The following is a 42599-nucleotide window of genomic DNA, read 5'->3' on the forward strand; positions in this document are numbered from 1 at the left end:
CGGCCGGGCGGGCGGCTCCGGCCGGGCGGGCGGCTCCGGCGCGGGCCGCACGAGCGGTTCCTCCGGCGCGGACGACGCCGCGACATGCCGTCCCGTCGGAAGCCGCACCACGGAACCGGCCGGGACGAGGGCGTCCTCGGCGCGCCGCGTGGTGAGGGCGGGCGGGCCGCCCGCGGGGGCGTTCTCGTCCGGGACGACGAGGCTCTCCGGCAGCAGGACGATCGCGGTCATGCCCCCGTACGGGGACGTGCGCAGCGTCACCTTGATCCCGTGCCGGCGGGCGAGGCGGGCGACGACGAACAGGCCGAGCTGGGCGCTGTCGGACAGGTCGAACTCGCCGGCGGAGGCGAGCCGCTCGTTGGCGGCGGCGAGGTTCGGCTCCTCCATGCTGAGCCCGCGGTCCTCGACCTCCAGCGTGAAGCCGTGCGCGACGGCCTGCCCGTGCACCTGGACGGTGGTGTGCGGCGGCGAGAACGCGGTGGCGTTCTCGACCAGTTCGGCGACCAGGTGGATGAGGTCGGCGACGGCGGGCCCGACGACCGCGGCACGGGTCATCGGGGCGACGTTGACCCGGGTGTAGTCCTCGACCTCGGAGGCGGCGGCGCGGGCGATGTCCACGATGGCGACGGGGCTGCGCCAGCCGCGGCCGGGCGCCTGCCCGGACAGGATGATCAGGCCCTCGGCGTGCCGGCGCATCCGGGTGGCGAGGTGGTCGACGCGGAACAGGTCCTCCAGGTCGTCGGGGGTCTCGATGCGCCGTTCCATCGCGTCCAGCAGCTTGAGCTGGCGGTGCAGCAGCGTCTGGCTGCGGCGCGCGAGGTTGACGAACACGTCGCTGACGTTGCGGCGGAGCGTCGCCTCCTCGACCGCGCCCTGGATCGCGGTGCGCCGGGCGGCGTTGAACGCCTCGCCGACCTGGTGGATCTCGCGGGTGCCGAAGGCGAGCGGCGGCGCCTCGGCGGCCACGTCCACCTCCTCGCCGCGGCGCAGCCGGCGGATCACGCCGGGCAGCCGGACGTCGGCCAGGTCGATCGCCTCGCGGCGCAGCCGGGCCAGCTCGCGGATGACGGACCGGGCGACCCAGATCGCGAGGACGAGGGACGCGGCGACGGCGACCAGGCCGAGCACGCCCGCGAGGACGACGCGGGTGATGATGCCGTCGGCGATCGGCTCGGCGCGCTTCTCCGCGCCCTCGGACACGTGCAGTTCGAGCCCGCGCAGCCGGGTCAGGTTGGAGTCGGCGGTGGTCTTCCACAGCACCCCGGAGCCGCCGGCGTGCTTGGCGAACCGGGTGGACACCACGAACCGGTCCTCCAGCGTCCGGAACCGGCTGTACTCCGGCATTCCGACAAGGCGCTGGTAGTAGGACTCGTCGGCGGAGCGCAGCTCGGACGCCGCGTACTCGTAGAGGGTGCGCTGCGTCCCGACGAGCTTGACGAACTGGGCGTGCTCGGCGGGCGTCATCGCGCCCGCGGCGAGCGCGCCGGCGAGCAGCGCGTCCTCCTGCGCGAGGACCTCGCGGGCGCGGTGCAGCGACGCCTCGTTGCGGGCGTCCTTGGCGACCTCGGAGTTGTCCAGCGTGGCGAGGGAGCCCTGCAGCACCCCGACGTCCCCGAGCAGGGCCGTGTAGCCGGCGAACGCGCGGCCGCGGTCGAGGGCGCCGGTGTCGATGGCGCGGCGCCTGGCGTCCAGCCCGTCCAGCCCGGTGAGGATCTTGGCGGCGAGTTCGCGGGTGGTCTCGGGCGCGGCCTCGCGTGCGCCCGCGTCCTTCGCGAGCCGGCGGAACAGGGCGGCCTGCCGGTCGGTGACCAGCCGGCCGGACTCCATCGAGGCGCGGTCTCCCTCCGCGCGGCTCCCGAGGTAGACCATCGACAGCCGCCGCTCCGCCTGCAGTGCGCTGCCGAGCGCGCCGGAGGGGTATCCGTAGTGCTCCTGGACGGTCTTGACGTGGCGGAGGTTCAGCCCCTCGCCGAGCGCGATGCTCGCGGCGAACGCCCACAGCACGCCGAGGGAGACCACCGAGACGGTGACCATGAGAACGACCTTGAAGCGGATGGACCGGAATCGCGCGGCCTTGGGAGCCTGCCGGTGACCGGCGGCTGAGTCCGTGGTGGTGCGGCCTCGGTTTGGCACTGCGGCTGAACTTTCATTCGGCGGAGGGGCAGGGTGACGTCTGGGGCTGATGGGCGGTTTGGGCCTCGGGGAACGCTGGAGAGCCTAAAACCCACCGCCGCCGTGTGTCGACAGTTTCCGGATCATCACGTTTTGTGCACACATACCGTCCCGAATACCTCTACGCTGCTTCAGCGTGATGGCTCGTACTCGAAACGCGACGGTAACCGCCAGGTCGTCCGTCCGCGCGCGCCGGTCGCGGACCGTGCTCGCCGCGGGCGCGCTGTCCACGGCCACGGCGCTGGCCGGCGGATGCAGCGGCGGCTCCGCGGACGCCGCCACGCCGCCCGACGTCCCGATGATGCAGCAGCTCGGCACCCCCGAAGGGCGGCTCGACCTCGTCGCCTGGACGGGTTACGCCGAGGACGGCTCCAACGACAAGCACGTGAATTGGGTCACGCCGTTCACCAAGGCGACCGGTTGCAGGGTCCACACGAAGGTGGCGGACACATCCGACTCGATGGTCGAGCTGATGAAGACCGGCCAGTACGACGGTGTGTCGGCGTCCGGCGACGCGAGCCTGCGCCTCATCTACAGCGGACTCGTCGCGCCGGTCAACACCGGCCTGCTCGGCAACTACGACGACATTGCCGGCTATCTGAAAAATCAGCCCTACAACTCCGTCAGCGGCCAGATGTACGGCGTCCCGCACGGCTACGGCGCCAACATGCTGATGTACCGGACCGACAAGATGCCGCGGCCGGCCTCGTGGAACGTCGTGTGGGACACGAACTCGCCCGCGGCCGGGCACGTCGTCGCCTACGACTCCCCCATCTACATCGCGGACGCGGCCCTCTACCTGAAGGCGCACCGTCCCGACCTGAAGATCACCGACGTCTACGAGCTGGACGGCGGGCAGTTCAACGCCGCGGTCGAGCTGCTCAAGCGGCAGCGCCCGAACGTCAACCAGTACTGGGCGAACTACCTGGACGAACTCCAGTCGTTCAAGAGCGGCTACAACTACGCGGGCACCGCGTGGCAGGTGACCGCGAACCTGGCCACGGCGGACTCGGCGCCGGTCGCGACCACCCTGCCGTCCGAGGGCGCGACGGGCTGGTCCGACACGTGGATGGTCTCCTCGAAGGCGCAGCATCCGACCTGCATGTACAAGTGGATGAACTGGATCACCACCCCGAAGGTGCAGGCGCAGGTCGCGCAGTGGTTCGGTGAGGCCCCCGCCAACCCGAAGGCGTGCCAGTACACCGACCGGGGGTTCTGCTCGGTGTACCACGTGGGCGATCCCGTGTTCTACAAGCGCCTCGCCTTCTGGAAGACGCCGGTGAAGAACTGCGGCGACGACCGCGGCAACAAGTGCGTCGACTACACCCGCTGGGCTCAGGCCTGGATGCAGATCAAGGGATAGGGGCGGCCGCCTCCCCCGGTGGGCGGCGTGACCATCCCACCGGGGAGGTCACGGCGCCCCTGGGAAGGGCGCGTCAGGTCTTCCGCGTCCTCTTCTTCGCCGGCTCCTTGGACTGCGCCGTGCGGAACGTCTTGGCGGTGTCCTCGTCGTCCGGGGAGCCGCCGTCCGCGGGGTCGTCCGGCGGCCGCGGCAGGACGGTGGTGCGCTGCGGGTCGCCGTCCGGCGGCGCGGGGCGGGCCGGCGCGGACTCCGCGGCGGACGGCTCGCCGGGCTCCTCGCCCGGCAGTTCGTCGGTGGTCTGCGGGTCGCCGCCGAGGAGTTCGTCGAGGGTGACGGTGCGCTGCGGGTCGGCGTCCGGGCCGGCGCCCAGGTCTGCGTCCAGGTCGTCCTCCAGCAGGTCGTCCTCGGGGATCGCCACGAGCGCCTGCGTCTCCTGCGCCTCCCGGGTGATCACGCCGCTGGCGAGGACGGTGTTGCGGTGCCGCAGCGCGCCGTTCTCGCGCAGCAGGTTGTCGTTGTCGGCACGGGCCCGCGCGAGACGGCGGCTCATCCGGATGTGCACGAGGAAGCCGCCCACCGCGACACCGAGGATGAACCCGGCGACCGGGAAACCGACCGCCGTGGGCGCGAGCGTGGCCACCAGCGCGACCACGACCAGCGTGACGACCACGCCCAGCGCGACAAAGTGCTGTTCCATCCAGTCCAGGACGGCGTTGACGCGCTTGGGGATCCTCACTCCGCGACTCCTCCATTCATTCGGGTGGGCGATGACCTGCCCGCTGACCGGCCCGCGGCGCGATGTCCCACCGCCGCCGCGCTGCTGTCCGGGTGCACCGCCCGGCTCCACGGCCTGGGCGGTCCGGGCTCGCGCCTGCCGGCGCACCGCCCCGATGCTCTCCACACGCCTCCCGCGAATGGTGACCGCCGGGAGGCCGCCCGAAACACTAACAGTAGGCGACGCCGCCCGCCGGGGCGTCCGTCACACCGCGTCACATCGGGATGCGAACACCCGGCCGCGGCGAATATCGTCCATGGATATGAGCGAACACTTTGACGTCGTGGTCCTCGGCGCGGGCCCGGGTGGATATGTCGCCGCGATCCGGTCGGCACAGCTCGGGCTGAAAACAGCCATCATCGAGGAGAGGTACTGGGGCGGGGTGTGCCTCAACGTGGGCTGCATCCCGTCGAAGGCGCTGCTGCGCAACGCGGAGCTGGCGCACATCTTCACCCACCAGCAGCAGACCTTCGGGATCAACGTCGAGGGACGGGTGTCGTTCGACTACGGCGTCGCGTTCCAGCGCAGCCGCCAGGTGTCGGACAAGCTCGTCAAGGGCGTCCAGTTCCTGATGAAGAAGAACAAGATCACGTCCTATGACGGCCGCGGCACGTTCACCGACCCGAACACCTTGCAGGTCGCCAAGCCGGACGGTTCCACCGACACCGTGACGTTCGACAACTGCATCATCGCGGCCGGCGCGCACACCAAGCTGCTGCCGGGCACGTCGCTGTCCGAGCGGGTCGTCACCTACGAGGAGCAGATCCTCAGCTCCGAGCTGCCGGAGAGCATCGTCATCGCCGGCGCGGGCGCGATCGGCGTCGAGTTCGCCTACGTGCTGCACAACTACGGGGTGAAGGTCACGATCGTCGAGTTCCTCGACCGGATGGTCCCGAACGAGGACGCCGACGTCTCCAAGGAGCTCGCCAAGCGGTACCGCAAGCTCGGCGTGGAGGTCCTCACCTCCACCCGCGTGGACGCGATCGACGACTCGGGCGAGAAGGTCAAGGTCACGGTCACCGGCAAGGACGGCGCCCAGCGGGTCCTGGAGGCCGACAAGGTGCTGCAGGCCATCGGTTTCCAGCCGAACGTGGAGGGCTACGGGCTGGAGAAGACCGGTGTGCGGCTCACCGACCGGGGCGCGATCGACGTGGACGGCCGCTGCCGCACGTCCGTCCCGCACATCTACGCCATCGGCGACGTGACCGCCAAGCTGATGCTCGCGCACGCCGCCGAGGCCATGGGCATCGTCGCGGCGGAGACCATCGCGGACGCCGAGACGATGGAACTCGACTACATCATGATCCCGCGCGCCACCTACTGCCAGCCGCAGGTCGCCTCGTTCGGCTACACCGAGGCGCAGGCGAAGGAGCAGGGCTTCGACGTCAAGACCGCCAAGTTCCCCTACAGCGCCAACGGCAAGGCGCTCGGCATGGGCGAGGGCGACGGCTTCGTCAAGGTGATCAGCGACGCCAAGTACGGCGAGATCCTCGGCGCCCACATGATCGGCCCCGAGGTCACCGAGCTGCTGCCCGAGCTGACCCTGGCCCAGCAGTGGGACCTGACCGTCCACGAGGTGGCCCGCAACGTCCACGCCCACCCGACGCTGGGCGAGGCGATGAAGGAGGCCGTGCACGGCCTCGCCGGTCACATGATCAACCTCTGACGGATCATGGCGTGTTCGCCCTGCGGCAGGGCGAACACGCCGGATGGGTCAGCAGGCCGGCCAGCGGGTCAGGGCCTCGTAGGCGGGACGCCACTCGGATTCGAAGGCGCCGCGGACCGGTTCCGGGAGCGGCGCCAGCAGCACCGCGGCCGTCTTCTCGTCGACGCCGTCCAGGATCCAGGGGAACAGGCGCGGGGCGTCGGGGCCGATGCGGCTGCCGTGGAGCCGGCCGAAGTTCTGCCACTGCTCGGGGGTCACGGTGGCGTCGATCAGCGGGAGCGCCTCCCTCTCCTCGTGCTCAAGGTGGGCGTTCAGGGCGGTGGCCAGGGCGTCCGCCAGGTCGCCGATGGGGTCGGTGCCCTTGTCGACGGCCTCGATGATGGGGTCGATGGCGGCGTGCTCGGCCTCCATCGCCTCCAGGAGGGCGAGGTCGCCCGGACGGGACGCGAGGGCCTCGCGCATGGGCGGCCAGAGTGCGTCGTCCTCGGTGGTGTGGTGGACGTGCAGGGCCTTCTTGAACAGCTCCCAGCCGACGGCCGCGGCCAGGACGCGGCGGGGGTCGTCACCCATGCGGGCGGTCGCCTTGGCCAGGTGCTCCACTTCCCGGCGCAGCGCGTTGTGCATCGCGTACATCGGGGTCATGTCGTAGTTCACGATCTCTCCTTCTTCCAGGTTCACCCCATTGACGATGCAGAAGAAGAAAAGGTGACATCTCAGGATGTCGGTGCCGGGCTGGACAGGCGGCTCAGGAGGCGCTGGCCCTGCCGTGCGCTGATGTTCAGGCGGCGGCCCAGTTCGGCGCCGGTGATGCCGGGTTCGGCGTCGATGATGGACAGGGCGCGGGCCTCGTTGTCGGTGGCCACGCTCCGCGGAACGGCCGGTTCCTTCTTCGGCGGCGCCTTGCGCTGCGGCGCCTTCCTCGGCTTCGGCGGGGCCTTGGGCTCGGGGGGCGGCGGCTCGGGCGTCGTCAGTTCCGTGACGCGGGTCAGGGCCTGGTCGAGCATCACGCCGTCCTTGAGCATCCAGACGACGTCCGCGGGGGCCTTGGACTTCCACTTGCGGCCGTAGTGGCCGTCCAGGAGGGCCAGGGCATGGCGGCGGCGCTGCTCGGCGGTCAGGGCCTGCGGGTAGGACGTGATCTGCCACAGGACCATGCGGCGCCACAGGCGGAAGGTCGAGAACGGCGCCAGGAGCCAGCGGGCCACCGGGATGCCTTCGCGGACGGTCCCGGAGGCGATTCCGGCGCGGCGGCGGATCGCGTGCCGGACCGCCTCGATGAACGTGATGAACAGCACGGGCATCGCGGCGTGCATGACCATGCCGGTGATGTCGCCGTGCGCGGCCGAGACGTTCAGCCAGACGGTGGCGGCGGTGAACAGGAACGCCGTCCAGCGCAGCGCCGGCATCGGCATGGCCAGCCATTCCAGCAGGAGCGCGACCGAGACCAGGGCGAGGATGCCGAGGTCGACTCCGGCGGGGACGATCCACGCCTGGCCGCCGAACCAGGGCTCGGCGACGTCCCGGACGGAGGCGAACGAGCCGTAGCCGCCGAGCCCGGCGAGGCCGGCGAAGAACAGGCCGCCGACCCCGGCCAGGACCCGCTGGGCCCGGGTCAGCGGCATGGTCGTCGGGTCCATCGGTGCGCGCCTCCGTCACGGGGTGTCTAGATCACCCCGTGACGGTAGCGCGCCTTCCCGGACGAAACCGGCAATATCCCCCACTCGTCAGCGGAGCGGGTCGAAGGGGTCGAGTTCCCGCGGGCGGTGACCTGTGACGATCTGCTCGGCGAGGAGGCGCCCGGTGGCGGGGCCGAGGGTGATGCCCCACATGCCGTGGCCGCCGGCGGCGAAGACGCGGGGCGAGCGGGTCGCGCCGATCAGCGGCAGGCCGTCGCGCGTGCAGGGCCGGGAGCCGACCCACTCGTCCTGCCGGGAGTCCAGGTCGGCGCCGTGCAGCAGCGGCCGGGCGGCCTCGACGATCGCCTTGATCCGGCGCTGGTCGAGCGGGGCCTCCGGGCGGCGGAACTCCATCATCCCGGCGACGCGCAGCCGGCCGCCCATCGGCGTGCAGGCGACGCGCTGGGCGGGGAAGTACACCGGGCCGGACGGGACGCGCTCCACCGGCACGCTGAAGCTGTAGCCGCGGCCCGCCTGCACGAGCGCGCGGACCCCGAACGTCCGGGCGAGGTCACCGAGCCACACGCCGCTCGCGACCACCACGGTGTCGAACGTCTCGAAGTCGCGGCCGGTGGTGCGGACGGCGACGCGGTCCCGCTCGTCCCGGATCCCGGTGACGGCCGCGCCCGCGCGGATCTTGCCGCCGCGGGCGCGGACGGAGTCGGCGAGGGCGTGCACGAAGCGGCCCGGATCGATGAACCGCTGGCCGCGCAGCAGGATCGCCGCGCCGATCTGTGCGGAGAGGGCGGGCTCGACGGCGCGCGCCTGGTCCCCGGTGAGGACCTCGTACTCCAGTTCCTGCCCGGCCGCGCGGATGTGCTCGATCTCCTCCAGCAGCACGCGGCGCTCCTGCGCCGTCCGGTACGCGGCGAGGAAGGTCTCGGCGTCGGCGGTGTCGGCCTTGACGCCGCCCTCGATCAGCGCGTCGAAGCTCGGCAGCGCCCGGCCGTTGATCGGCACGAGCGACTCCATCGAGCGCCGCCACCGGGCCGCCGTGCTGTTGCGGGCGAATCCGGCGAGGAACCGCAGGAGGCGCGGGTTCGCGCTCGGCGGGACGTAGACCGGCGAGGACGGGCTCAGCACCGCCCGCACCCCGTAGGACAGGACGGCCGGCTCCGGCAGCGGCGTCGCCAGGCCGGGGGTGAGCCAGCCGGCGTTGCCCCAGGATGCTCCGGCGGCGACGTCCCGGCGGTCGAACACGGTCACCTCGGCGCCGTGCTCCTGCAGGAACCAGGCGGTGGACAGGCCGACCATCCCGGCACCCACCACGGCGATGCGGCGCGGTCGCGCGTCGAGAGCCATGGCCACTCCATTTCATTCCTCGTCAAGGGCGATATTCCGATGGTGCGTCGGCCGGGCACGGGAGTCTCTGTCCGGTTCCCCCAACCGGGACCGGGCGCATCGTGCGATCCGCACAAACGATGGGCCAGACTGGAAGCCGTGATCGATGTGGCCGACCTGGTCGGATCGCTGGGTGCCGGGCTGCTGCGGCTGGTGGCGCCGGGCCGGGGCGGCGGGCAGGTGCACGACGTCGTGCTGGCGGAGCCGGGCGAGGCGGCCGGGCGGCCGGGCGAGATCGTCCTCGGCGTCGGCGTGTCCGGCCCGGCGGACGCCGTGGCGCTGCTGGAGCGGGCCGACGCCGCCGGGGCGGACGGCGTCGTCCTGAAGGCTCCGCTCGCCGCCGATCCCGGGGTCGCCGAGGCCGCGCGGCGGTTGAGGCCCGCACTCGTCGAACTCCAGCCCGACACCTCCTGGACGCACGTCATCTGGCTGGTGCGCGGCGCCATCGACCGCGCCTACGCGCCGGTCGCCGGGCCGTCCGGCGCCCACGACGACCTGTTCGCGCTCGCCGACACCGCGGCGGAGATCGCGGACGCGCCGGTGACGCTGGAGGACGCCCGCTCCCGGGTGCTCGCCTACTCCGGACGGCAGGACAGCACCGACCCCGCCCGCGTCTCGACGATCGTCGGACGCCGGGTGCCGCCGCAGGTCATCGCCCATCTGCGCGCCTGCGGCGTGTTCCGCAGGCTGGCCCGGTCCAGCGAGCCGATCATCGTCCCGGCCGGGCCGGACGACATGCTGCCGCGGCTCGTCATCCCGGTCCGCGCGGGCGGCGAGTGGCTCGGCTCGATCTGGGTCGTGGCGCGGACGCCGATCCCGCAGCACCGGGTCCGGCGGCTCACCGACCTCGCGTCCGTCCTCGCGCTGCATCTGCTGCGGCTGCGCGCGGAGGCGGGCGTCGCGCGGCGGGTCTCGGCCGACCAGTTGCGCGCCGCGCTGCGGGAGGGCGCCCCGGTTCCCACGCCGTCCCCGTGGCGGGTCGTGATCCTGGGCGGCGGCGAGGGCGGGGACATCCGCCGGCGGCTCGACCTGTGGGAGGCGATCACGCACCGGTTCGGGTGGCACCGGCCGCTGCTCGCCGACCTGGACGAGACGGTCTTCGCCGTGCTGACCGAGCCGCCGCGCACCGCACGGGAGGCGGACGCCGGGTCGGTCCCCTGGCTGCGCACCGTCCTCGGCGAGGTGCGCTCGCACGACCGGACCCTGTACGCGGCGGCGGGCGGCCTCGCGCACTCCCCCGCCGAACTGCCCCGCTCCCGGTCGCAGGCCGCCGAACTGGACGCTCTCGTCGCGTCCGGCCGGCTCGATCCGGGGCCGATCCTCCTGGAGGACGTCTGGGACGCCGTCATCGTCGAACGCGCCAGGAAGGCGACGGGGATCGACGCCGGCCTCCTCGGCGGCCCGCTCGCCGGCCTCCGGGCCCATGACGAGGCGCATGGCACGGCGTTCCTGCCGACGCTCGCCACCTGGCTGGACCACTACGGCGATCCGAAGGGCACCGCGCAGGCCCTCCGGATCCATCCCAACACGCTGCGGTACCGGCTGCGGAGGATGACCGAGGTGGCCCCCGTCGATCTTTCGTCGCCGCGCGTCCGGCTGGCGCTGCGCCTGCAGTTGAGCGCGCTTCTGGGGTAGCGGGCCCGGGCGCAACGAATCGCCGCAAAACGCAAGAAATGCGCAACGAAATGCCAGGTAACAGCAATATCGGCGCATTGGAATGCGGTGGCCGCGCTCTTAGAGTTTCGCTCAGTCGATCCCCCCTTCGGATGTCTGTGGAGACACCTATGACCGTGATGCCCGCAGCGGAGCCGAGCACCGCCGACCGCACCGCGCTGCGGCGGCACTTCCTGATGTGCCGCCCCGAGCACTTCGCCGTCACCTACGCGATCAACCCGTGGATGGACCCGGCGGCCGGTGCCGACGCCGCGAAGGCCATCGACCAGTGGGAGGCGCTGCGCGCCGCCTACCGGGCGCTGGGGCACGAGGTGAGCCTCATCGACCCGATCGAGGGACTGCCCGACATGGTGTTCGCGGCGAACGGCGCGCTGGTCGTCGGCGGGCGTGTGTACGCGGCGCGGTTCACGCACCCCGAGCGGCACGCGGAGGGCCCGGCGTACGCCGGGTGGCTGCGCGAGAACGGGTTCCCCGAGGTGCTGGAGCCGGAGCACACCAACGAGGGCGAGGGCGACTTCCTCACGCTCGACCACGTGATCCTGGCCGGGACGGGTTTCCGGACCGACATCGCCGCCCACCAGGAGGCGCAGGAGTTCCTCGGACGTCCCGTGGTGACGCTCCGGCTCGTCGACCCGCGCTTCTACCACCTGGACACGGCACTGTTCCCCCTCGGCGGCGGGAACGTCGCCTACTACCCGGGCGCGTTCTCGTCCGGCAGCCGGGCGGTGCTGGAGCGGCTGTTCCCGGACGCGGTCCTCGCGACCGAGCAGGACGCGGCGGTGCTGGGCCTGAACGCGGTGTGCGACGGGCGCAACGTCGTCGTCAACGCCGAGGCGGCCGGGCTCATCGAAACGCTGAAGATCCATGGCTATGAGCCGATTCCGGTGGACATGTCCGAGCTGCGTAAGGCGGGTGGCGGCCCCAAGTGCTGCACGCTGGAGCTGCGAGCCTGACCCACCGCTGGACAGCCCCGAGACGCCCCCGCGATGACGCGGCGCCCACTAGGTTTGCCGGGTGAACGTTTGCACCATCCCCGCCTGGTGGAACGAACTGACCGGGCAGCGGCTCGGGGTCGTCTGGCTGGACCCCGCCGACTGGGAGCCGGCCTGGCAGCACGCCGAGGAGTCCGGGGCGATGTCCCCGGGCCGCCTCGACACCGACGACGAGCTGCTGCGCAAGGGCAGGCTGCTGGTCGGCACCGGGCCGGAGGCCGTCCGGCGCTGGACCGGGCAGCGGCTCGCGGCGGCCTGGTTCCTCGACCCGGACGAGCCGGACGTGCTGTGGTGCGCGCTCGGCGGCTTCTACCCGGCGTGGCTGTGGATACCGGTCGAGCCGACCGCCGCCGGGATCGGGGACGCGCTCGGCGAGCCGTTCCCCCGCCCGGCGGCACCCCGCGTCGAGCTGACCGGGTTCACGCGCGGGTTCATCGGGTTCCGGCACCTGGTCACGGTGCCGGACGTGCTGCGGGAGGACGGCGTCCCGCCGTGGGAGCAGGCCCTGGGCGACGACCTCGTCCCGATGGACGGGCCGTCCCTCGACCGGTACGCCAAGGTCGTGAAGTTCCTCGATCCGCAGGCGTGGGGCAGCGCGCGTGAAGAGGACCCCTACCCGGAGCATTTCGACGCGGAGCACCACGACCCGGCGCCGTCCCGGATGGACGTGGTGCCCATCCGGGACGGGCACCGGCTGCAGCGGCTCGGGCGCGTCCCGTCCATGACGTGGCGGACGCTGCACTCCCGCTCGCACCTGTCGATCGAGATCCACACGCGGGAGATCGTCTGCGCGGCGGTGCGGTACCGGCCGTCGCCGCCCGCCCACCGGGTCGTGGCGCGGCGGCTCAACGAGACGCACGGCGAGCACTACCCGGAGGACCTGCCGCTCGACGTCATCGGCGTCCTCGCCGGCTGGGACTGGAACATCGAAGCCGACCTCGCCCCCAGCCTCGCCGACCCGGACGACACCGAGGCCGTCAGCGTCGGGCTGCGCTGCCTCGCCGCGCTCTGGCACGGTGACCTGCGCAGCACGCTGCGGCTGCGGGAGTGGGCCACGGTCCCCGATCCGGCCGTCCGCGCCAACCTCGCCGTGATCGCGTACCTGTACAACCACCAGTTCCTCATGCAGGAGCTGATGCTGAGCGAAACCGACGCGGCGGAGCTGGCGCGGCTGGAGGAGCTGCTCGACCACGCGCCGAGCCCCGACGCGTTCAACGCGTTCCGCGACGACTTCGGCGGCGCGGCCGTCATGGTGGACGACAGCGGCGCCCCGGTCGCGGAGTGGGGGGACGAGTGAGCGGCGGCCACGAGGGCACGGTGCTGCTCGCCGACCGCGCCGAGCGCGCCGTCCTGGAGGCGCTCGCCGCCGAGCGCGGCTGGTCCCGGGCGGCGATCAGCACCGCCGGATTCGACGAGATGGAGCAGGTCGCGTGGCGGGCGGACGGCCTGTTCGTCCTCTACAGCGAGCTGCACCCCCAGGGACACCGCGTCGTGCGGGTCACCGGCGAGCACGAGGCGATGGTGGACGAGGCGCTCGGCGTCGTGCGGTCCGCGCTCCCGACCGTCCCGGTGGACGCGCTGCTCGACGTGCTGCTGGCGGTGCCGCCGGCGGACGCGCGGGCGGCCGTCCGGGCGCTGAACGGGCTGCGCGCCGCCGACGTCTGGAACTGCGCGGACGGCAGGCCCCGGCCCGAGGACCCGCGCTACCGCGCGGCCGTGGAACGATCCGCGCGGCATCCGGAGCGGCAGGTGGTGCGGGCGCTCGTCTACATGGTCGGCGACCTGATGACGATCAGGCCGGGCATCGCGGAGCCGCTGCTCGCGCTCCGCGGCACGGGCGGCCCGGCCGCCGACATCATCGACGACTTCGCCGACTTCTGCGGGCGGCGGGCCTGAGCCCCGTGTGCCGGCGGGCCAGCGCGCGGGTCCGCAGCACGCCCGCGATGCCGATCGCCCAGATCCCGGTCTGGACCGTCCACGCCGCCCGGAACGCTCCAGGCGTGAACTCCCCGTCCGGTGACAGGGCGTCCAGGACGACCCCGATCAGCAGGATCGTGACGAGCGTCGCGACGAAGCCGCCCACGTTGACGATGCCGGTCGCGGTGCCCTGCCGTCCGGGCGGGTTGAACGTCCGGGCGTAGTCGAAGCCGATCAGCGAGCCGGGACCGCCCGGCGCGATGCACAGGACCAGCAGCACGAGCAGCCAGGCGGGGGTGGGCGGCGGCCAGGCGAGGACCGCCGCCCACGCCGCCACGCTGAGCGCGACGATGCCGAGGACCAGCCACGACCGGCGCAGCGGATGGCGGGCGACGAGCCGCCCGATGAACGGGCCCGACACGACGGTGAACAGCACGAACAACGTCAGCAGCGTGGACGCCGCCGCCGGGCGCATCCCCTGCCCCGACACCAGGTACGGGTAGCCCCACATCAGCGCGAACGTGTTGGCCGGGAACTGCGTCACGAAGTGCGACCAGAACCCGAGCCGGGTGCCGGGATGCCGCCAGGCCCGCACCAGGTTGGCCCCGGTCTCGCGCAGCGTGGGGACACCGGCGCGGCCCGGCCCGTCCCGCAGGAAGACGATGGCCAGCACCGCCATGAGGAGGCCGAGCGCGGCGGCCGACCCGAACGCGGTGCCCCAGCCGGGCCCGTGCAGCAGCGCCACGAACGGGATCGCGCTGAGCACCTGGCCGGACTGCCCGAGCTGCCCGGTGAGCTGCGTCACGATGGGGACGTACCGGCCCGGAAACCAGGTCGCGACGATGCCGAGGACGCTGATGAACGTCATCGCGTCGCCCGCGCCGACCATGACGCGGGCGACGACGGCCGTGCCGATGCCGGTGGACACGGCCATGAGCGCCTGCCCGGCGGCCATGAGCAGCGCGCCGCCCGCGACCATCCGGCGCGGGCCGACGCGGTCGAGCAGCAGGCCGACGGGGATCTGCAGGCCCGCGTAGACGAGCAGTTGCAGGACGGTGAAGGAGGCGAGGACGCCGGCGGACGCGTCGAACCGGCGGACGGCGTCCAGCCCGACGACGCCGAACGACGTCCGGTGCAGGACCGCGACCGCGTAGGCGAGGACGCCGAGGCCCCACAGCGTCCACGCGATCGGGGCGGCCTTCTGGTTCTCCGGGCATTCCTGGGGAGTTCGGGCGGTCTGCACGGATGACCAACTTATGTCACTTCTGCCGGGGTCTGCCGCGCAGGGGAGCCGGCCGTTCGGCACGTGCCTCCACGCGTAGCCGAGGAGGTCGGCGGAAGCCCGCCGTCTAGGGTGGCGGGCATGGACGAGCGGCGGTGGCGGGACGACCGGGCGGCGCTGAACGCCGCCCGCGGCCGGTTCGGTGAGGTCGCGAGCGCGCTCTACCCGGACGCGCCGCGCGTCGCCGGGACGCCGCTGCTCTGCCGCGCGGGCTGGATCCCGGACGAGCCGATCCCGCTGGCGGACATCCGGCTGGAGTGGGACGAGCGGCCCGCGCCGCCGCCGGTCGCCGATCCCCCGGACGGGCTGCCGCCCGGTCACCGCACCTACGCCGAGGCCATGGGCGCGCTCGCACCGCCGAAGGTGTTCGAGGACCGCCCGTCCTACCGGCTCCTCGACGCCCGCCCGCCCGTCCTGCGCCTCGGGCCCGCCCGCTACTTCGACGGCGTGAACGTGGGCGAGTCCGCCGCGCATGAACTGGCGGCCGGGACGCCCGGCCTGCCGCTGCGGACCCGGATCGGCGACCCCTGCGACCTGGCCCGCCGCCCGGCGCTGCCCGCGATCACCACGCTGACCGTCACGACGTCCGGTTCGTTCCCCGGTGCGGGTTCGTACGTGCTGCACCGGCGCGACCCGGCGAAGGTCGCGCACGCCGGCGGGCTGCACCAGGTGATGCCGGTCGGGGTGTTCCAGCCGCTCGGCGGCGAACGCCCCGACATGTGGCGGTGCATGGTGCGCGAGTACGCCGAGGAGTTCCTCGGGATGGGCGAGGACTACGGCGACGGCTTCGTCCAGGACGACTGGCCCTTCCACCGGGCGATGACCGCCGCCCGCGAGGAGGGCCGGCTGCGGGCGCACTTCCTCGGGCTCGGCATCGACCCGCTGACGTTCGCGCTGGACCTCCTCACGGTCGTCGTCATCGAGCACGACCTGTTCGACGACCTCTTCGGCGGGCTCGTCGCCGTCAACGACGAGGGCACGGTGGCGATGGCGCCGTTCGACGGGACCGTCCCGCGGCCGATGCAGCCCGCCGGTGCCGCCGCGCTGATGCTCGCATGGCGGTACCGGGAGACGCTCGGCCTCACTCGCGGCTGAGCGCCTTCAGCTCGTCCAGTGCGTCCACCAGGTGGTCCACGATCTCGGACGGGTCGGGGATGAGGTCGCGGCAGGCGACGATGCCGACGTTCACCCTGCCGTCGTAGGAGAAGACGGTGATGTTGAGCCCGCCGCTGACATCGGTGACGACGGAGATCGGGTAGTAGCCGAGCACCTTCGCCCCGCACAGGTACAGCGGAAACTGCGGCCCCGGCACGTTGGAGATCATCAGGTTGACCGGGCGCAGCGACAGCGCCGGCGCCGCCTGCAGCGCGAGCCGGGTCACGGTGCCGGCGACGGGCGCGGGGAGGAGCCCGCTCACCTCCCGCACCCAGTCGCCCGACGAGCGGGTGAACCGCCGCTTCGCGGCGTCCATGTCGCGCCGGACGGCCGCGTACCGCTCCACCGGGTCCGGGACGTGCGTGGCCAGCGGGACCGTCATGATCGAGACCTGGTTGCCCGGCTCGGCCTGCGCGCCGCCGCGCCGCAGCGACACCGGGACGGCCGTGACCAGCGGACGGTCGGGCAGGTCGCCGCGCTTGTCGAGCCACTGCCGCAGCGCCGTCGCGCACAGCGCCATCACCGCGTCGTTCACGCTGCCGCCGAGGCCGCGCCTGATCTGCTTGATCTCCTCCAGCGGGAGGTCTCCGCAGGCGACGGAGCGGCGGCGTCCGATCGGGAGGTTGAACGGGGTCGGCGGCGCGCTCAGCCGGGGCGCCTTCTGCGTCACCGGCCGGCGCAGCGCGCCCTGCACCACCGACGACACCAGCCCCACACCCGGAACGGACGAGAGGCCGGGGATCTCGTCCAGGTAGGGGGCGGCGCGCGCGACCGAGACGGCCGAGCGGAGGGGATACAGCGCGGCCCGCAGCAGCCCGGTGCCCAGCATGTCGATCAGGCCGGGGGCGCGGGCGGGCGCGGCCTCGTCGGCGGGCACCTCGCGCGGCTCGGGCGACAGGTCGAGCAGGGCGGCGAGCGTCTCGGCGGCCATCACGCCGTCGATGGCGGCGTGGTGCACCTTCACGTAGACGGCGGTCAGGCCGCCCTGAAGTCCCTGGATGAGCACCATCTCCCAGAGCGGGCGGGTCCGGTCGAGCGGCTGCTCGTGGAGCATCCCGACGAGGTCGGCGAGCTGCCGTTCGGTGCCGGGCGCCGGGAGCCCGAGCTCGGTGATGTGCCGTTCGGGGGCGAAGTCGGGATCGTCCTCCCAGTACGGATGGTCCAGGCCGAGCGGCACCTGGACGAGCCGCTGCCGGAGCGGTCGGGCCGCGAGGTGCGCGCGGCCGCGGATCAGCTCGGCGACGAGCGGGACGCTGAGCCTGCCGCCGGGGCACGACGCCGGATCGACGATGCCCAGCCCGGCGATGTGGGCGTGCGTGGTGCTGCTCTCGGCGTGGAGGAAGGTGGCGTCCACGGTGGTCAGCTGGCTCATGCTCTCGTCCCGTCGGCTCGTCCTGCGCCTGCCCTGCCTTCTAGGAGTTATGCGTTCCTGGGCGGTAGGTCAACGAGGGCCGCCAGAAAGTAACAGCGACTTAACGGGGCGTTTCAGGCAGTTCACCCAGCACTTTCCGGGGGGCCGGACAAGATTTTCCCCCGGCTCGACCTGATCTGGTCAGAAGACTTCACAAGCTGATCAACCAGGGCGTTCCACCGGCGACATCATGATCATCACACTAGGCTGGTCCCCCATGACGGCACGACCACTCTCGGAGATCGTCGAAGCGGGATGGGCGACCGCGCTGCAGCCGGTCGCCGGGACGATCGCGGCGGCCGGCGACTGGCTGCGCGCCGAGGTCGCCGCCGGCCGCCGCTACCTGCCCGCCGGGAACCTCATCCTGCGCGCCTTCACCCAGCCGTTCGACGACGTCCGCGTCCTCATCGTCGGCCAGGACCCCTACCCGACCCCCGGGCACCCGGTCGGCCTCAGCTTCTCCGTCGCCCCGGACGTCCGGCCGCTGCCCGCGAGCCTCATCAACATCTTCCGCGAGTACTGCAGCGACCTCGGCCACCCGCAGCCGTCCACCGGCGACCTCACCCCGTGGACGGAGCAGGGCGTCTGCCTGCTCAACCGGTCGCTGACCGTCATGCCCGGCAAGCCCGGCTCGCACCGGGACAAGGGCTGGGAGGAGGTCACCGAACAGGCCATCCGCGCCCTCGCCGCCCGGAACCGCCCGCTGGTCGCCATCCTCTGGGGCCGCGACGCCCGCAACCTCAAACCGATGCTCGGCAGCGTCCCCTGCATCGAATCCCCGCACCCGAGCCCCTACTCGGCCGACCGGGGCTTCTTCGGCTCCCGCCCGTTCTCCCGGGCCAACCGGCTCCTCGAAGAGCAGGGCGCGCCCCCCGTGGACTGGAAACTGAGTTAGCCCAGGGGCGACCCCCTGGAACTCCCGTCAGCGACGCGCCCCTGCCCGTGTTCCGGTGACCGGGTTCTACTCGTCGGGGAGGTGGCGCAGGAGGGTGGCGAACTCGCCGGTGCCCTCCGTGGGGGCGTCCGCGGCGAGGGGGGTCAGCCGGCGTGCGCCGTGGCTCCAGTAGACGCCCGGCGCGCACGGGTCGTCGGCGCCGGCGTGCATCTCCCGGACGACGTCCGCGAACACCGGCAGCACCTCGCGGACGGCCGTGGACGTGATCGGGTACAGCAGCAGCGTGCTGTGGCAGGGGGCGCCGACCAGGGCGCCGTGCTCGTTCGGCCACGGCAGGAACTGGTCGACCTCACTGAGCAGCGCCGACACGTAGCGGCTGCCCGCTTTGCTCACGACGCGGACATCACGTCCCGGCAGGAGCGGCTGGTCGTGGACGGAGACGTCCGCCAGTTCCCGGTCGTGGGTGTTCGTCATGACATAGCCGAGCTTGTGCAGGCCGAGCAGCCCGGCGCGGGCCTTGGTGAGGGGGCCGCCGTAGCGCGGGTGCTCGATCATCACCATCGCATCGAAATGGTCGCCGGCCGGGACGACGACGAGGCCCTCCCGGTCGCGGGGCGCGAGCTTCGGCACGATGCGCAGCCGCAGCAGTTCCCGGACGTCGCCGAACAGCTCCATCTCGCCGACCGCGAGGAACGCGCGGTCGCCGACCTCGCGGACCCACTCGTCCACCACCCGGGGCCATGCCGAGCGCGGCTCGCGCGCGCACCGCTCCAGCACCGTCCAGCTGGAGGCCCGTGCCTCGGACCGGCCGACGGGCAGCACCACCTCGGACGTGCCGGGATCGAACCAGGCGCTGGGCGCCAGGGCGGGCAGCACGTCGCGGATGAGCGCGTGCACGTCCGCCGCCGCGTCCAACGGTTCCATGAAAGCTCATCCTCCCTCAGCCGTCGGCGAATCACTTCACACCCCAACCTTCTCAGAGTTCGGCCCCGTTGTGTGATCCATCGCGATCCCCGCCGGATACTCGCTGATCACCGGCCGCTCAAGTACGGTGCCTACATGCGCGAACTCGTGTACCCGCCAGTGATCAAGACGGCTGTCGGTGTGTTCAAAGCCCTGAACATCAAGTTCCGTCTGGAGGGGACCGAGCATGTCCCCAGCACCGGCGGCGCGGTGCTCGTCAGCAACCACGTCAGCTACCTCGACTTCATCTTCGCGGGTCTCGCCGCCCACCCGGCCGGGCGGCTGGTGCGGTTCATGGCGAAGAAGGAGATCTTCGACAACCGGATCGCCGGGCCGCTCATGCGTGGGATGCACCACATTCCCGTCGACCGGAACGCGGGCGCCTCGTCTTACGCGGCGGCGCTGAAGGCGCTGAAGAGCGGCGAGATCATCGGCGTGTTCGCGGAGGCGACGATCAGCCGGTCGTTCACGGTGAAGGAGATCAAGAGCGGCGCGGTGCGGATGGCGGTGGCGGGCAAGGTGCCGCTGATCCCCGTCGCGCTCTGGGGCCCGCAGCGGATGTGGACCAAGGGCCGCAAGCGCCGGCTGCTGCAGCGCAACGTCCCCGTGACGATCCTCGTCGGCGAGCCGATGTACCCCAAGCGCGGCGACGACTACGAGCAGGTCACCCTGGAGCTGCGGGCCCGGATGGCGGAGCTGCTGGAGAAGGCGCAGCGCGAGTACCCGGAGGTTCCGCGCTCGGACGAGACCTGGTGGCAGCCCGCCTACCTCGGCGGAACGGCGCCGACGCCGGAGGAGGCCGCGAAGCTCGACCTGGAGGAGGCGGAGGCCCGCAAGGCGGCCCGCGAGGCCCGGGAGGCCGGCGGCTCCTGACGGGGCCCGGCTAATTCATTGGACGGCGTCCGGCACGGCGCGTGATCATGCTGGTCATGACCATGTCGCAGGAGAGGCCGCAGGAGGTCCTGCATCTGATCGAGCCACTGGAGAACGTCACCGACCCCGGGCCGGAACCGGCGCTGCCCGTGGTCTTCAACCTGTCCGACAACAACTCGCCGGCCGACGTGATGGACGTGCTGTCCCTGCGCCCGTTCGCGTCCGGCGAGCAGCCCTGGTCCCGGTCGACGCGGCTGGAGAACGTCAAGGCCGACGCGCCGCTGCGCCCGGACGGCGCCCGGCTCGTGCGGGTCGCGCACGAGAAGGGCAAGGAGTCGGTGCTGGCCGAGGGCGACGGCTGGACGCTGCTGACGAACCGCTGGAAGAGCGGCGTCGCCTACGTCGCGGTGTCCGCGGTCACCGACGCGCTGGCCGAGTCCGTCCTCGAAGCGTCCGTGCAGGACGCGACCGAGCCGCCGAAGACCGACGAGACCAGCGTCGAGATGGGTTTCTGGCACATGGGCTCGCACGGCCCCGTGCGCAGCGAGCGCGCGATCACCGCCGACGCGTGGGCGGACATCCGGCGCAACTACACCGCGCCGGTCGCCGAGGCGCTCGACGCGGTGATGAAGCTCACCCGCGACGAGGTCGCCGGGCGGCTGCTGCTCCTGCACGGCCCGCCCGGCACCGGCAAGACCACCGCGCTGCGCGCCCTGGCCCGCGCCTGGAGCGACTGGTGCCAGGCCGACTGCGTCCTCGACCCGGAGTCCCTGTTCGGCACCCCCAGCTACCTCATGGAGGTGGCCGTCGGCGACGACGAGGACGAGAACCGCCGCTGGCGGCTCCTCATCCTGGAGGACTGCGACGAGCTGATCCGCGGCGAGGCCAAGCAGTCGACGGGCCAGGGCCTGTCGCGGCTGCTCAACCTCACCGACGGAATGCTCGGCCAGGGCCGGGACGTCCTCGTGGCCATCACCACCAACGAGGACCTGGCGATGCTGCACCCGGCGGTCGTCCGGCCGGGCCGCTGCCTGGCCCAGATCGAGGTCGGCCGGCTGACCCGCGCGGAAGCGGTGACCTGGCTGGACGGCTCCGGCGCCCCGCCCGCCGAGATCGGCGCCGACGGCGCCACCCTCGCCGAACTGGCCGCTCTCCGCAAGGGCGAGAAGCGCCCGCAGGGCGAGGCCGCCCCGGCCACCGCGACCGGTTTCTACCTTTAGGTCGCCTTCCGCAGGGCCTGCTCGATGTCCGCCCAGAGGTCGTCCGGATGCTCCAGGCCGACCGAGAGGCGGACGGTGCCTTCGCCGATGCCGGCGGCGGCCAGCGTCGCGGCGTCCATCTGGCGGTGGGAGGTGCTCGCCGGGTGCATCACCAGGGACGCGACGTTGCCCAGGGACGGGCCCAGGGAGATCAGTTCGACGGTCTCGGAGAAGACGCGGCCCGCCTCACGGCCGCCGGCGAGTTCGAAGGCGAGGACCCCGCCGGCACCGTCCGGGAGGAGCCGGCGGGCCACCTCGTGCTGCGGGTGGTCGGGCAGGTCCGGATAGTGGACGCGGGCGACGGACGGGTGCGCGGCCAGGCGGCGGGCGAGGTCGAGGGCCGACTCGCTCTGCCGGGCCACCCGCATCGGCATCGTGGCGAGGCCGCGGACGGTGAGCCAGGCGGCGAACGCGTCGGCGGTCGGGCCCAGTTCGAGGGCGTGCTTCCAGACGCGGTGATGGACGGACGGGTCGGCGAAGACGGCGACGCCGCCGATGATGTCGCCGTGCCCGCTGAAGTACTTGGTCGCGGAGTGGACGACGACGTCGACCCCGTGGTCGAGGGGTTTGCACAGCAGCGGCGCGAAGGTGTTGTCGACGACGGTCAGCACGTCCGTCCCGCGCACGGCCTCGGTGAACGCGGGCAGGTCCGTCACGTGCGTGGTGGGGTTGGCGATCGTCTCCAGGTAGAGGAGCCGGGTGGTGGGGCGCAGCGCGCCGTGCACCTCGGCCGGGTCGTCGCCGGGGACGAAGGTGACCTCGACGCCCCAGCGCTCGGCGAGGTTCTGGAGCAGCGCGTAGGTGCCGCCGTAGAGGGCGGTCTGCGCGATGACGTGGTCACCGCTGCGGAGAAGCCCCATCAGCACCGCGTTGATCGCGCCCATGCCGGACGCGGTGGCGAGCGCCCCGGCGCCGCCTTCCATTTCGGTGACGGCCCGTTCCAGGGAGCGGACGGTCGGGTTGCCCATCCGGGCGTAGAAGAACGCCTGGTCCGGTCCGGCGAAGGCGGCGGCCAGGTCGTCGGCGGCGTCGAAGGTGAACAGATGGCCCTGGTAGATCGGGACGGTGAGCGGCCGGCTGCCGTCGGGCGCGATCACGGGCGGGTGGACGGCGCGGGTCTGCGGATGGTGTCCGGTCATGTCTCCAGCCTGCGCCGCGGCTGCGGACCCGGAAACGGCCAATTGCGACCAGTGGCCCGGACCACGCCCCCGTGCCATGCGCCGCGGCGCCGGACCACCGGTCCGGCCGGGACGCGGGCGCCCTGGCCGGACGGTTCCCGTCGCCGGCCCGCCCACCCCGCGAAGGCGGGCCGGCGATCGGGATCGTCCCGGTCGAAGGTGCCGTTCCCGGCGTCCCCCGACCGACGTTCTGAGCATCTCCCGGCGAGCCCCCTGCCCGCCATCCGGGAGATCACGGCCAAATCGCCGTGTTGTTCCGGATACGGGTCCGTACGTACTACGTGTCGGCCACGAGTCGCGCGGACGCCGGACGCCGGACGCCGGTCTAGTTCTTCGGTTTTCCGCTCTCCCCCGCCTTCGGCGACTTCGACGCGCCGCCGCCCGGAACGCCCGGAAGCGAGTTCTGCAGTTGGCTCTTGTTCTCGTCGTTGACACCGGACGGGTACTGCTGGGTCACCTTCCACTCGCCGCCGACCTTGCTCAGCGACAGCCGCAGCAGCGTCGCCGGCTGGTTGACGGCGCCGTCCTTGGTCTTGAGCGAGACGTCCGCCATGACGACCGCCGTGGCGAACCTGCCGTTGACGGTGCCGACGAAGACCTGGTTGGTCTTGGACGACAGCACCACCTGCGCGTCGGACTGGAAGGCGCTGGCCAGCGACGGCAGCGTGTTCTTCGTGTAGTCCTCCAGCAGGTCGCCGGCCATCAGCTTCTGCGCCTTGGCCGACTGCGTCTGGTAGTTGGACGCGTTGTAGCTGAAGGCCAGGTCGCCGTACTCGGAGGCGACCTCGCCGATGGCCTCCCTGTCGTCCCGCTCGGACGACAGGGAACTCGCGCTCGTCCACTTCCAGATCGCCAGGCTCGCCAGCAGCGCGACGAGGACGACGATCACCACCGTCGGCACGAGACCGAGGCCGAAGGCGCCCGGCCGGGGCTCCGCGGCGGCGGCGCTCGCGCGGGCCGGGGTCTTCTTCGGGGTCTTCTTCGGGGCCTCGTCCGCGGGCTCCTCCTCCGCGGCCTCCTCCTCCGGCGGTTCGAGCCGGGTGGGACGCGGCTTGGCGGCCTTCGCGGCGGCGGCCTTCACCGCGGGCTTGGCGGCGGGCTTCGCGGCGGGCTCGGCGGGCTCGGCGTCCGCCTCGTCCTCGGCGTCGAGGGCCTCCAGGACCTCGTCCAGGTCCTCGTCGTCGATGACCTCGATGACCCGCACGCGCCGCTTGCGCCTGGCGGGCCGCGCCGGCCGCGCCGCGGCCTCCTCGGTCTCCGCCTGCTCCTCGGCCGGGACCGCCTCGACCTCGGCGGCCTCGTCCTTGCCGGTCTTGGCTGTCACTTCGGTACTCCTCGGGGTTGAGTCAGTCCTTGCGCCGGCGGAGCCGGTTCAGGCGGGACACCACGGGCACCGAGCCCATCATGACCCTGATCAGCACCAGCAGGGCGATGATCGGGGGAACGTACACCAGCCACACCGGCGGCCCGGAAGAGTCGTCGGCGTTGTTCGCCGCGTTCTTGGCCCGCACGTTCTGCCGGTCGAGCGAGGGATCGTGGGTGGGAATCGTCTCGCCCGGGTTCTTGGCCGGGTAGCGCTTCTGCTCGGCCTGCGCCGGGGTCCGCCCGCCGGGGCAGGTCAGGAACCCGTTCACCGCCGGCTGCGGGAGCGGGTACTTGTACTCCAGCGTCGCCCGGTGGTTCATCGTGACCTGGAAGACGACGTTCAGGACCGGCTTGCCCTGGTCGATCCCGATCACGTTGTCCAGGACGACCTTCAGCGCCGGTGCCACCGCGAGCGTGTTCCGCAGGTCGGTCAGGTAGCCGGGGTTGTAGGACGCCAGGCCCATCGTGCCGAGCGAGTCCACGGCGCACCCGAAGTCCGGCTCGGTCTTGTCGAGCAGGCCGTTGACCGTGCCGAGCAGGTCCGGGCCACGGTCGCGCAGCTCGGCGATCCGGCCGCGGACCTGGCTGAGCGCCGCGGTGAGCGCCGCGATGTTGTCGACCCCGGCGCCGAGCGAACCCCGGTTCCGGTTCAGCACGTGGGTGATGCGGCCGAGGTCCCTGGTCAGCCCGTCGAGCAGCTCGGTGTTCTGCGCGAACGTCTGGGTGAGGTCGTCGCCGCCGTTGATGATCTGGCGGAGCGAGTCCTCGCGTCCGGACCAGCCCTCGGCCAGCTCGTGGGTGAGGACCTTGGCGTCCTCGGGGTTGATCGCCTTGAGCGTGTCGAGGACCGCGCCGAACAGGTCGCCGTACTTGGGCGGGACCTTGGTGTGCGACACCGGGATGACGGCGCCGGGCTTCATCGGCGGCGCGCCGGCCCTGCCGGGGCCCGGCGTCAGCTCGACCACCGGCTCGCCGACCGCGGACTTGCGGGCCGCGGCGGCGGTGACGCCCTGCGGGATCTTCACGCCGCGGTCGATGTCGAGCCGGACCACGACCCTGTCCTTCCGCAGCCGCACCGAGTCGATCTTGCCGATCCGCAGGCCGAGATAGTCGACCTCGAAGTTCGGGTGCAGGCCGGGCGAGGACTCGAACTCCACCGAGATGTGGTACGGCCGGTCGATGAAGTCGAACCGGACGACGTTGTTGAACGCCCACACCACCATCACCACGGCGAGGACGCCGAAGGCCAGCAGGTTGATCGTCAGTCGCCTGGTCATCCGTGCGGCTCCAGGATCTTCTCAAGGTCCGGCAGGGCGCCTTCGAGCTGCTTCGGAATCTGGGTGGACGACCGGGTCTTCCTGGGCTTGTCGCTGAGGCCGGGGAAGATCGGCCGTCCGTCCGGCCAGGTGATGCGGACGATCGGGTAGAGCAGCAGCTGGCCGTCGTAGGTGGCCTTCGGGATCTTGTAGGAGAACGACACCAGGCTGTTCACCAGGCCGGTGAGCCGCTTGCGGTTGCCGCCGAGCTGCTGCAGGACGGGGTCGAGGTCGGCGAGCAGCTTGCGGAACCGCAGGATGCGCCCCTCCAGGACCTTGTCGTTCAGCTCCCGGGCCATCCGGGTGAGCCGGTCGACGGTCTTGATGATCTTGTCTTTGTCCTCGTTCAGCATCCGCGTGGTGCGTTCGAGCTGCCCCGGTGCCTCGTTCAGCGCGTCGCTGCCCTTGGCGAGCGACCGGCCGAGCCTGGCGAACCGGTCCACCGACTCGCCCAGCTCGCGGCGCTGCTCGGCGAACATCTTCACGAGGTCACCGGTCTGGGCGATCGTCTTGTTGAGCTTCTGCCCGTTGCCGTCCAGCGCGGTCGCTCCGGCATTGACGACGGTGGCCACATCGTCCCCGGCGAGCGCCTGGATCAGCGGCCCCGCCTGCCCGACGACCTGCTCGAACGCCGGCTGGACGCTGGTGTCGGTGATGGTGGCGCCGGTGGCGAGGAACGGGCCGCGGTCCATGCTCGCGCCGGGCGGCATCCGCAGGTCCACGTAGTTCTCGCCGAGCAGCGACGTCACCTTGATCTCGGCCCGGGTGCCCTTCGGGATCTTGATGCCGTCCTCGACGGACAGCGTCACCCTGGCCTTGTAGCCGTCCAGCCGGACCTTGGTCACGCTGCCGATCGTGATGTCGGACATCTTCACGCTGTGCCCGGCGACCAGGCCCTGGACGTCGTCGAACGTGGCGGTCAGGGTCAGGTGCCCCTTCGGCGCGCCCGCCGTCCGGTAGGAGCAGCCCGAGACCGCGAGGACCATGACGGCGACCAGCAGCAGGAGCTTCCGGCTCATCAGTTGCCTCCCCTCTTCTGCCAGGGGCAGTTGGAGTTCGGCTCGGGCAGCGGGCAGCCGACATCGTCGGTGTTCTGCAGGCCCTGCAGCCACGTCCGCAGGAACGCGTCTGTCGCGAACCGGATCTGCAGCGACTTGTTCTTGGGGTTGTAGCCGTTGATGAGCGCGCCGCTGATGCCGGGCAGCACGTTCAGCAGTTGCGCGAGCTGCTTGGCGTTGCCCTTGAGGATGAGCGCGGTCCGGGTGAGGACGGCGAGGTCGTACGGCAGGTTCCCCTTGTACTTCTGCAGCAGTTCGTCGCCGTTCTTCGCCAGGTCGAGGATCCCGTTGATCAGCTGCTGGAGCTCGCCGCGCTCGGAGCTGAGCACCTGGCTCGCGGTGCCGAAGTCGCGGATCACCGCGCCGAGGACCTCCTCGCGCCCGCGCACCACCCCGGCCAGCCGGTTCAGGTTCCGCGCGACCTTGATCAGCTCCTCGTCCTGCCCGGCGACGTTCTCGATGAGCCGGGCGCTCTGCTCCAGGGTGGCGTTGAACTCCTTGCCGTTGCCCCGCACCGTGCCGGCCGCGGTGCCGAGCGCGTTCTGCATCTTGGTCGGGTCGAGCGCGTTCGCGAGGTTGGTGAACGAGCTGAGTGCGTCGTCCACCTCGACCGGCACGTGGGTGCGCTCGATCGGGATGACGTTCGAGGTCTCCTTCGCCTCCCCCGGCTTCCACGCCGGGTGCAGGACGAGGTTGCGCTCGCCGATCAGGTTCAGCGGGACGATCGACGCCTGCACGCCCTTCGGCAGCGGGACGTCACCGCGCAGGTGGAAGGTGACCTTGACCTTGTCACCCTGGTTCTCGACCTTGTCGACGAGGCCGACGTCCGCGCCCATCACCTTGACCCTGGACTGCTTGTAGAAGGAGCGGGCCTTCGGGACGTAGACGACCATCGTCCGCTCGCCGGGGGCGGGGGCGAGCGAGCAGCCGCCGAGGGACGCGGTCAGCGTGAGGCCGAGCGCGAGGGCGATTCCCTTCCCCCTCCTCATCAGTTGCCTCCCTTCGAGCGCCGCGTGGAGATCGGGCCGGGCGGCTGCAGCGGGCCGAGCCCGGTGAGCACGCCCTCGATCCAGGGACCGTTGCCCCGCAGGTTCGCGACCTGCTGGAACGTCGGGCCGAGCAGCGAGAAGTCGGTGTTCAGCGCGTCCATGTTGGGCGCGAGCCGGGTGGTCAGCAGGTGCAGGTCGTCCAGCAGCGCGTCGAGCTGCTTCTGGTTCTTGGAGATCACGTTGTCCAGCGTCCGGACGGTCCGGTTGCCCTGCCCGATCGTCGCGGCCAGCTCGCCGCGGCGCCGCACCAGCGCCTGGAGCAGCACCTGGCTGGCGTCGATGATCCGGCGGAGTTCCGCGTCCTTGCCGGCCAGCGTGCCGGTGATCGTCTTGCTGTTCTCGATCAGCCGCTGGATCTGCGGGTAGGAGTCGTTCAGCGTGCGGGACACCTGCTCGATGTCGACCAGGATCCGGCGGAGCTTCTGCGCGCCCGGCGACTTGATCTTGTTGACCTCGGTGAGCAGCTTGTCGATGCTCTTCTGGTCGAGCTTGCCGACGATGTTCTGCGCGCCCTCCAGCGCGTCCGGGACCGTGAACGGGACGCTGGTGCGCGACAGCGGGACCCGCCGCCGCGCCTGCGGCACGTCCGCCATGTAGGGCTTGGTGACCGGGCCGGACAGCCGCAGGTACCGGCCGCCGAGCAGCGTGGTCGTCTGGATCTCCGCCCGGGTCTTCGGCCCGAGGTCGATCCCGGCGTTGACGTGCCAGGTCACGATGACCTTGCCGTGTGCGAAGTCCGGCTGCACGGAGGTGACCCGGCCCGACTTCACGCCCGCGACCCGCACGTCCTGGCCCTTCTTCAGCCCGGCCGCGTCGCTGAACTCGCCGCTCATCGTGTAGCCGCGCTCGAACAGGTGCATCTGGCCGACGGAGAACGCGAACACGCTGGCGGCGCCGAGCGCGGTCACGGTGACGATCGCGACGATCTTCTGGTTGACGTCCCGCAGGGACTTCAGCGCCATCAGCCGCCACCTCCCGCCAGCATCTTCCGCAGCTCGGCGAGGTCGTCCTTGGACGGCTGGCCCGTGCCGGGCGCCTTTGGCAGCTCCATCGGGAACGGGCACGGCCCCTGCATCACGTTCAGGCACAGCGCGTTCGTGCGCAGGTAGTGGCCGCCGTTCGCGGTGGAGAACAGCTGCCGCAGCGTCAGCGGAAGCTGCCGCACCATCTTCTCCAGCTCGTCCACGTTCAGCCGGAACGTCTCGCTGAATTCGCCGAGGTTGCCGATGATCCGGTTCAGCTGGGCCTCGTTGCCGCCGAGCACCTGGTTCAGGTTGGTGGTCACGCCCGAGATCTCCACGACCGCGTTGTCGAGCAGCTTGCGGTTGTTCGCGAACACCCTGGTGAGCGACTCCAGGTTGTCGATGCTCGCCGCGATCTGCCGGTCCCGGGTCGCGATCGCCTCGCTCACCGTCTCGTAGTCGTCGATCATCCCCTGGATCGTCTTCCGGCGGGCGGAGAACGTCTGCAGCAGCAGGTCCAGGTTGTCGGTCAGCAGCGAGATGTTCTGCTCGTTGCCGTCCAGCGCCTGGGAGAAGGCGAACAGGATCTTGTTGAGCTGGTTCGGGTCCAGGTTGCGGGTGAGCGGGCCGAGGCTGTTGACGATGTCGCCGAGGTCCACCACCGACCGGGTGTGCGGGACCCGGTCGCCGTCACCGAGCCGGCTCTGGCTCGTCCCCGCCTCCAGGTAGACGACCCGCTGCCCCATCACGTTGCGCCAGCGGATCGCGGCCGTGGAGTCGGACGGGACGCGGACGTCCCTGTCGACCTCCATCACCACCACGGCCTTGCCGCGCACCACCTTGATGCTCTCGACCTGCCCGACGGGCGTGCCCGCGACCTTCACGTCATCACCCGTGAGGAGGCCGGTGACGTCGTCGAACGTCGCGGTCAGCTTGTAGCGGGCCCGGAAGCTCGTGCCGAGGATCTGCTGGCCGATGTAGAGCGTGAGCAGCCCGGTCACCGTCACGAACACCAGCGTCTTCAGCATCGTGCCGTATTCGGGCCCGCGCGCGGCCTTGGCGCGCCTGCGCGGGCTCATGGCCTGGCCCCGGTCGCCGCGCCGCCGGTCTTGCGCGCCCCGCCCGCCCCGGGCAGCGGCACGTCGAAGGCCGTCGCCTTCGGCTTGACCGGGCAGACGTCGATGAAGATCTGGCACATGTCCAGGGGGAGGTCGTCGCGTGCCTGGGCGATCAGGGTGCCCTCCGGGCCGGGGATGCGGATGATCTGGGCCAGCAGCCCGAAGAAGCCGTTCAGGCTGTCCAGCAGCACCGGGATGTTGCGGCGCTGGTCGTCGACCACCGACACGATCGCGCCGCCGGTGTCGATGATCGTGCCGAGGTTGCGGCCGTGCCGCTGCAGGTTCGTGCCGACCGTGTCACCGAGCCGGGCCGACTCGTCCAGCAGCCGCGACACCTTGTCGGGCCGTGCGTTGATGACCTCGGAGAGCCGGTTGAAGTCGGTGGCGAACCCGGTGATCGTGTCGCCGCGCGACTCGAACGTGCCGGACAGGCCGTTGATGTCGTTCAGGAGCGACTGGATCGCGGCCCGGTTCCGGTGGGTCGCGTCGACGACGATCGCGCCGTTGTCGATCGTCCGGCGCAGCGCCGGGCCCTGCCCGGACAGTCCGGCGCCGAACGTGTGCAGGATGGTCGCCACGTCGTCGGGGTTGATCGCCTTGGTGAGCCGGTAGGTGGGCCAGGCGGTGTCGGACAGTTCCTGCGGGTCGTTGGTCTTCGTGATCGTCCCGCCGTCCTTGAGGTACGGGCCGCTCAGCTCGTGCGCGCCGAGGTCGAGGCCGATGTCCTTCGGGCCGAACACCGACACCGGCTCGACCGTCGCCACCGCCGTGTCGGCGATCCTGACGCCCTTGTCGACCCGGAGCCGGACGGTGACGCGGCCGTCGTCGTCCAGCTTGAGGCGCTCGACCGTGCCGACCGCGATCCCGCGGATCTTGACGTCGGACTTGCCCGGGTCGAGGCCCTGCCCGGCCCGGCCGAACGTCGCGTCGTAGTAGGTGGATCCCGCGTGGGACGGCATGGAGCCGACCGCCACGAACGCCGCGGCGGCCGCGATGACCCCGGCACCGACCAGCCCGAAGAGCGTCCGGGAGCGGGTGGACAGTGTCTCCTCGCTCATCCGGTCAGCCTCACCGTGCCGCCGTGGCCCCAGAAGATGTACGACAGGACCAGGTTCATCAGGATCATCAGGATGGTCGACTCCCGGATCGCGCGGCCCGCGGCGACGCCGACGCCGACCGGGCCGCCCGCCGCGTAGTAGCCGCGGTAGCAGTGAATGAACATGATGATGAAGGCGAACACCGCGACCTTGACGGCGCTGTAGAACACGTCGATCGGCGGCAGGTAGAGGTGGAAGTAGTAGTCGTAGATGCCGGGCGAGAGGCCGAAGTACTGGATCGTGATGAACCGGGTGGCGAAGAACGCCATGAACAGCGACACCAGGTACAGCGGCACGAGCGCGATGACGCCGGCGGCGACGCGGGTGCTCACCAGGTAGGCCAGCGAGTTGATGCCCATGACCTCCAGCGCGTCGATCTCCTCGGAGATCCGCATCGCGCCGATCTCGGCGGTGAACCCGGTGCCGACCTGCGCGACCAGCGCCACGCCCGCGATGATCGGGGTGACCTCGCGGACGTTGGAGTAGCTGGAGACCAGCCCGCTGAACGCCTCCGCGCCGATGCGCTCCAGCCCGGGGTAGCCCTGCAGGCCGACCATCGCGCCGGTGGCGAGCGACATCGTCGCGATCACGAAGATCATGCCGCCGCCGATGACGAGCGCGCCGACGCCGACGGTGATGTCGCTGACCTGCTTGGCGAGCGTCTTGCCGTACTTGCGCCGCAGGACGATGTCGAAGAACAGGTGGTAGAGGACCCGGCCGAGGAAGATCGGCAGGTTGGCCGACGCGGCGAGGCCCGCGGTCCGGCCCCTGACGGCACGGCCCAGCTTGCGGACGGGGGAAATGGCGACCATCAGAACCTCGGGGGGAAGAGGACCTGGTAGATCATGGTGAGGATGTAGTTCGTCGCGAACACCACGATCGAGGTGACGACCACCGCCTTGTTCACTGCGCGGCCGACGCCGACGGGGCCGTAGTCGCAGTTCATGCCCATGTAGCAGGCGACGGCGGCGGCGATGAAACCGAACACCCACGCCTTGAACAAGGTGATCATCAGGTCCGAGAACTGCAGCAGGACGGTGGCGCCGTCGAAGAACGCGCCGGGGCTGACGCCCTGCTGGATGACGTTGAAGTAGTAACCGCCGATGATGCCCGCCAGGATCACCACCGAGCACAGCAGCCCGGACACCATGCTCGCCGCCCACAGCCTGGGGGTGACCAGGCGGTGGATCGGGTTGATGCCCATGACCTCCATCGCCGCGAGTTCGTCGCGGATGTTGCGGGCGCCCATGTCGGCGGTGATGGCCGATCCGCCCACGCCGGACACCAGCAGCGCGGAGGCCAGTGGCGCCACCTGCTGGATCATCGCGGCGGTCAGCATCGCCCCGGTGCCCGACTGCGCGCCGAGCTGCCGGGCGATGTCGCCGACCTGGAGCGAGATGGTGGCGCCGAGCGGCACCGCGATGAGCATGACGGGCACGCTGGTGACCCGCGCCAGGAACCAGCACTGCTCGATGAACTCGCCCCACCATTGGCGCAGGTCCCAGGAGCGGCGCAGCCCTTCGAGCAGGGTCACGCACAGCAGTCCGGTCTCGTCGAGTGCGCGCCCGAGGCGTCTGCGTGCCAGGTCCGGGGCCTTGGTCAGGCTCAGGGCCATCAGCCGGTGACCTTCCCCGGAGGGGCCGCGTCTTTCCGGGGGGGCCACCCACCGAACCCCCCGGAGGGGGGTGCGAGAAGGTCCATGCCAGCCTCCTTCTTCTCGGACGTCGGCGCCCATCCGATGCTCCGGATCCGCCGTCCCATAGGCGGCGCCCTCGTCCTGCTCGTCTGCGCGCCACCCTGGTCTCGGCAGAGACCGGGATCACCTGGGCACCCAAGCAAGCACTCGGGTACCGCCTGTGATCTGAGGCACTCTATTGGAAGAAGGTCTAAGAAGCGAGTACTTACTTTGTGATTTGTCCGAAGCTACGATCGGCGGACGATGATCGAGGCGCCACGAGAGGCGGAAGACGGCATGGACGGCGGCATGGACCCGCTGGTCATGGGCGTCCGGGACCGCTGGGAGAAGCAGGGGCTGCGGGGCGAGCCCTGGCCGTTCATGGCGGTCTGCTCGGTGGGACGGCTCAACCAGTTGCTCAAGAAGGCGCTCGACATCGAGCTGAAGCGGCTGGAACTCACCCGGACCGGCTATTTCCTGCTGACCACCCTGGCCCTCACGCCGCGCGGCGGCGCGCGGCTGAGCATGCTCGGCCGGTTCCTGATGATGCATCCGACGACGGTGAAGCTGACCGTCGACCAACTGGAGGCCGCCGGGCTCGTCGGCCGCACCCGGCATCCGCGCGACCGGCGCGCCACGATCGTCGCGATCACCCCGGCCGGACGCGCCCGCGTCAACGACGTCAGCCTGGCGCTGGAGGCGCCCGGCGGCGCGTTCGCCGCGTTCGCGGGCATGCACCGCGACATGTTCGACGCGCTGCAGCCGGCTCGCCTCGCGGCGGGTGATGTGGAGTCGCTCGATCCCGGCGCGCAGGAAGGCCCGGAACCCCGGCGGGGGTGAACCGCGTACGATACCGCCGCGGACCCTCACTTCGACAACACGACACCCGGGCGATAAGGCAGTCTTCTCCTATGCCACAGAGTCACGGCAGTCGCAGACGTCCCGGCGCCGGTGGGCGGCGGGTACGGCGGATGCTCACCAGCAACGTCACCATCACCATCGTCGCGATCGGGGCGCTCGGCACGGCGGTCACGCTGGTCGACCTCGGCGGCATAGGCGGCGACGACACCAAGCCGCCGAAGGCCGCGGCCGCCGGCCTGTCCACCAACGACATGCTCGCCAACCTGACGTCGTCGTCCGACATGGACAAGGTCGCCGCCGACGCGATCGCCCACGCCAAGAAGCGCGCCTACGAGGAGCACCAGCGGGAGCTGAAGCGGCTCAGGGAGAAGGCGAAGCGGGACGCGGCGGCGCGGGCGAAGCTGAAGGCGCAGCAGGAGCGGGAACGGCTCGCCAAGTCGAACCCGAGCGCCGCGCAGAACAAGGCGTACGGCAAGAAGATGAACGCGCTCAAGGGCTGGGACCGCTGCTGGCCGTCCCTGCTGACGCTGTGGAACCACGAGAGCGGCTGGAACGAGCGGGCCGTCAACCCCTCCAGCGGCGCCTACGGCATCCCGCAGGCGCTCCCCGGCTCCAAGCTCGCCAGCGCCGGACCCGACTGGCGCACCAGCTCCCCCACCCAGATCGCGTGGGGGCTCGGCTACATCAAGGCCCGGTACAAGGACCCGTGCGGCGCCTGGGCCTGGTGGCAGGCCCACAACTGGTACTAGTCCACACAACCGGGGCCGGTCGCCGCTCCGCCCGGTTCCCGCGTCCGCGGCCTGGCACCATGGAGTGATGCGGACGAGCGGCACGCGGCAGACGAACGGCGGGGGCGAGGGAACCGGCGGCGGCCGGCAGTGGGCCCGCGCCGACGCCACCCGGCAGGCGCTGCTGACCGCGGCGCAGCAGGTCTTCGCCGACCGCGGCTACGCCGACGCGGGCATCGCCGAGATCGTCGAGCGGTCCGGGATCAGCGTCGGCAGCCTCTACCACCACTACGGCGGCAAGGCCGGGCTGTACGTCGCGCTGTGGGAGGAGCTGACCGCCGAGCAGGAGGCGAGCGCCGCGCAGGCCGTGTCCGCCGCCCGCAAGGACGGCGAGTCCGACCCGATCGCGCTGTTCATCGCCGGCGCCCGTGCCTACCTGCGGGTGTGCTGGGAGCGGCGGGAGGCGGCCCGGCTGTTCCTCGGCGGCGAGGGCCCGTCCGGGTCGTCGCTGATGCGCCGCAGCCGCGCCCAGCACTGGATCGCGCAGAACACCAGGCTGCTGCGCGGCCCCTCGTCCGGCGAACCCGCCGGCCGCCCCGAGCAGGTGCTGAGCCTCGTCCTCACCACCGTCATCGGCGAGGCCGGGCGGGAGATCGCGACGGCGGAGAGCGAGTCCGAGGCCACCGAGATCATCGATGAGGTCTGCCGCATTCTCATCCGGCTGGCCCGCTGACCAGCGCTCCGGGGCGCGGGTGGTGTCCGCGGTCACAGGGGACGGCGGGGACCCGTTATCCTGACCTCCTGGTTACCGGATCCTGACGGAAAGTCGAAGGAGTCCATGCCGACGTCGACCTGGTTCCGCCTCAACGTCGCCAAGCGCGAGCGGGTGCTTGAGGTGGCGATGCGCGAGTTCGGGGAGCACGGGTACTCGACCGGCAGCCTGAACACCATCGCGCGCGAGGCCGGCATCGCCAAGGGCTCGCTGTTCCAGTACTTCAGCGACAAGCTGGAGTTCTTCGCGTTCGTGTGCGACGAGACGTCCCGCCGCATCCGCGAGGAGATGGAACGGCGCATCGAGCGCGTCGACTTCGACCAGGCCTTCGACGAGTGGCTGTTCGACGTCCTGTGCGACTGGACCGAGTACATGGCGGACCATCCGCTGGAGCGCGGCGTCACCGCGGCGACCAACTTCGAGCTCGACAACAGCGTCCGGTCCGTCGTCCGCGACACCGCGAACCAGCACTATCTGCAGGTCATCCATCCGACGCTGGAGCTGTGGAAGGCCGAGGGCGCCATCCGCGAGGACGCCGATCTCGACGTCCTCGCCACGTGGCTGATGACCCTCCTGCCGTTCCTGGCGCTCGCGCCGTACTACGACGGCCTCGACCCGATCCACCGGCTGCGCGGCCGGACGCCCGCCGAGCAGCGTCCGGTGATCCGGCAGCTCATCGCGGGCTTCCGCCCCATCTTCGCCCCCATCAAGTAAGGGTCAATCCTCGATGTCCGCGACCAGGACGTCCATGTAGCGGGCGGCGAAGCGGCCGGGCAGGGGGAGGTCTCCGGCCCCGGCCGCGGTCAGGACGCGCGGGTCGCCGATGCGGCGGGCGCGGCCGAGGCGTTCCACGCCGCCGCGTCCCTCGGCGAGCAGGTTGCGGACCCAGTCGCAGTCCCGCCCGTACGGGAGCCCGACGATGAGCCGCCGGCCGCTGCGGAACGCGATCACGGGCGTCCGGTACGCACGGCCCGACCGGCGGCCCCTGTGGACGATCACCGCGAACGGCGGCAGATAGGGCGCGTAGACGCCCTGGATCCGGTTCGTGACGACCTTGTTGAAGCGGGCGACCGATCTCGGCATCAGCGGCTTCGGCATGCCCCATGGGTAACACGTCAGCGGGTGAGGAGGTACTCGTCCGGGTCGGCTTTGCGTGTCGTCGCCCAGAACTCGAAGGTGTGGCCCGGCCACAGGGTGCGGTTGACGCCCTTGTCGTCGAGGTACCAGCTGCTGCAGCCGCCCTCGTTCCAGACGGCGCGCCGCAGCCGCCTCTGCATGCGGTCGTTGAAGCGGCGCGCGGCCCGCGGCTTCGGCTCGATCGCGTCGGCGCCGTGCTCCCGCAGCAGGCGCAGGCAGCTCAGCACGTGCTGGATCTGCACCTCGATCATGAAGACGACGGAGTTGTGGCCGAGGCCGGTGTTCGGGCCGAGCAGCATGAAGAAGTTCGGCATGCCGGGGATCGTGGTGCCGCGGTGCGCCTCGATGCCGTCCGCCCAGATCTCCTGCAGCTTGGTGCCGTCGCGTCCGGTGACGCGCAGATCGGTGAGGGCGTCGGTCACCTTGAAGCCGGTGCCGTAGATGATGCAGTCGACCTCGTGTTCGCGTCCGTCCCCGGTGACGATCGAGTGCTCGCGGACCTCGGCGACGCCGGAGGTCTCCACGTGCACGTTGGGACGCGTGAGCGCCGGATAGTAGTCGTTGGACAGCAGGATCCGCTTGCAGCCGATCGTGTAGCCGGGCGTCACCTTGGCGCGCAGGACGGGGTCGGCGATCTGCTTCTCCAGGTGCCGGCGGGCGATCTTCTCCTGCGGCGTCGACAGCCGCGGGTCGATGGTGAAGCCGACGGCGCGGGCCTCCAGCGCCCAGTAGACGCCGCCCCGGAAGGCGCGGGCGGCGCCCGGCACCTTCTCGAACACCTTGCGCACCGGCGCCGGGATGGCCACGTCCGGCTTGGGCTGGATCCACGGCGGCGTCCGCTGGAAGACGACGAGGTCGCTCGCCTGCTCGGCGACCCGCGGGACGAACTGGATCGCGGACGCGCCCGTCCCGATGACGGCGACGCGCTTGCCCGCGGGGTCATAGGAGTGGTCCCACTCGGCGGAGTGGAACGCGGTCCCCTTGAACCGCTCGATGCCCGGCAGGTCCGGGAAGGACGGGACGTGCAGGGCGCCGATGCCGGAGACGATGGCCTTCGGGGTGAGGACGCCCCCGTCCGCGAGCGTCACGTTCCAGCGGCGCGCGCCGTCGTCGTACTCCATGGAGTCGACCTTCGCGCCGAAGCGGATGTGGTCGCGCACCCGGTACTTGTCGGCGGTGCGCTCCATGTAGGCGCGGATCTCGGGCTGCGGCGCGAACATGCGCGTCCAGCCGGGGTTCAGCTCGAACGAGAAGGAGTACATGTGCGAGGGGACGTCGCAGGCGCACCCGGGGTAGATGTTGTCGTGCCACGTCCCGCCGAGCGCCTCGCTCTTCTCCAGCACGACGAAGTCGTGGAAGCCGGACTGCTTGAGCCGGATCGCCATGCCGAGGCCGGCGAAGCCGGAGCCGATGATGACGATCGCCGGGCCGCGCTCGCTCATAACCCATCCTTCCGCGTAACCTACTTTCAGTAAGTTACCGGGAGTAGCTTACTGACGATAGGTCCAACAGAGGGGTTCTCCTGTGAGTGGCGCCACACCTCCGCCCCCGTCCCGCCGGCGGCGGATGGCCCGGGCCGAGCGCGAGCGGCAGATGCTGGACGTGGCCGAGGAGGTGTTCGGCGAGCGCGGCTACCAGGCCACCTCCATGGACGAGATCGCCGAGCGCTGCGGGGTCTCCAAGCCGATGCTCTACGAGTACTTCGGCTCCAAGGACGGGCTGCTCGTGGCGTGCGTGAGCCGCTCCAAGGCGGAACTGCTCGACGTGACCCAGAAGGCCATGGCGGGCGCCACCACCGCCGAGGACATCCTGTGGCGCGGCATGGTGGCCTACTTCTCCTTCATCGACTCGCACAGCAAGTCGTTCGCGATGCTGCTGCGCGAGCCGATAGCCGCGTCCGCGGAGACCGCGGAGGCCGTCGAGGCGACCCGGCGGCAGCAGAGCACGCTGATCGCCGGGGTGCTCACGATGTTCGCCCCGTCCGCGCCCGGCGACGTCATCGAGGCGTACACGCAGATCATCATGGGCGCGAGCGAGCGGATGGCGCTGTGGCAGACGAGCCGTCCCGACGTGTCGGCGCAGGACGCGGCCCGCTATATGACCGGCTTCTGCCGGCAGGGCCTCAGCCCCTATCTGGCCCCGCCCCCTCCGCCGGCCGGCGGGGAAGTGCCTCCAGAGCTCCGATGAGCAGGTCGAGGCCGAACTCGAAGTCGGTCTCGGCATCGTGCGCGGCCAGTTCGGGCCCGTAGGCGATGACGTGCCGGAACTCGTCCGGGTCGAGGCGGTTCCACGACTCGGCGCCGGTCTCGGCCAGGTGCCCGAGCATCTTCTCCACCCCGGCCTCGCGCATCTGGGCGCCGATCGCGTAGGCGAGCAGCGCCCGCATGATCCGCACGGCGGTGCCGCCGTCGAACCCGGCCGCGTCCGCCAGCGCGAGCGCGCGCTCCACCGGCCGCAGCCCCGCCGAAGTGTCGACCTTGTGGGTGAGGACGATCGCCATGCAGCGCGGGTTGTCGCGGGCGACCTTCCGGAACGCCCGGACGAGGGCGCGCGCACGCTTCTGCCACGGCTCGGACGGGTCGTCCTCCAGTTCCATGCCCGCGACGACGTGCTCGGCGACGCCCTCCAGCAGCGCACTCTTGTTCGGGACGTGGTTGTAGAGCGACATGACCGCGACGCCCAGGTCGGCCGCGACCCGGCGCATCGACAGCGCGTCCGCGCCCTCCCGCTCGATCAGCGCGACCGCCGCCCGCACGATGCGGTCACGGGTCAGCGCGGGACGCACGGCGTCGGAGGTCACCCGCCTCGCCATCACGGCCGCCTCTTTTCCGCCGTTGACATCGGTAAGTGTCCCATGACACCGTACGTACATTGTACGTGAGACGTACACCGTACGTCCGCGCTTCGGGGAGGAGCGCAGGCCGAAGTGGACGCGGTCATCGCCGATGCCGCGGCGGGCTGAGTACGTTTGGATCACTCGACCCGAACACCTCGGAGGTTTGCATGCCCCTCGCGCACTTCGACGGCGCGCTCGCCGTCGTCACCGGAGCCGGCAGCGGGATCGGCCGGGCCACCGCCCTCGCGCTGGCCGGGAACGGGGCGAGCGTCATCGCGGCCGACATCGACCTGGCCGCCGCCGAGCGGACCATCGTCCGCGCCAAGACGGTCGGGGCGGGCGGCACCGCCTACGAGGTGGACGTGGCGGACGCCGCCGCGATGGAGACGTTCGCCGCCGAGGTGAAGGAAGCCCACCGCGTCCCCGACATCGTGGTCAACAACGCGGGCATCGCGCTCGCGGGCTCGTTCCTCGACACCGGCCTGGACGACTGGGACCGCATCATGGGCGTCAACCTGTGGGGCGTCATCCACGGGTCCCGGCTGTTCGGCCGGCAGATGCGCGACCGCGTGCACGCCCTGCCCAACAAGCCCGACAAGCCGAACCTCGGCGGCCACATCGTCAACATCGCGTCCGCCGCCGCGTACTCGCCGTGGCGCGCGATGCCCGCCTACTGCACGACGAAGGCGGCCGTCCTGATGCTCAGCGAGTGCCTGCGCGCGGAACTGGCCGGCAGCCGCATCGGCGTCACCGCCGTCTGCCCCGGTTTCGTCAGCACCGACATCGTCAGGAACGGAATCTACGCCGAGGGGGACATCAGGTCCGCCGAGAGGCTGCGGCAGCGCGGCCAGAAGGCCATCCGGCTGCGCAACTACCCGCCGGAGAAGGTCGCCGAGCGGGTCGTCAACGCCATCATCAAGAACAAGCCGGTGGTCCCGGTCAACTTCGAGGGCCACCTCCTGCACGCCCTGTCCCGGGTCTCCCCCGCCGCCCTGCGCCTGCTGGCCAAAATCCCCACCCCCCAGGGCTGACGCAGTCGCTTCGGCGACCGTTTATCTTGATGTCGAAGCGCTTTTAGAAAATGGTTCTTGAATGCCGGACGCATTGGTTTCAACGGGGGGAAGCAAAAGGGCCGCGGAGCGGGGTCCACTCCGCGGCCCATCGACGAACATGGGCGCTGTCCTGGAGTTATCTCACCCAGGACACTCCTACTGATTGCACGGTCACGTCGTCGACCTCCTCCTCCACGGCGCCACCAGCACGCCGATCCGACGCCCGATACGGGGGCATGATCGGCATACCGCCTCCCCTTTACTGGATCACCCTAGAGGTATTGACAGAAAACGTGCCATGCTCGGCCGAATCAGGTCAGAAATGATTTAGCGCCGCGAGCACTTCGCGGGCGGCGGTGGTCGCCTCGGCGAGGCAGCCGCGCTCCCGCTCCGCCCGCTCGCCCTTGGCGGGCGCCCGCTCGCTGTAGCTGACCGTGAAGACCGCGTTGCGGACCCGGACGGTGACCTGCCCGACCACGGTCGGCTGCCCCTCGTCGGCTTTGAACCAGCGGAACGCCTCGTCCCCGACACCGCCTTGACGCTCCAGCGTGATCGTCTGGACGAGCGGGGCGGCGTGCGCCTGGGCCCACTGCGCGTCGTAGTAGCTCTCGGCGTCCCGCACCGGGGTCCCGGTGTTGGCGGGCGCGTACAGCCGCGTCTCCACCCGCAGCCAGCGGAACTCCGACCCCGTCGAGGAGTACGTGCACGTGGTGAGCGTCGAGTTCGCGCTCTGCCGTCTGGTCGCCTTGGGCACGGCACGTTCGACGGTGCCTTCGGTCACCGTCCCGCACGGCGGCGGCAGCGCCGTGACGACCCGTGCCCGCTCCGCGGGCTCGGACGGCGGCGTCCGCGGCGGGACGCTCCGGCGCGGCGTCACCGACGCCCTGTCGGTCCCGCCGCCCTTGCCGGGCGCCACCAGGAAGACGGCCACCGCCGCCACGGCGAACGCGACGCCCGCGACCAGCAGCGCGAGCCGCCTCGGCCGGCGCGCCGCGGACGGCGGCTCCGGCCCCGAGTACGGCCGCTGGAACGGTTCGACCGGACGCCGAGGCCCCACGTCCCGCTCCTCACTCCCCCGACTCGTCATGGCCCGCACTCCCGTCAACGTAGTCAGGCGCGCCGCCCCTGACCAAGCCCCCGGACGGTGTGGATTGTCAGTCCCCATGGTCACACTGGAGGGGTGCTGATAGCGGAGATCGCGCGGACGTCGGGGGCGGTGGCGGGCACCTCCGGCCGGAAGGCCAAGGTATCCGCGCTCGCGGAGTGCCTGCGCCGGGCGGGCGCCGGGCAGGCCGCGACCGTGGTCGCCTACCTGTCGGGTGAGCTGCCGCAACGCCAGATCGGCGTCGGATACGCATCGCTTCGCGAGGTGCCGCCGCCGGCCGCCGGGCCGTCGCTGACCGTCGCGGAGGTGGACGCGGCGTTCTCCGGGATCGGCGCGGTGTCGGGGGCGGGGTCGGTCGCGCGGCGGCGGGAGCTGGTCGCGGCGCTGCTCGGCCGCGCCACCCGCGACGAGCAGGATTTCCTCATCCGGCTGCTGGCGGGCGAGCTGCGGCAGGGCGCGCTGGACGGGGTGATGGCCGAGGCGATCGCGGTGGCGGCCGGGGTGCCGTCCGCGCAGGTGCGGCGCGCGTTCATGCTGCGCGGCTCGCTGGGGCCGGTCGCCACGGCGGCCCTCGCGGACGGGGCGGACGGCCTGCGCGCGTTCACACTGGAGGTCGGCCGGCCGGTCAAGCCGATGCTGGCCGCGCCGGCACCGTCCATCGACGAGGCGTTCGGCAAGCTCAAGGCGGAGGCGGCCGTCGAGTGGAAGCTCGACGGCATCCGCGCGCAGGTGCACGTCTCCGGCGGCGAGGTACGGGTCTTCACCCGGACCCTGGACGAGATCACCTCCCGGCTGCCCGAGGTTACCGAGGCCGTGCACGGCCTGCCCGTCCGCGAGGCGGTGTTCGACGGCGAGCTGATCGCCCTGCGCCCGGGCGGCCACCCCCACCCCTTCCAGGTCACCGCCGCCCGCACCGCGACCCGCACGGCGAAGACGGCCGATCCGGTACCGCTGAGCGTCTTCCTCTTCGACGTCCTTCATCTCGACGGGAACGACCTGCTCGACGCGCCGGGGGCCGAGCGGAACGCGGCGCTCGCGCGGGTCGTGCCGGCGGAGCTGCGGATGCCCCGGATCGTCACCGGGGATCCGGCGCGGGCCAAGGCGATGTTCGACGAGGCCGTCGCGCGGGGGCACGAGGGCGTCCTGGTCAAGTCGCTCGACACGCCCTACACGGCCGGGCGGCGCGGCGCCGGGTGGCTCAAGGTCAAGCCGCGGCACACCCTCGACCTGGTCGTTCTCGCCGCGGAGTGGGGGCACGGGCGCCGCCAGGGGCTGCTGTCCAACCTCCATCTCGGCGCCCGCGACCCCGAGACGGGCGGGTTCGTCATGCTCGGGAAGACGTTCAAGGGGCTCACCGACGAGCTGCTCGCCTGGCAGACGAAGAAGTTCCGCGAACTGGCCGTGCGGGAGGACGGCCGGACGGTGCACGTCCGTCCCGAACTTGTCGTCGAGATCGCGTTCGACGGCGTCCAGCGCAGTCCCCGCTATCCCGGCGGCATCGCGCTGCGGTTCGCACGCGTCCTGCGGTACCGGCCCGACAAGTCCGCCGCGGAGGCCGACACGATCGGCACCGTCCGCGCCGTCGCCCCGGTCATCGACTAGGGCTGCGGGTCGTCGCCCTTGCCGGCGGCCGGCTCGCCGAGCCGAGCCGGCTCGGCGGGCTGAACGGGCTCGGCGGGTTCCGGTGGCGTCGGCGGGAGCCGCCCGCCGGGCCGGACACCGGGCGGGAACTCCCCGCCCCGGCGGGAGCGGCGGCCCCGCCTTTCCAGGGCGCGGGCCCGCATACGGGACGTGGTCCGGCGGCGGACCTGGGACAGCGTGCGCGCGGCGGCCTTGCGCTCGGCGCGGGCGGAGGCCCGGCGCCGCGTCCCGTCCT

39 protein-coding genes and 1 pseudogene are annotated in these 42599 nt (G+C 71.6%); 17 read left to right on the forward strand and 23 right to left on the reverse strand.

Annotated features, from left to right (window positions below; translation table 11 throughout):
- A partial coding sequence (locus AF1_RS15365) for a sensor histidine kinase (protein ID WP_067798659.1) occupies positions 1-2034 on the reverse strand: 2034 nt, incomplete at its 3' end.
- Between the two features lie 277 nt (positions 2035-2311).
- Between AF1_RS15365 and AF1_RS15370 the strand changes: the two genes are divergently transcribed.
- Positions 2312-3535 (forward strand): extracellular solute-binding protein, encoded by a 1224-nt coding sequence (locus tag AF1_RS15370; RefSeq protein WP_067798663.1) that lies wholly within the window; start codon positions 2312-2314, stop codon positions 3533-3535.
- Between the two features lie 73 nt (positions 3536-3608).
- On the opposite strand, the gene AF1_RS15375 is transcribed toward AF1_RS15370, so the two are convergent.
- Entirely contained in the window at positions 3609-4271 is a 663-nt protein-coding gene (locus AF1_RS15375; RefSeq protein ID WP_067798666.1) for a hypothetical protein, read from the reverse strand.
- Between the two features lie 301 nt (positions 4272-4572).
- On the opposite strand from AF1_RS15375, the gene lpdA reads away from it, so the two are divergent.
- Positions 4573-5976 carry a dihydrolipoyl dehydrogenase gene (gene lpdA, locus AF1_RS15380; protein ID WP_067798668.1) on the forward strand — a complete coding sequence of 468 codons (1404 nt, stop codon included), beginning with the start codon at positions 4573-4575 and terminating at the stop codon, positions 5974-5976.
- A 48-nt stretch (positions 5977-6024) separates the two neighbouring features.
- Here lpdA and AF1_RS15385 read toward each other — a convergent pair whose 3' ends face one another.
- The 3 genes from AF1_RS15385 to AF1_RS15395 form a co-directional block, all read right to left on the reverse strand.
- The gene (locus tag AF1_RS15385) at positions 6025-6630 is read right to left on the reverse strand and encodes a hemerythrin domain-containing protein (RefSeq protein ID WP_242608939.1); all 606 of its coding nucleotides are present in this window, start codon (positions 6628-6630) and stop codon (positions 6025-6027) included.
- Positions 6631-6689: 59 nt separating this feature from the next.
- Entirely contained in the window at positions 6690-7613 is a 924-nt protein-coding gene (locus tag AF1_RS15390; protein WP_067798671.1) for a DUF2637 domain-containing protein, read from the reverse strand.
- Between the two features lie 87 nt (positions 7614-7700).
- Positions 7701-8954, reverse strand: coding sequence for an NAD(P)/FAD-dependent oxidoreductase (locus tag AF1_RS15395; protein ID WP_067798674.1), 1254 nt, complete (start codon positions 8952-8954; stop codon positions 7701-7703).
- 138 nt (positions 8955-9092) lie between these two features.
- Here AF1_RS15395 and AF1_RS15400 point away from each other — a divergent pair, with 138 nt between their 5' ends.
- From AF1_RS15400 to AF1_RS15415, 4 genes are all read left to right on the forward strand, one after another.
- Entirely contained in the window at positions 9093-10628 is a 1536-nt protein-coding gene (locus AF1_RS15400) for a helix-turn-helix domain-containing protein (RefSeq protein WP_067798677.1), read from the forward strand.
- Between the two features lie 149 nt (positions 10629-10777).
- Positions 10778-11620: a dimethylargininase gene (gene ddaH / locus AF1_RS15405; protein ID WP_084262951.1), complete on the forward strand. Its 843-nt coding sequence runs from the start codon at positions 10778-10780 to the stop codon at positions 11618-11620.
- 61 nt (positions 11621-11681) lie between these two features.
- Positions 11682-12956: a hypothetical protein gene (locus AF1_RS15410; protein WP_067798680.1), complete on the forward strand. Its 1275-nt coding sequence runs from the start codon at positions 11682-11684 to the stop codon at positions 12954-12956.
- The gene (locus AF1_RS15415) at positions 12953-13555 is read left to right on the forward strand and encodes a hypothetical protein (RefSeq protein WP_067798682.1); all 603 of its coding nucleotides are present in this window, start codon (positions 12953-12955) and stop codon (positions 13553-13555) included. Before AF1_RS15410 ends, AF1_RS15415 begins: the two co-directional genes overlap by 4 nt.
- Here the strand turns inward: AF1_RS15415 and AF1_RS15420 are convergent.
- Entirely contained in the window at positions 13515-14819 is a 1305-nt protein-coding gene (locus tag AF1_RS15420) for an MFS transporter (protein WP_242608940.1), read from the reverse strand. The genes AF1_RS15415 and AF1_RS15420 overlap by 41 nt on opposite strands.
- Before the next feature lie 120 nt (positions 14820-14939).
- On the opposite strand from AF1_RS15420, the gene AF1_RS35860 reads away from it, so the two are divergent.
- The gene (locus tag AF1_RS35860) at positions 14940-15953 is read left to right on the forward strand and encodes a hypothetical protein (protein WP_067798686.1); all 1014 of its coding nucleotides are present in this window, start codon (positions 14940-14942) and stop codon (positions 15951-15953) included.
- On the opposite strand, the gene AF1_RS15430 is transcribed toward AF1_RS35860, so the two are convergent.
- Positions 15940-17385 (reverse strand): WS/DGAT/MGAT family O-acyltransferase, encoded by a 1446-nt coding sequence (locus tag AF1_RS15430; RefSeq protein ID WP_067798688.1) that lies wholly within the window; start codon positions 17383-17385, stop codon positions 15940-15942. The two genes, AF1_RS35860 and AF1_RS15430, sit on opposite strands and share 14 nt — an antisense overlap.
- 256 nt (positions 17386-17641) lie before the next feature.
- Between AF1_RS15430 and AF1_RS15435 the strand changes: the two genes are divergently transcribed.
- Positions 17642-18319, forward strand: coding sequence for a uracil-DNA glycosylase (locus AF1_RS15435; protein ID WP_067798690.1), 678 nt, complete (start codon positions 17642-17644; stop codon positions 18317-18319).
- A gap of 66 nt (positions 18320-18385) precedes the next feature.
- Here AF1_RS15435 and AF1_RS15440 read toward each other — a convergent pair whose 3' ends face one another.
- Positions 18386-19243 carry a hypothetical protein gene (locus tag AF1_RS15440; RefSeq protein WP_067798694.1) on the reverse strand — a complete coding sequence of 286 codons (858 nt, stop codon included), beginning with the start codon at positions 19241-19243 and terminating at the stop codon, positions 18386-18388.
- Positions 19244-19378: 135 nt separating this feature from the next.
- Here AF1_RS15440 and AF1_RS15445 point away from each other — a divergent pair, with 135 nt between their 5' ends.
- Positions 19379-20155, forward strand: a complete 777-nt coding sequence (locus AF1_RS15445) for a lysophospholipid acyltransferase family protein (RefSeq protein WP_067798697.1) — start codon at positions 19379-19381, stop codon at positions 20153-20155.
- Positions 20156-20211: 56 nt separating this feature from the next.
- Positions 20212-21375, forward strand: coding sequence for a DUF5925 domain-containing protein (locus AF1_RS15450; RefSeq protein ID WP_306303166.1), 1164 nt, complete (start codon positions 20212-20214; stop codon positions 21373-21375).
- Here AF1_RS15450 and AF1_RS15455 read toward each other — a convergent pair.
- The 10 genes from AF1_RS15455 to AF1_RS15500 all read right to left on the reverse strand — a co-directional run bounded on the left by AF1_RS15455 (position 21372) and on the right by AF1_RS15500 (position 32172).
- Positions 21372-22553 carry a trans-sulfuration enzyme family protein gene (locus AF1_RS15455; RefSeq protein WP_067798700.1) on the reverse strand — a complete coding sequence of 394 codons (1182 nt, stop codon included), beginning with the start codon at positions 22551-22553 and terminating at the stop codon, positions 21372-21374. The two genes, AF1_RS15450 and AF1_RS15455, sit on opposite strands and share 4 nt — an antisense overlap.
- A gap of 364 nt (positions 22554-22917) precedes the next feature.
- Entirely contained in the window at positions 22918-23916 is a 999-nt protein-coding gene (locus AF1_RS15460) for a hypothetical protein (protein WP_067798703.1), read from the reverse strand.
- A 22-nt stretch (positions 23917-23938) separates the two neighbouring features.
- The gene (locus AF1_RS15465; protein WP_067798705.1) at positions 23939-25234 is read right to left on the reverse strand and encodes an MCE family protein; all 1296 of its coding nucleotides are present in this window, start codon (positions 25232-25234) and stop codon (positions 23939-23941) included.
- Positions 25231-26292, reverse strand: coding sequence for an MCE family protein (locus tag AF1_RS15470; protein WP_067798707.1), 1062 nt, complete (start codon positions 26290-26292; stop codon positions 25231-25233). Before AF1_RS15470 ends, AF1_RS15465 begins: the two co-directional genes overlap by 4 nt.
- A complete protein-coding gene (locus AF1_RS15475; RefSeq protein ID WP_067798708.1) occupies positions 26292-27320 on the reverse strand; it encodes an MCE family protein in 1029 nt (342 codons plus the stop codon). Before AF1_RS15475 ends, AF1_RS15470 begins: the two co-directional genes overlap by 1 nt.
- Complete coding sequence (locus AF1_RS15480; protein WP_067798710.1) at positions 27320-28342, reverse strand: MCE family protein; 1023 nt, start codon at positions 28340-28342, stop codon at positions 27320-27322. The genes AF1_RS15475 and AF1_RS15480 overlap by 1 nt, the downstream gene beginning before the upstream one ends.
- On the reverse strand, positions 28342-29421 hold the full coding sequence (locus AF1_RS15485; RefSeq protein ID WP_242608941.1) for an MlaD family protein: 1080 nt from the start codon (positions 29419-29421) through the stop codon (positions 28342-28344). The genes AF1_RS15480 and AF1_RS15485 overlap by 1 nt, the downstream gene beginning before the upstream one ends.
- A complete protein-coding gene (locus AF1_RS15490; RefSeq protein ID WP_084262953.1) occupies positions 29418-30518 on the reverse strand; it encodes an MlaD family protein in 1101 nt (366 codons plus the stop codon). The genes AF1_RS15485 and AF1_RS15490 overlap by 4 nt, the downstream gene beginning before the upstream one ends.
- Positions 30515-31369, reverse strand: a complete 855-nt coding sequence (locus tag AF1_RS15495) for an MlaE family ABC transporter permease (protein ID WP_067798715.1) — start codon at positions 31367-31369, stop codon at positions 30515-30517. The genes AF1_RS15490 and AF1_RS15495 overlap by 4 nt, the downstream gene beginning before the upstream one ends.
- Positions 31369-32172, reverse strand: coding sequence for an MlaE family ABC transporter permease (locus AF1_RS15500; protein ID WP_067798717.1), 804 nt, complete (start codon positions 32170-32172; stop codon positions 31369-31371). The genes AF1_RS15495 and AF1_RS15500 overlap by 1 nt, the downstream gene beginning before the upstream one ends.
- A gap of 324 nt (positions 32173-32496) precedes the next feature.
- On the opposite strand from AF1_RS15500, the gene AF1_RS15505 reads away from it, so the two are divergent.
- The 4 genes from AF1_RS15505 (at position 32497) to AF1_RS15520 (ending at position 35307) form a co-directional block, all read left to right on the forward strand.
- Positions 32497-33072, forward strand: coding sequence for a MarR family winged helix-turn-helix transcriptional regulator (locus tag AF1_RS15505; RefSeq protein ID WP_084262955.1), 576 nt, complete (start codon positions 32497-32499; stop codon positions 33070-33072).
- Positions 33073-33203: 131 nt separating this feature from the next.
- Complete coding sequence (locus tag AF1_RS36380; protein ID WP_067798724.1) at positions 33204-33842, forward strand: aggregation-promoting factor C-terminal-like domain-containing protein; 639 nt, start codon at positions 33204-33206, stop codon at positions 33840-33842.
- 67 nt (positions 33843-33909) lie between these two features.
- On the forward strand, positions 33910-34554 hold the full coding sequence (locus AF1_RS15515) for a TetR/AcrR family transcriptional regulator (protein ID WP_067798727.1): 645 nt from the start codon (positions 33910-33912) through the stop codon (positions 34552-34554).
- Between the two features lie 105 nt (positions 34555-34659).
- Positions 34660-35307, forward strand: coding sequence for a TetR/AcrR family transcriptional regulator (locus tag AF1_RS15520; protein ID WP_067798730.1), 648 nt, complete (start codon positions 34660-34662; stop codon positions 35305-35307).
- Between the two features lie 3 nt (positions 35308-35310).
- On the opposite strand, the gene AF1_RS15525 is transcribed toward AF1_RS15520, so the two are convergent.
- Together AF1_RS15525 and AF1_RS15530 are read right to left on the reverse strand one after the other, a co-directional pair.
- On the reverse strand, positions 35311-35691 hold the full coding sequence (locus tag AF1_RS15525; protein WP_084262956.1) for a nitroreductase family deazaflavin-dependent oxidoreductase: 381 nt from the start codon (positions 35689-35691) through the stop codon (positions 35311-35313).
- Positions 35692-35708: 17 nt separating this feature from the next.
- Positions 35709-37172, reverse strand: coding sequence for a flavin-containing monooxygenase (locus AF1_RS15530; protein ID WP_067798733.1), 1464 nt, complete (start codon positions 37170-37172; stop codon positions 35709-35711).
- A gap of 82 nt (positions 37173-37254) precedes the next feature.
- Between AF1_RS15530 and AF1_RS15535 the strand changes: the two genes are divergently transcribed.
- A complete protein-coding gene (locus tag AF1_RS15535) occupies positions 37255-37917 on the forward strand; it encodes a TetR/AcrR family transcriptional regulator (protein WP_242608942.1) in 663 nt (220 codons plus the stop codon).
- Here the strand turns inward: AF1_RS15535 and AF1_RS15540 are convergent.
- On the reverse strand, positions 37853-38542 hold the full coding sequence (locus AF1_RS15540; RefSeq protein WP_067798739.1) for a TetR/AcrR family transcriptional regulator: 690 nt from the start codon (positions 38540-38542) through the stop codon (positions 37853-37855). The genes AF1_RS15535 and AF1_RS15540 overlap by 65 nt on opposite strands.
- Positions 38543-38733: 191 nt before the next feature.
- On the opposite strand from AF1_RS15540, the gene AF1_RS15545 reads away from it, so the two are divergent.
- Positions 38734-39597: an SDR family NAD(P)-dependent oxidoreductase gene (locus AF1_RS15545; protein WP_067798743.1), complete on the forward strand. Its 864-nt coding sequence runs from the start codon at positions 38734-38736 to the stop codon at positions 39595-39597.
- A 337-nt stretch (positions 39598-39934) separates the two neighbouring features.
- Here AF1_RS15545 and AF1_RS15550 read toward each other — a convergent pair whose 3' ends face one another.
- Entirely contained in the window at positions 39935-40675 is a 741-nt protein-coding gene (locus tag AF1_RS15550) for a hypothetical protein (protein WP_067798746.1), read from the reverse strand.
- Between the two features lie 123 nt (positions 40676-40798).
- Between AF1_RS15550 and AF1_RS15555 the strand changes: the two genes are divergently transcribed.
- Complete coding sequence (locus AF1_RS15555) at positions 40799-42325, forward strand: ATP-dependent DNA ligase (RefSeq protein WP_067798748.1); 1527 nt, start codon at positions 40799-40801, stop codon at positions 42323-42325.
- Here AF1_RS15555 and AF1_RS35155 read toward each other — a convergent pair.
- A pseudogene (locus AF1_RS35155) lies at positions 42322-42599 on the reverse strand (hypothetical protein); the annotation flags it as partial. The gene AF1_RS15555 and the pseudogene AF1_RS35155 overlap by 4 nt on opposite strands.

The sequence above is a fragment of the Actinomadura formosensis NBRC 14204 genome, from assembly GCF_001552155.1.
In the GTDB taxonomy this organism is placed as follows: domain Bacteria; phylum Actinomycetota; class Actinomycetes; order Streptosporangiales; family Streptosporangiaceae; genus Spirillospora; species Spirillospora formosensis.

Excerpts from the sequence above, each read along its gene's own strand:
- AF1_RS15370 (WP_067798663.1), top strand. The coding sequence starts at position 2,312 with ATGGCTCGTACTCGAAACGCGACGGTAACCGCCAGGTCGTCCGTCCGC.
- lpdA (WP_067798668.1), top strand. The coding sequence starts at position 4,573 with ATGAGCGAACACTTTGACGTCGTGGTCCTCGGCGCGGGCCCGGGTGGA.
- AF1_RS15390 (WP_067798671.1), bottom strand. The coding sequence starts at position 7,613 with ATGGACCCGACGACCATGCCGCTGACCCGGGCCCAGCGGGTCCTGGCC.
- AF1_RS15395 (WP_067798674.1), bottom strand. The coding sequence starts at position 8,954 with ATGGCTCTCGACGCGCGACCGCGCCGCATCGCCGTGGTGGGTGCCGGG.
- ddaH (WP_084262951.1), top strand. The coding sequence starts at position 10,778 with ATGACCGTGATGCCCGCAGCGGAGCCGAGCACCGCCGACCGCACCGCG.
- AF1_RS35860 (WP_067798686.1), top strand. The coding sequence starts at position 14,940 with ATGGACGAGCGGCGGTGGCGGGACGACCGGGCGGCGCTGAACGCCGCC.
- AF1_RS15430 (WP_067798688.1), bottom strand. The coding sequence starts at position 17,385 with ATGAGCCAGCTGACCACCGTGGACGCCACCTTCCTCCACGCCGAGAGC.
- AF1_RS15435 (WP_067798690.1), top strand. The coding sequence starts at position 17,642 with ATGACGGCACGACCACTCTCGGAGATCGTCGAAGCGGGATGGGCGACC.
- AF1_RS15440 (WP_067798694.1), bottom strand. The coding sequence starts at position 19,243 with ATGGAACCGTTGGACGCGGCGGCGGACGTGCACGCGCTCATCCGCGAC.
- AF1_RS15445 (WP_067798697.1), top strand. The coding sequence starts at position 19,379 with ATGCGCGAACTCGTGTACCCGCCAGTGATCAAGACGGCTGTCGGTGTG.
- AF1_RS15450 (WP_306303166.1), top strand. The coding sequence starts at position 20,212 with ATGACCATGTCGCAGGAGAGGCCGCAGGAGGTCCTGCATCTGATCGAG.
- AF1_RS15455 (WP_067798700.1), bottom strand. The coding sequence starts at position 22,553 with ATGACCGGACACCATCCGCAGACCCGCGCCGTCCACCCGCCCGTGATC.
- AF1_RS15465 (WP_067798705.1), bottom strand. The coding sequence starts at position 25,234 with ATGACCAGGCGACTGACGATCAACCTGCTGGCCTTCGGCGTCCTCGCC.
- AF1_RS15470 (WP_067798707.1), bottom strand. The coding sequence starts at position 26,292 with ATGAGCCGGAAGCTCCTGCTGCTGGTCGCCGTCATGGTCCTCGCGGTC.
- AF1_RS15475 (WP_067798708.1), bottom strand. The coding sequence starts at position 27,320 with ATGAGGAGGGGGAAGGGAATCGCCCTCGCGCTCGGCCTCACGCTGACC.
- AF1_RS15480 (WP_067798710.1), bottom strand. The coding sequence starts at position 28,342 with ATGGCGCTGAAGTCCCTGCGGGACGTCAACCAGAAGATCGTCGCGATC.
- AF1_RS15485 (WP_242608941.1), bottom strand. The coding sequence starts at position 29,421 with ATGAGCCCGCGCAGGCGCGCCAAGGCCGCGCGCGGGCCCGAATACGGC.
- AF1_RS15490 (WP_084262953.1), bottom strand. The coding sequence starts at position 30,518 with ATGAGCGAGGAGACACTGTCCACCCGCTCCCGGACGCTCTTCGGGCTG.
- AF1_RS15495 (WP_067798715.1), bottom strand. The coding sequence starts at position 31,369 with ATGGTCGCCATTTCCCCCGTCCGCAAGCTGGGCCGTGCCGTCAGGGGC.
- AF1_RS15500 (WP_067798717.1), bottom strand. The coding sequence starts at position 32,172 with ATGGCCCTGAGCCTGACCAAGGCCCCGGACCTGGCACGCAGACGCCTC.
- AF1_RS15505 (WP_084262955.1), top strand. The coding sequence starts at position 32,497 with ATGATCGAGGCGCCACGAGAGGCGGAAGACGGCATGGACGGCGGCATG.
- AF1_RS36380 (WP_067798724.1), top strand. The coding sequence starts at position 33,204 with ATGCTCACCAGCAACGTCACCATCACCATCGTCGCGATCGGGGCGCTC.
- AF1_RS15515 (WP_067798727.1), top strand. The coding sequence starts at position 33,910 with ATGCGGACGAGCGGCACGCGGCAGACGAACGGCGGGGGCGAGGGAACC.
- AF1_RS15520 (WP_067798730.1), top strand. The coding sequence starts at position 34,660 with ATGCCGACGTCGACCTGGTTCCGCCTCAACGTCGCCAAGCGCGAGCGG.
- AF1_RS15525 (WP_084262956.1), bottom strand. The coding sequence starts at position 35,691 with ATGCCGAAGCCGCTGATGCCGAGATCGGTCGCCCGCTTCAACAAGGTC.
- AF1_RS15530 (WP_067798733.1), bottom strand. The coding sequence starts at position 37,172 with ATGAGCGAGCGCGGCCCGGCGATCGTCATCATCGGCTCCGGCTTCGCC.
- AF1_RS15540 (WP_067798739.1), bottom strand. The coding sequence starts at position 38,542 with ATGGCGAGGCGGGTGACCTCCGACGCCGTGCGTCCCGCGCTGACCCGT.
- AF1_RS15545 (WP_067798743.1), top strand. The coding sequence starts at position 38,734 with ATGCCCCTCGCGCACTTCGACGGCGCGCTCGCCGTCGTCACCGGAGCC.